Annotated in this window: 34 protein-coding genes, 1 other RNA gene, 1 pseudogene and 1 other annotated feature; of the genes and pseudogenes, 17 read left to right on the top strand and 19 right to left on the bottom strand. The window is 56.0% G+C overall.

The genetic code is table 11. The annotated features are described in order from the left end of the window. The 7 genes from AB1287_RS17835 to smpB all read right to left on the bottom strand — a co-directional run. The coding region (locus AB1287_RS17835; RefSeq protein ID WP_435618638.1) for an integrase arm-type DNA-binding domain-containing protein at positions 1–775 on the bottom strand (775 nt) is incomplete at its 3' end. A gap of 166 nt (positions 776–941) precedes the next feature. Further along, positions 942–1305: a transfer-messenger RNA gene (ssrA, locus tag AB1287_RS17830) on the bottom strand. A gap of 70 nt (positions 1306–1375) precedes the next feature. Next, positions 1376–2539: an HlyD family type I secretion periplasmic adaptor subunit gene (locus AB1287_RS17825; protein WP_312627915.1), complete on the bottom strand. Its 1164-nt coding sequence runs from the start codon at positions 2537–2539 to the stop codon at positions 1376–1378. 7 nt (positions 2540–2546) lie between these two features. Next, complete coding sequence (locus tag AB1287_RS17820; RefSeq protein WP_435618637.1) at positions 2547–4739, bottom strand: type I secretion system permease/ATPase; 2193 nt, start codon at positions 4737–4739, stop codon at positions 2547–2549. Beyond that, positions 4736–6145, bottom strand: coding sequence for a TolC family outer membrane protein (locus AB1287_RS17815; protein WP_312627819.1), 1410 nt, complete (start codon positions 6143–6145; stop codon positions 4736–4738). The genes AB1287_RS17820 and AB1287_RS17815 overlap by 4 nt, the downstream gene beginning before the upstream one ends. Positions 6146–6219: 74 nt before the next feature. Continuing rightward, a complete protein-coding gene (locus AB1287_RS17810) occupies positions 6220–17691 on the bottom strand; it encodes a BapA/Bap/LapF family large adhesin (RefSeq protein WP_435618636.1) in 11472 nt (3823 codons plus the stop codon). A gap of 758 nt (positions 17692–18449) precedes the next feature. Next, positions 18450–18932, bottom strand: a complete 483-nt coding sequence (gene smpB / locus AB1287_RS17805; protein ID WP_312627817.1) for an SsrA-binding protein SmpB — start codon at positions 18930–18932, stop codon at positions 18450–18452. A 146-nt stretch (positions 18933–19078) separates the two neighbouring features. Here smpB and AB1287_RS17800 point away from each other — a divergent pair, with 146 nt between their 5' ends. Both AB1287_RS17800 and AB1287_RS17795 read left to right on the top strand, forming a co-directional pair. After that, on the top strand, positions 19079–19516 hold the full coding sequence (locus AB1287_RS17800; protein ID WP_312627816.1) for a type II toxin-antitoxin system RatA family toxin: 438 nt from the start codon (positions 19079–19081) through the stop codon (positions 19514–19516). Then, positions 19506–19793 carry an RnfH family protein gene (locus AB1287_RS17795; protein WP_312627814.1) on the top strand — a complete coding sequence of 96 codons (288 nt, stop codon included), beginning with the start codon at positions 19506–19508 and terminating at the stop codon, positions 19791–19793. Before AB1287_RS17800 ends, AB1287_RS17795 begins: the two co-directional genes overlap by 11 nt. Positions 19794–19905: 112 nt before the next feature. Here AB1287_RS17795 and bamE read toward each other — a convergent pair whose 3' ends face one another. From bamE to nadK, 3 genes are all read right to left on the bottom strand, one after another. Continuing rightward, entirely contained in the window at positions 19906–20244 is a 339-nt protein-coding gene (bamE, locus tag AB1287_RS17790) for an outer membrane protein assembly factor BamE (RefSeq protein ID WP_435618635.1), read from the bottom strand. Positions 20245–20391: 147 nt separating this feature from the next. Then, positions 20392–22053, bottom strand: coding sequence for a DNA repair protein RecN (recN, locus tag AB1287_RS17785; protein ID WP_435618634.1), 1662 nt, complete (start codon positions 22051–22053; stop codon positions 20392–20394). An 85-nt stretch (positions 22054–22138) separates the two neighbouring features. Next, positions 22139–23017, bottom strand: coding sequence for an NAD(+) kinase (gene nadK, locus AB1287_RS17780; protein ID WP_435618633.1), 879 nt, complete (start codon positions 23015–23017; stop codon positions 22139–22141). Between the two features lie 122 nt (positions 23018–23139). Here nadK and grpE point away from each other — a divergent pair, with 122 nt between their 5' ends. Continuing rightward, positions 23140–23733 (top strand): nucleotide exchange factor GrpE, encoded by a 594-nt coding sequence (gene grpE, locus AB1287_RS17775; protein WP_312627810.1) that lies wholly within the window; start codon positions 23140–23142, stop codon positions 23731–23733. Between the two features lie 64 nt (positions 23734–23797). Here the strand turns inward: grpE and AB1287_RS17770 are convergent, their stop codons facing one another. After that, a complete protein-coding gene (locus tag AB1287_RS17770) occupies positions 23798–25084 on the bottom strand; it encodes an HlyC/CorC family transporter (protein WP_312627809.1) in 1287 nt (428 codons plus the stop codon). 18 nt (positions 25085–25102) lie between these two features. Next, positions 25103–25894, bottom strand: a complete 792-nt coding sequence (locus AB1287_RS17765; RefSeq protein ID WP_435618641.1) for an inner membrane protein YpjD — start codon at positions 25892–25894, stop codon at positions 25103–25105. A 166-nt stretch (positions 25895–26060) separates the two neighbouring features. Here AB1287_RS17765 and ffh point away from each other — a divergent pair, with 166 nt between their 5' ends. From ffh to AB1287_RS17725, 8 genes and pseudogenes are all read left to right on the top strand, one after another. Next, on the top strand, positions 26061–27422 hold the full coding sequence (gene ffh, locus AB1287_RS17760) for a signal recognition particle protein (RefSeq protein ID WP_312627806.1): 1362 nt from the start codon (positions 26061–26063) through the stop codon (positions 27420–27422). 115 nt (positions 27423–27537) lie between these two features. After that, positions 27538–27786, top strand: a complete 249-nt coding sequence (gene rpsP / locus AB1287_RS17755) for a 30S ribosomal protein S16 (RefSeq protein ID WP_312627804.1) — start codon at positions 27538–27540, stop codon at positions 27784–27786. An 18-nt stretch (positions 27787–27804) separates the two neighbouring features. Then, the gene (gene rimM, locus AB1287_RS17750; protein WP_312627913.1) at positions 27805–28353 is read left to right on the top strand and encodes a ribosome maturation factor RimM; all 549 of its coding nucleotides are present in this window, start codon (positions 27805–27807) and stop codon (positions 28351–28353) included. A 44-nt stretch (positions 28354–28397) separates the two neighbouring features. Further along, the gene (gene trmD, locus AB1287_RS17745; protein ID WP_435618632.1) at positions 28398–29165 is read left to right on the top strand and encodes a tRNA (guanosine(37)-N1)-methyltransferase TrmD; all 768 of its coding nucleotides are present in this window, start codon (positions 28398–28400) and stop codon (positions 29163–29165) included. 40 nt (positions 29166–29205) lie between these two features. Continuing rightward, complete coding sequence (gene rplS / locus AB1287_RS17740) at positions 29206–29553, top strand: 50S ribosomal protein L19 (RefSeq protein ID WP_006178051.1); 348 nt, start codon at positions 29206–29208, stop codon at positions 29551–29553. Positions 29554–29758: 205 nt separating this feature from the next. Further along, complete coding sequence (locus tag AB1287_RS17735) at positions 29759–30415, top strand: class I SAM-dependent methyltransferase (protein WP_435618631.1); 657 nt, start codon at positions 29759–29761, stop codon at positions 30413–30415. Positions 30416–30504: 89 nt separating this feature from the next. Continuing rightward, the gene (locus AB1287_RS17730) at positions 30505–30906 is read left to right on the top strand and encodes a DUF2946 domain-containing protein (RefSeq protein ID WP_435618630.1); all 402 of its coding nucleotides are present in this window, start codon (positions 30505–30507) and stop codon (positions 30904–30906) included. Positions 30907–30966: 60 nt separating this feature from the next. After that, positions 30967–32329: pseudogene (locus AB1287_RS17725) on the top strand (PepSY-associated TM helix domain-containing protein). 6 nt (positions 32330–32335) lie between these two features. Here AB1287_RS17725 and AB1287_RS17720 read toward each other — a convergent pair. The 4 genes from AB1287_RS17720 to AB1287_RS17705 all read right to left on the bottom strand — a co-directional run bounded on the left by AB1287_RS17720 (position 32336) and on the right by AB1287_RS17705 (position 35104). Continuing rightward, complete coding sequence (locus AB1287_RS17720; RefSeq protein ID WP_435618640.1) at positions 32336–32818, bottom strand: OmpA family protein; 483 nt, start codon at positions 32816–32818, stop codon at positions 32336–32338. A 14-nt stretch (positions 32819–32832) separates the two neighbouring features. Next, positions 32833–34056, bottom strand: a complete 1224-nt coding sequence (dgcN, locus tag AB1287_RS17715; protein ID WP_435618629.1) for a diguanylate cyclase DgcN — start codon at positions 34054–34056, stop codon at positions 32833–32835. After that, on the bottom strand, positions 34049–34543 hold the full coding sequence (locus AB1287_RS17710) for a YfiR family protein (RefSeq protein ID WP_435618639.1): 495 nt from the start codon (positions 34541–34543) through the stop codon (positions 34049–34051). The genes dgcN and AB1287_RS17710 overlap by 8 nt, the downstream gene beginning before the upstream one ends. A gap of 189 nt (positions 34544–34732) precedes the next feature. Continuing rightward, a complete protein-coding gene (locus tag AB1287_RS17705) occupies positions 34733–35104 on the bottom strand; it encodes a DUF2799 domain-containing protein (RefSeq protein WP_435618628.1) in 372 nt (123 codons plus the stop codon). A 219-nt stretch (positions 35105–35323) separates the two neighbouring features. Between AB1287_RS17705 and aroF the strand changes: the two genes are divergently transcribed. From aroF to AB1287_RS17690, 3 genes are all read left to right on the top strand, one after another. After that, positions 35324–36394, top strand: coding sequence for a 3-deoxy-7-phosphoheptulonate synthase AroF (aroF, locus tag AB1287_RS17700; RefSeq protein WP_312627797.1), 1071 nt, complete (start codon positions 35324–35326; stop codon positions 36392–36394). Between the two features lie 9 nt (positions 36395–36403). Then, a complete protein-coding gene (gene tyrA, locus AB1287_RS17695; RefSeq protein WP_435618627.1) occupies positions 36404–37525 on the top strand; it encodes a bifunctional chorismate mutase/prephenate dehydrogenase in 1122 nt (373 codons plus the stop codon). Between the two features lie 66 nt (positions 37526–37591). After that, complete coding sequence (locus AB1287_RS17690) at positions 37592–38464, top strand: SMP-30/gluconolactonase/LRE family protein (protein WP_312627795.1); 873 nt, start codon at positions 37592–37594, stop codon at positions 38462–38464. Here the strand turns inward: AB1287_RS17690 and pheA are convergent. From pheA to bamD, 3 genes are all read right to left on the bottom strand, one after another. Next, positions 38461–39621 (bottom strand): bifunctional chorismate mutase/prephenate dehydratase, encoded by a 1161-nt coding sequence (gene pheA, locus AB1287_RS17685; protein ID WP_435618626.1) that lies wholly within the window; start codon positions 39619–39621, stop codon positions 38461–38463. The two genes, AB1287_RS17690 and pheA, sit on opposite strands and share 4 nt — an antisense overlap. A gap of 22 nt (positions 39622–39643) precedes the next feature. Beyond that, positions 39644–39778, bottom strand: a sequence feature (Phe leader region). Positions 39779–39932: 154 nt separating this feature from the next. Further along, complete coding sequence (gene raiA / locus AB1287_RS17680; RefSeq protein ID WP_312630141.1) at positions 39933–40265, bottom strand: ribosome-associated translation inhibitor RaiA; 333 nt, start codon at positions 40263–40265, stop codon at positions 39933–39935. Between the two features lie 272 nt (positions 40266–40537). Beyond that, entirely contained in the window at positions 40538–41281 is a 744-nt protein-coding gene (gene bamD, locus AB1287_RS17675) for an outer membrane protein assembly factor BamD (protein ID WP_312630139.1), read from the bottom strand. 131 nt (positions 41282–41412) lie between these two features. On the opposite strand from bamD, the gene rluD reads away from it, so the two are divergent. From rluD to clpB, 3 genes are all read left to right on the top strand, one after another. Next, positions 41413–42393: a 23S rRNA pseudouridine(1911/1915/1917) synthase RluD gene (gene rluD / locus AB1287_RS17670; protein WP_312630137.1), complete on the top strand. Its 981-nt coding sequence runs from the start codon at positions 41413–41415 to the stop codon at positions 42391–42393. Then, positions 42390–43121, top strand: a complete 732-nt coding sequence (gene yfiH, locus AB1287_RS17665; RefSeq protein ID WP_312630135.1) for a purine nucleoside phosphorylase YfiH — start codon at positions 42390–42392, stop codon at positions 43119–43121. The genes rluD and yfiH overlap by 4 nt, the downstream gene beginning before the upstream one ends. A gap of 128 nt (positions 43122–43249) precedes the next feature. Next, on the top strand, positions 43250–45823 hold the full coding sequence (gene clpB, locus AB1287_RS17660; protein WP_435618625.1) for an ATP-dependent chaperone ClpB: 2574 nt from the start codon (positions 43250–43252) through the stop codon (positions 45821–45823). The last annotated feature ends 113 nt before the right edge of the window (positions 45824–45936 follow it).

Genomic DNA, 45936 nt, shown 5'->3' with positions numbered 1-45936 from the left:
TTTTGCAGGGATGCTTACAAACCCACGTAAGGAGTTGCCACTCAATTAGAAGACGTGTTTCGAGTCGTATAGAAGCGTTAGATAGAGCAATTAAGAATCGGGGTAAATCATCTGGTGGTAAAGCAGGCATGTTTTGCTTCTTGGGCTTACTGAATCGCTGACCGAGGTTATCAGCAGGATTAAACTCAATAAGTTCTTCTGTCGCAGCCCAACGGAAAATTTCATTTAGATGTGAAATGATACGGCGTAGGGTTTCCAATACGCCTCGTTGTTCTATGGGATCAAGGTGTTGTTTTAAGAGCTTGGGACGGATCTCTTTGATAGGAACGTTGCCTAAACCGGGGAAAATATTTCGTTCAAGGCTTCGCCAGATGTCTTCTGCGTGGTCTGGAGAGATACCAGAGGTCTTAACCTTTTCATCTAACCATTTCCTAGCAACCGCTTGTAGCGTGTGCTCAGTGGCATCCTTAAGGGCATTGGCTTTATCGTTGTTGTGAATCTGCGGATCGATACCATTTGCAAGCAACGATAAGTATTCATCACGTAAAGCCCGAGCTTTGGCAAGTGTGAGATGAGGGTAGGTTCCTAAGCTCATCTTTGTTCGCTTCTTACTTACTGGCACTGCATACCTGAAATACCAATTTTTCTTACCACCCTTTGATAGGGGAGCGATTCGTAGCATCAGGCCGTCACCATCAAAAAGGTTGATCTCCTTTTCTGCTGGCTTGGTATTTTTGATTTCAGTGTCAGTGAGTTTCTTAGCGATTTTTGCCATTTTTAGGACCCTCGATTTTGGGACCCTTTGCGTTGGGTCCCAAAAAGGGTGCCATAAGGAGTAGCTTCTAGCAAATTTCAGTAGACTTCTGTAGACGTAAAAAAGCCCGCAAGGCTGGTTCCATGCGGGCTTAGTAGACTTCAGTATACTTCAAACAACTAAAAAGTGGTGGAGCTGGCGGGAGTTGAACCCGCGTCCGAAATTCCTACATCCTCGGTACTACATGCTTAGTCAGTCTTTACATTCGCCTGGCACCTGCGGATTGACACGCCACTACCAGACTAGCCTGATTAGTTTTAACGCTTCAACCCCAGGCAGGGCTTCCACGCGATCTCTTTTGGGTTTGACCTCTCTTTGATCCCCGTCTTAAGAGCGGAAGCTAGGGAGAGAGGGCTCAGAGCAGGTTATTAAGCTGCTAAAGCGTAGTTTTCGTCGTTTGCGACTATTTTTTTGCGGCTTTTAACGAGGCAAACCGCCCCTCGGCATGCACCTTGGGTTTCGCGAATCCCGTCGAATCCAGAATCAGCCCCAATGTGTTCCAGCCAGTATAACAGACCTGGCCGGGGAAATACCACCGCTATAAGGCGCAGAAACGCTCACTTAACGCTCACGCAGCGCTTCTTTCGCGCGGTTGAACGGCTTAATCAGGTAATCCATGATCGTTTTTTCACCGGTTTTGATATCGACGCTGGCGACCATCCCCGGCGAGATGTTGAATTTGCGTCCGCGCTTGTTCAGCAGATAGTCCTGGTGTGTGCGGATAAACACCCGGTAATAGACGATTTCTGGCTTCACTTTGTCCTGAATGGTGTCTGGCGAGATGGTTTCCACTTCCCCTTCCAGGCCGCCGTAAATCGCGTAATCGTAGGCGGTGATTTTCACCAGCGCCCGCTGGCCCGGGTGAATAAAGGCGATATCACGTGGCGAAAGGCGCGCTTCAATCAGCAGATGATCGTCCACGGGCACGATCTCCATCATTTCCCCGTTTGGTGGAATCACGCCGCCGATGGTCGTCACCTGGATGTTTTTGACGATGCCGCGCATCGGTGAGCGCACGGTCATGCGGGTTACGGAGTCCTCGCGGCCTTTAATTATTGCCGAAAGCATATCCACTTCTGCGTTCGCCTTGGAGAGTTCCTCGCGGGCCTGCACGTAATACTGCGAGCGCAGGTCGGTGATTTTCAGGCCAAGGTCGCTCTTTTCCCGCTGTAGGCGCAGCACTTCCACGTGGCTCGCCGCGCCGCTTTTTTGCAGCCGTTCGGTGATGGCGAGCTCTTTATTAACGGAGTCCAGGGCGTCCTGAAGGTCGGCCTGCGAATCGGTGAGCTGTGCGCGGCGGGATTTATACAGCCGCGTTTCTGATGCGATCAGATCTGGCCAGGCCTTCAGTGAATCGGGAAATTTAAGCGGCAGATCGTTCACTTCGGCATTCAGCCGCACGCTGGAGGCGAGCGAAGCGCGGTACTTGGCCGCGCTCTCCCCGACGTTCGATTCGGAGCGGGTGGGGTCGAGTTTCGCCACCACTTCGCCAGCCTCCACTTTATCGCCTTCGTGCACGTTGAGTTCGGTAAGGATCCCGCCGTCAAGGGACTGCAACACCTGCTCGCGGGAGCTTGGGATGACTTTCCCGGTGCCGGTAGAAACTTCATCTAATGTGCCAAACCAGGCCCAGACGCCAAGCAGTAAAAAGAGGGCGGTTGAAAGCAGGACGATTTTACTGGCGCCGGAAAATTCGTTCTCCCGGCGGATGTCTAGGTCGTCCATGGCGATATCATGCTGACTGGTTTTCATTATTCCACCCCCGTCCGTTCGCCGCGTTTTGCCCTGGTGCGCGGCTGCCGTTCATCGCCTGCGCTTTCGGGGCGTCCATCACCAGCTGTCCCTCTTTCAGGACCACCACGCGGTCAACCAGCTCCAGCACCGGCACGCGGTGAGTCGCGACAATCAGCGTGCGGTTGCCGAGCCAGTTGCCGAGGCGCTGAATAAATTCCCGCTCGCTGTGCTCGTCAAGCGAAGCGCTCGGCTCGTCGAGCAGCACGATGTTCGGCGAGCGCAGCAGCATGCGCGCCAGCAAAATTGCCTGACGCTGTCCGCCGGAGAGACCGTTGCCACCTTCCATAATCGGATGATCCAGCCCTTTCGGCAGGCGCTTCACAAAGCTGTCGGCTCCGCAGATCTCCAGCACTTCAAAGATGGCTTCATCGTTGGCGTGCGGTGCGCCGAGGGTTAAGTTTTCGCGCAGGGTGCCGAAAAAGAGCCTCGCGTTCTGGCTGAGAAAACCGATGTTGCGGCGCAGATCGGCCATGTCGATTTGCCCGATGCTGAGGTTATCGAGGCGTAAATCTCCGTTCACCAGATCCACGCCGCCCGCCAGTGCCTGCAGCATGGTGGATTTCCCCGCGCCGTTGCGGCCGAGTAGCGCGACACGCTCGCCGGGTAAAATTTCCAGGCGCGATATGCGCAGCGGCACGCGCTGGTCTTCCGCGTGGTAACGGAAGTGCGCATTCTCAAAGACGTAATGACCGTGGAAAATCTCCTGATGCACCAGCGTCTCGTCGCGCTGGGTTTCTGTCGGCAGCTGCATGATGCTGTCGAGGCCCGTTTTAGCGGCTTTCACCTGCTGCCAGCGGGCAAGCACGCCGCACAGCCCGGCCATCGGAGCAATCATTCTTGATGCCAGCATGGAGGCGGCGACAACGGAACCGGTCGTCAAATCGCCTTCAATGACCAGCGGCGCGCCAAACAGAATCACGGCGGCGTACACCAGGCTCTGCACCGACATTCCCCAGCCGATCAGCCCCTGGGTGACTTTGCGCGTGCGCAGGCCGGATTCGCCGGTGATGCGGATGTAGCTGTTCCACTGTTGCAGGAAACGGTTCTCCGCCTGCATCAGCTTGATATCTTCCAGCCCCTGTACGCTCTCGACCAGTACGGCATTGCGCAGGGTGGATTCGTGCGCGGACTGATTGGCCAGCACCGCGAGCTTTTTTTGCAGCAGCAGGCCCGGCAGCACCATCATAATCGCCGCCACCGGGGCAATCCACGACAGCTGCGGGGCGATGATCCCAAGGACGATCACGAACAGGAAAAAGAAGGGCAGATCGACCAGCGTCGAAAGCGTGGATGAGGTGATCATTTCCCGGATCTGCTCCAGTTCGCGCAACTGAGAAATAAAGCTCCCGGTGGAGCGGGGCACGGCGCTGTTGCGCAGGCGCAGCGCGTGGCTGAACACGCGGTCTGAGATACGCATGTCGGCGCGCTTCCCGAGCACGTCCATAATGTGCGTTCGCGCCTCGCGCAGCAGAAAGCCAAAGATCACCGAGAGCAGCACGCCCGTTGCCAGCACGTAGAGCGTCGGATAGGACTGTGCCGGGATCACCCGATCGTAAACCTGCATGGAAAAAACGATCCCGGCGAGCGACAGCACGTTGACCAGAAACGCGGCAAACATCACCGGGATGTAGGGCCTGAGATCCTGGATAACCAGATCCTTCAGCCAGTCCGGGCGGAAGCGGGAAACATAAGTGTCGACGCGGCTGTCCTTCAGCGCCGAAAGCGGGCGCAGGGCGGCGACGCATTTCACCGACGACAGCAGATCGCTTGCCATTACGCGGTTGCTCTCGCTGTCGCCGTCAATCATAAACACGTCGACCGCATCATCGCCGTTGAAGTGCTCAATCACCGCCAGCTGTCCGTCGTCCAGCTCGGCAACCACCGGCAGCCGCCACTGGCTGAAGGCGTGTTCAGTCAGGGTGAGCAGGTGGAAAGACAGCCTGGCCTGGCGCGCAAGCTGCGTCAGCGCGGGCGTGTGGGTTTTGCCCTTGAACCACGGGGCGTTCGCCTGAATGGCGCCCGGCGAACAGGCCACGCGATAGTGGGCGGCAACGTGGCCAATGGCCAGCGCCCAGTTGCTGAGGGCGTGGTCGCTTATCAATTCTTCAACGGGAGGAGCGGCGCGGGTCATGGCTGGATCTCCACGGACTGAATGCTGCGGTTATTTAAGCCAAAAGCCTGGCGCAATGTGCCGGTATTATAGAGGCAGTCAAGCTGAAGCTGATGGAGCTGGCTCTGGGTCGAGAGTTCTGAAAAGCGCGCCTGGTAAACTTCCTGTTCGGCGTTTAACACATCGAGAAGCGGGCGTGAGCCGAGGTCGAGATACTGCTGCTGATAGAGTTCGCGGGTGCGTTCGCTAAGCTGCTGCTGGCGACGCAGAATTTGCAGAGAGGTTGCCAGATTCATCGACTGGCTACGCGCTTGCAGCAGCTTCTGGCGCACGTCCAGCCGAGTGCGCTGAATGGTCGACTGCGCTGATTCCACCGCATGGCTTGCGGCATCGCGCCGGGCGGTGAGCCCGCCGCCCTGATAAATCGGCATTTCGACCTTCAGAAACGTTGAATACTGGGTTTTATCCAGCACCTCGTGGCTCGGGTATTTATCGTTGAGGTAGTGCTGAACCGACGGCTCAAGTGATATCGTCGGCGTCATCTGCGCATTGGCGTACTCAAGATTGGCCTGCGCGGCGTTGGCCTGCGCCCAGGCCGCCAGCACGGCGGGCACCAGCCTGTCATCCGGTTTTGCAACCATGCAGCTTTGTTCGAGCTTTGGCGGAAATTCAGGGCTGATGCCGTTGAGAGAGTTCCAGCCGAGCATCGTCATTAACGTTGCCTGGGCGCTGTCGAGGCTCGCCTGATACTGCACCAGCTGTGAACGTGCCGATTCGATGCGGGCGTTGGTCTGCACTACGTCCGACAGCGAACTGGCGCCTTCGTCGTTGCGCTGCTGCGTCAGTTTACCGATGCCGTCCAGCGCGTTGAGCTGCGCGGTGGCGGCCTCCACCATCTCCTGCCAGGTTTGTACCTGTACCATGGCGACGGCGGTATCCCGGGCCACGGTATCAATGCTCACCAGCACGTTGGCCTGCTCCTGCGCCGCACCCGCTGTTTCGGCTTTCACCTGGCTTGAAACCTTGCCGAAGTCATACAGCATTTGTGACAGTGAAAGCACCAGCGACGGGCTGTAACCGTGGTCGGTGTAGGTGTTGCTGTAGCCGTTGTTCATGCCCGCGGTAACCTGCGGGTAGTATTTCGATTTCGCGACGTCAATCTGACTGTTTTGCGATTGCAGCTTACCAATCGCTTCACGGATAGCCGGGTGCCAGTTTACGGCGCGGCTGACGGCGTTGTTCAGCGTCAGCACGCCGGGCGCGGCGCTGCTTAAGGGAAGTTCGGCGGCGGAGCCATCTAGCGACGGTAAACCGTGCTCGCTGGCGAGTCCTTCAGAACTGATGGATTGTGGCTCATCTTCGGCATACACCTGAATGGAACAGAGGTGGAATGCCAGCAATACTGCGACAGGCGCTCTTCTTCCCATATTGTATCCCTTTCAAAAATCACAGCGTTTTTCTGTTTTGCCCCGGGCTCCGTAGCGCCCGGGGCTGTTATCGACTAGCCAGTAATAATGTGGTTTTGCTGCACCAGCTCCTCGTAAGTGGTATGGACGTTATTGAGCGTCACCAGGGTGGTTGGCGTAAAGGCACCGCCGGTCCCATCGCGGTCAATGGCAATCACCGTATCGTTGCCGCTGGTGCTGACCTTCACGAAGTTGGTCAGCGTCGAGGCCTGGTGATCCCAGCCGGTCAGCAGCTCGCGCAGGTCGATTTTGTCGCCCTGAGCCAGGTTGAAGTTGGTCCAGTTATCGTTGTTGTTACCCCCCGTCGCATCGTTACCCAGCAGGTGATAAATCAGCGTGTCGCCATAGGCCGACCCGGTGATGACGTCGTGCTGGTTAGAGCTTGCGATCTGCGGATTCATGTTGATGGTCAGGGTGGCGGTGTCCGTGTGCCCGTTCTGATCGTTGAGCGTGTAGCTGAAGGTCTCCTTGCTGGTCATAGAGGCGACGGTGACCCCGGCTTTCAGCGCATAGGTGTAAGAGCCGTCGAGATTCATGGTCAGCGTGCCGTAGTGCCCCTGAATGGTGGCGGTGCTGGTGCTACTGGTCGGGTTAAGCGTCGCCGTGCTGCCACCGTAGCCGTTCACCGTCAGGGTTGTGTGTACCGTCGAGAGCTGATCCAGCGCCCCGGCGGCATCCGTACCGTCAAATATGTTGCCGTGAACGTTGCTGCTGTTGGTGTCGAAGGTGTCCAGGTGATACGTCGTGCCGGTGAGGGTCGGCGTGATGGTGATGGTGCCAGCGGACAGCGCCCCGATGCTGCCGTTGACCGTCAGCGTGTAGGTCCCTGCCAGTAGCTCTTTACCGGTTAAGGCAAAGTCGATCCCCGTGCCTAACAGCAGCGAACCGGTGAAGTTGCCGCTGGCGATGGAGGTACCGTTCAGCGTCAGTGCCCAGGTGACGTTCAGCCCGCCGAGCGCCAGCAGCGAGGCGACATCAAAGTGCAGCACTGCGCCTTTCAGCACGCTGTTTGGATCCACCACAAAGGTGCCGCTGCCGCTCTTCGAGGTGCTGCTGAGCAGGGCTGCGTTCCAGCTCACGCCACCGACGGTGGTGGACGGCAGAGCGACGCTGTCCTGAACGGTGGTGACGCTCATCACCGTGCTGACGTCATCAATCGCATTCAGCGCCTGCGGCGTTGGCGTGATGTTCAGCGAGGCGCTGTCCGTGTCGCCGTTCGGGGCCTTCACGGTATAGACGAAGCTGTCCGGCGTACTGATGCTGTCGGCACCGACGCCGCTTTTCAGGGTGTAGGTGTAGTTGCCTTTTGCATCAATGGTCAGCGTGCCGTACAGCCCGTTGACGGTGGTGGTACCGGTGGCTGAAATCGCCACGCCGTTCACCTCGGTGATGACAGCTGAGGCTGGCGCTATGTCGTTGGTCAGCACGTTGCCGGTGGTGCTGGCGCTGATGCTGTCCACGGCGTAGGTGTGATCCTGTAAAATATTGAGCGTGTAACCGGTCAGCGCGGTAACACCGCTGGCCGTGTTGAGCAGGAAGATGTAATCACCGCCCGGCAGGGTCAGCGTCAGCTGGCTCGAAGAGCCCCCCAGCAGCGGCGCGTTCAGCCAGCCTTTCTGCACCTTGTACTGCTCATACTGCTGCGTCACGTTGTTGAAGCGGTAGATATAGAGGTCAAAGGTTGAAGCCAGCGCCACGCCGCCGACGGAGGATTGCAGGGTCACCGTGCGGGTGCTGCCGTCCTGGACGTCAAACTTGATCGGGTTGCTCATGTTCGCGAGCACGTCGAGGCTCAGTACGTTGCCGAGCCCTACGCCGACGACGGTGAAGCCCGACTGCGAAGACGCGCCGTTGTTGATGGCGGTGACGTCGGTGTCAAACACCAGCGTCGCGCTGTTGTCCGTCGCCACCACGCTGCTGGCGGCAGGCTGTGGGCCCAGGTTGACCACCAGTTGGGCGGAGTCGCTGACGCCGTTGTGGGTAATGGTGTAAGTGAAGCTCTCCTTGTGGCCGAGCACCGCCGCCGAGGTGTTATTCAGCGTATAGGTGTAGCTGCCGTCCTGATTGATATGCAGCGTGCCGTACAGTCCGGTAATGTCCGCGCCGCCTGCACCCACGGTGACGACCTGGCCGCTGGCGTTGGTCACCTGAGTGATGACGGTACCGGCTGGGGCGTTATCCTGTCCGCCGCTGGTATCGATATCGGTAATGACGTTACCGGTGTGGGAGGTTGGCCCACTGACGGTCCCCGCGCTGGTTTTCTGCACGTCCACTTCAAGGCTGGTGTACGACCCGGTCGCCAGCAGGCTGCTGTTCCAGGTCACTACCCGATACTGCCCGCCGGTCAGCCCGGTGAGGCTCAGCGATACGCCGCTGCCATTGAGGGTCAGGAGGTCGGCAAACGCCGGATTTGACGAGTCGACAAAGGTTTGCCATGAGCCGCTGGCGGTGTCGTATTTCTGCACCAGGATCTCCTGGGTGGAGAGCAGCGACAGCACGATCCCGGTGGCGGCGGCGTCGATGGTGACATCGCCGGATCCGCCGTCGGCAATGCTGAAGGTCACCTGGGCCGTATCATCGCCCAACACCGATGCGACATTGCCCAGCGCGCCCACCAGCAGCACGCCGTAATCCGTCAGATGCTCGGTGCTGGTGGTGGCGGTGGAGGTCAGCGCCAGGCTGGTGACGTTGTCGTTCGCCGACAGCGGCAGAACGGGCGCGGTGACCTGGCCTTGCCCTGAGGTATTCCCCGCGACGTCCGTCGCGGTGGCCGTCAACAGCTGCCCCTCAATCTGGCGCACCGGCAGGGTCAGGGACCAGTGGCCGTCGCTGCCCGCGGTGGTCGTCAGCGTTCCTCCCCCGCCCGGCAGGGTGATGGTGACGGTGCTGTTGGCTTCGGCCTGGCCGCTTAGCGTACTGCCATCCGTGCTGATGCTGATCGACGGCGCGCCTGGCGCCAGCGTATCGACAATCACGCTGAACGATGCGGAAGGGCTCCCCGTACCGTTGGCGTTAGTGGCCGTGGCGGTGAAAGCGTGCAGGCCTTCGGTCACGTTGCCGCCCGGTGTGAAGGTCCAGACGCCGCTGGCATTGGCGGTGGTGGTGCCCAGTAGGGTGCCATTGTTGTAAATCGAGATCGTGGCGTTTGCCTGTGCGGTTCCGCTCAGGGTTGGGGTGGCATCATTGGTGAGCTGGCCGTTGGTCAGGTTGCCGGTATACAGGCCCTGATTATCCAGCACGCTGGTGATGGCTGGCGCATCCGGTACGCGGGTGTCCGGCGCGGTAAAGCCCACGGAAGCGCCCACGTTGCCCGCTCTGTCCTGAGCGAAGGCCAGCAGCCCCTGACCGGTGGTCTGGGCAGGGGAAATGTTGACGGTGAAGGCTCCGGTTCCGTCGGCGGTGGCGGTACCCAGTACGGTGCCGGTGCTGCTGGTGATAGTGACCGTACTGTTGGCTTCTGCGCTACCGGTGACGCGGGTCCCGGTGCCGTTTACCGCCAGGCCCGTTACGATACCCGGTGCAACCGTATCCACAATGATGGCCGCAGCCGTCGAGGTGGCGCTCAGGTTGCCCGCCGCATCCGTTGCGGTCACGGTGAAGCTGTGGTTCCCCTGCGTCAGGGCGACGGTTGGCGTCCAGCTCCAGCTTCCCGAGCCGTTCGCGGTGACGGTGGCGACCAGCGTGCTGCCGTCGTAGATCTTCACGGTGCTGTTGGCTTCGGCCGTGCCGTTCAGGGTTGGCAGGCTGTCGTTGGTAAACTGTCCGTTGCCGACGGCCCCCACGATATTCGGAATATCATCCATGATGGTGGTAATCGCCGGTGTAACCGGTGCGGTGGCATCCACCACCACGGTGAAGCCCGCCGTTGGGGCGCTAACGTTGCCTGCGGCGTCGGTAGCGGTGACGGTCAGGGTGTGCGACCCGTCCGCCAGCGCGGTGCCTGGGGTGAAGTTCCAGACGCCACCCGTTGCCACCGTGGTGCCGAGCAGCGTTGACCCGTCATAGATGCTGACGGTACTGCCGCTTTCCGCCGTGCCGTTCAGTACCGGCGTGCCGTCGTTGGTCAACTGGCCGTTGGCCAGCGGACCGACCACGCCACCTGCTGCATCATCGGTGACCGCAAGTAGCACGGGCGCATTTGGCGTTGCCGTATCGACGGTGATGGCGAACGGCAGGGACGAGCCGCTGACGTTGCCCGCCGCATCGGTGGATTTAGCGGTCAATGAATGTGCGCCATCGACAAGAGGCGATGTGGTGACAATCCACGTCCCGAGGGCATCCGCGACCGCCGTACCGACGAGGGTTGAGCCATCATAAATGTTGACCGTTGCGCCTACTTCCGCCGTCCCGGTCAGGGTCGGGGTATTATCGTTAGTGCTGCCGCCGACCACAATTGGCCCGACGCCCGGAGCAACATCATCGGCAAGCGATGTGATCACCGGAGCCAGCGGCGCGAGGGAGTCAACCACGAAGCTGACGCTGCCTGAGGTGCCGCTCAGGTTGCCCGCCGCGTCCGTGGCCGTTGCGGTCAGAACGTGGCTCCCCTGAGGCAGGTCAACGGTTGGGGTGTAGCTCCATGCGCCGCTGCCGTTGGCGGTGACCGTCGCCAGCAGAGTGCCGTTGTCATAAATTTTTACGGTGGCGTTGGCTTCGCTGGTGCCGCTGATGGTCGGGCGCAGATCGTCCGTGGTCGCACCGTTGCCCAGATTCCCTGTAACCGTTCCCTGATAGTCAAAGACGGTAGCGATAACCGGCGCATTCGGCGCGGTGATATCGACAGTAAAGGAGCGAACGTCCGAGGCCGGGCCGGTATTTCCCGCTGCATCGGTCGCCGTGGCGGTAATGTTCCAGGTGCCCGCCGTTAACGCTGTACCCGGCGTGAAGGTCCAGACCCCGAGCGCGTTTGCCGTTGTTGTACCAAGCAGCGTTGAACCGTTGTAAAGCGTGATGGTCGCACCCCCTTCGGCCGTACCGCTGAGGGTCGGATGCGTTTCGTTGGTCACGCCGCCGTTAGCGACCACGCCAATGACCGGCGCGGTGTTGTCGGCGACAGAACTGATGACCGGCGCAGCCGGTGGTACAGCATCCACGTTAACGGTGAAGCCGCCGGTAAGGCCGCTGATGTTGCCTGCCGGATCTTTCTGGCTAATTGTCAGTACATGAGAACCGTTGCCCAGCGCCGAGGTGGTGACGCTCCAGTTGCCTGTACCATCAACGAGGGCGCTGCCTACCGCCACGCCGTCAGAGTAAACGGTGACCGTTGCGCCCGCTTCACCGCGGCCGTTGAGCGTTGGCGTGGTGTCATTGGTCAACTGCCCGTTAACCAGCGGTCCGACGTTGCCCGGATTATCGTCCACAACCGAGCTCAGCGTTGGCACCAGCGGCGCAACGGTGTCGATCACGATCGGGTAGCCGACCGAAGGCAGGCTGGTATTCCCGGCCGGATCGGTGGCGGTCACGGTCAGGGTGTGGCTGCCGTTGGCGAGCGTTGTTCCCACCGGGAAGGTAAAGGTCCAACTGCCGGAGCCATTTACCGTCGTGGTGCCGAGCAGGGTGGAGCCGTCATAGACGTTGATGGTGCTGCCAATTTCCCCCGAGCCGCTCAGCAGCGGCTGGGTGTCATTGGTCGACAGCCCTGGGTTTATCACGACGTTCGGGGTCACGTTGTCGTTGGTGACCGCAGTGATGGTCGGCATCTCTGGCGCGACGGTGTCAATGTTCAGGGTAAAGCCACCAGACACGAGCCCGGTGTTACCCGCCACGTCGGTAGCCTGGGCGGTAAAGGTATGCGTGATATTGCTGAGGTCAGCGGAGGGTGTGTAGCTCCAGTTGCCGTTGATATCCGCTTTTACCGTGCCGGACAGAGTACCGTTGTCGAAAATGGTGACGGTGGCATTTGGCTCACTGGTCCCGTTAAGCGTTGGTCGGGCGTCATTGGTCAGGCTGCCTGAAATCAGTGCGCCCAGGTTACCGGGTACGTCGTCCGTTGCTGAGACGATAATCGGTAGGTCCGGTGCCGTTAAATCTACCGTAATGGTTGCCGCTGCTGATGGGCCGCTTGATCCGTTCCCGTTCTCAGCTACGGCGGTAAAACTATAGCTTCCTTCAATCAGCGGTGGTGCAATGGTGAACTGCCACTGACCGCTGCCGTTGGCGGTTGTGGTGCCGACTTCAGTGCCGTTAACCAGAATGTGAATGGTGGTGTTGGCACCGGCGGTACCGTTCAGGGTCGGTGTGGTATCGTCTGTTCTGCCACCGTTGATGACGGCACCCATCACGGTGCCCGCATTATCATCCACCAGGGTGATTACCGGCGCATCTGGCAGGTTGCTTAGATTGATTGCGATGGTATGCAGAGGATCGCTTTGGTTACCAGCCTGATCCTGTGCAATCACCGTCAGGCTTTGTCCGGCTGTTTGCGGTGGTATCAACGACACGGTGAAGGTTCCGCCCGCAGAGGCGGTTGTCTGGCCGATCACCGTTCCGTTGATGTCCTTGATGAAAATTTCTGCGTTGGCTTCAGCGGTCCCGGTGAGCGTAGCGCCATCCAGCGATTTTACGGTGACAACCGGAATCGGCGGTGGTGTGACGTCGACGGTGAAGGTGATGGGGGCACCCGGCAGCGTTTCATTGCCAGCGGCGTCCTTCGCGGTGAACGTCAGGCTGTGCGTCGTTTCCGTCAGGCCGCTGGTGGTGAATGTCCAGGTACCTCCCGTTACGAGCGCCGTGCCGATTTTCGTCCCTCCGTCATAAATAATGACCGTCGAGCCGTCTTCTCCGGTACCGTTGATGGTCAGGGTTTGATCGTCGGTGACCATTCCGTCAACGATATTGCCGGTAATCAGACCCTTATCATCGAGAATCTCCGTCACGGAAGGTGGCGTCAGGGAGGTTTCAACCGTGAAGGTAAAGTCAGTCGAGCTGCCGCTGACGTTACCTGCGCTGTCCGTTGCTTTCGCTGTAAAGGTATAGGTGCCGTCCGTCAGGCTGGTGGTCAGCGGTAACGACCAGTTGCCCAGACCGTCGGCGACGACGGTGCCGACCACGTTGCTACCGTTATAAATGGTGACGGTGTTGTTCGGATCTGCGGTGCCATGAAGGACCGGTTTGTTGTCGTCGGTGATCCCGCCAGTGAGTACGGGATCCAAAATCGCACCCACATCATCTTCCGCGTAGCCGATAACCGGTGCGTCGGGCAGTGTCGTATCGATGGTAATGGTGACCGTCGGCGAGTGCAGGCTGGTATTCCCGGCGATATCAGTTTCCGTCGTTGAGATCGCGTAGGTGGTGCCGTCAGTCAGCGGCGTGGACGGCGTAAAGCTCCAGGTTCCACCTTCGCCGACCGTTGCCGTGCCGATGTTGGTTATACCGTTATAAATCGTGATGGTGCTGCCCACCTCGCCGGTGCCGCTGAAGGTTGGGGTGGTGTCGTTGGTTGAGCCGCCGTTCAGCACGTTGCCGACGACCGGCAGCTGGTTGTCAGTGACCAGCGGCGCCTCTGGCGCAAGCGGGGCGGTGATGTCAATAATCACCGAGAATCCTCCGGAGACCGGCCCGGTGTTACCCGCAGCATCGGTCGCGGTGGCGGTGATCACATGCAGGCCTGGAAGCAGCGGTACGGGAGGGAGGTAGCTCCACTGACCTGAGCCGTTAGCGGTCACTGTGGCTAAAAACGCACCGTTGTTATACAGCGTTACGCTGGCATTCGCCTCTGCGGTTCCGCTAAGCAACGGCTCCGTTTCATTGGTGGTGCTACCGTTGGGTAACACGACGGTACCGTCATCCACGGTCGCTGAGAGAATCGACGGGGCATCTGGCGCGGTGGCATCAACCTTCAGCGTGAAGTCGATGTTGGCGCTGACGTTCCCGGCATCATCGGTGGCGTTGGCGCTCAGCAGGTGCGAGCCGTCGCCCAGCGGGACGGGCGGCGTGAATTCCCAGTGTCCGCTGCCGTCAACGGTCGTCTGGCCGATCTCTTTGCCGTTGTCATAGAAGGTAATGACTGAGCCGATATCACCGCTGCCGCTCAGGTGCGGCAAGGTTTCACTGGTGAGCTGACCCGGCGTCAGCGGAACGTTGCCTGCGGTAGTGACATCATCAATGCCCGGCACGGCGGGCGGCGTGGTGTCGAGAGTGAATGTCCATGCGCCGGAGGTCGTCGAGGTGTTGCCGAAATCATCGCTGGCGTTGACGGTCAGCGAATGATTCGGCCCGGTGAGCGCGGTGGTGAAGGTATAGCTCCAGGTGCCGGAAGCATCGACAACGATGCTGGTGACCAGCACGTTGTTGTCAAACAGATGCACGGTTGAGCCCGGCTGCGCGGTACCGCTGACCGTCGGCGTGCTGTCGTTGGTCAATCCCCCGTTGCTGATAGCACCAAGGATCCCCGGCGCATCGTCATTGACCAGGGTGATGGCCGGAAGCTGAGGAGCAACGGTGTCCACGAGGATATTCCACGGCGCAGAGGTGCTGACGTTGCCTGCGGCATCCGTGGAGGTCACCGTAAACTGATGGGTGCCTTCTGAAAGCGCTGAACCAGGCGTAAAGCTCCAGTTTCCGCTGGCGTCTATCGTGGCGGTTCCCAGCAGATTACCGTTTTCGTAGACCTTAACGGTCGATCCAATTTCCGCCGTGCCTGAGAGCGTTGGCCGGTTATCGTTGGTGGTATTCCCGTTGAGGATAGTGCCGATTATGCCCGTTACGTCATCCTGTACGTCGAGGATCAGCGGCAGATCCGGGGCGGTAATGTCCGGCGCCGTGGCGAAGCCCGGCAGGCTGGTGTTGCCCGCCAGATCGGTCGCGGTGGCGGAGAGGATCTCACCGTTATCCTGGGCTGGCGTCAGCGTGATGGTGAACAGCCCGTCGGTTGCTCCGGCCTTTCCGGTGCCGATTATGGCGCCGAGCGGATCTTTCACCGTGATTGTGCTGCCGGGTTCTGCATGTCCGGTCAGCACGGTACCGGTGCCATTGACGTGCAGGTTGTCCGGGATATTCGGTGGCGTGATGTCCGGGGCGACCACGCTGGCGGCAGGCCCGGTGTTATGTGCGGCATCCGTGGCGGTAGCGAGCAGCCCCTGACCGTTGAGCTGCGGGGTGTTCAGCGGGGCGATAAAGTTGCCAGCTCCGTTGGTCAGGCCGGTGCCCAGCACGTTGCCGCTACCATCGGTGATGGTGACTGTGCTGCCCGGTTCGGCCTGACCGCTGACGCTCAGGCCATCTGCCGCCACGGTGAGCCCGGTCGGCGCGCCCGGCGGGGTGGTATCCGGGGCAACTACGTTTTCAGCAATGCCCACGTTGGCGGCTTTATCCGTCACGCTTACGCTGAGCGTTTCACCGTTTTTCTGCGGCGTGCTCAGGGTAATGGAGAAATTCCCGCTCGCATCGGCAGTACCCGTACCGATTTGCGCGCCGTGGCTGTCTTTCACCACCACGGTACTGCCTGCTTCAGTGGTGCCGGTCAGGGTCTGGCCCTGATTGATGACCATCAGGTCATCAAGTACTGGCGGGAGGGTATCAACGTCAATGGTGAACGAGGCAGACGGTGCGCTCTCACCAACGCCGTTGTTGGCGGTGGCGGTAAACACATGATCGCCGTCGGGGAGCGGCAGCAGTGGCGTAAAGCTCCAGTTGCCGTTGCTATCGGCCATGACGGGTGGCAGCAGCGGCGTACCGTTATCGCTAATGGTGATAGTCGCGTTGGGCTCCGCGGTCCCGGTAAGGGTTGGCGTGTTGTCGTTAGTGTCGCCACCTGCGGAGACGTTGCCCTGCACAGGGTCAACGTTGTCATTGATGGTGACAATCACCGGCTGGCTCGGGAAGCCGGAGTCGGAGGCATCGAAATCTGTAGGCTGCCCCACGTTGCCCGCGGCATCCTGAATGCGGGCTTCCAGCTGCTCGCCGTGGGTTTTGGCCGGGTTGAGGGTGACGCTGAACTCGCCGTTGCTGCCGACAACCGTCGTGCCCAGCAGGACATTGTTGCCGTCATAAATGGACACCGTGCTTCCGGCCTCTGCCGTCCCGGTCACGGTGGCACCGTCCAGCGAAACAGTGGAGATGTGTGCCGGAGCCGGTGGCGTTACGTCGACGGTAAATGTCGGCGCTGTAGTACTGGCGCTGACGTTGCCCGCTTTGTCCGTCTGGGTGATGGTTATCGTGTGCGAGGTTTCAGACAGGGCCTGCGATGGTGTAAAGCTCCAGTTGCCGTTGCTGTCGATCGTGGTGGTGCCAAGCAGCGTCTGACCGTCATATATCTTCACGGTATCGCCCGCTTCACCTCTGCCGGTGAAGGTCGGTTTGGCATCGTCGGTGACAGCACCGTTGTTCAGCGCCCCGGTGATAGAGCCGATGTCGTCAGTGACGGCGATGAGCTGCGGCGCGTCCGGCGCAACGGTATCGACAGTAATATTAAAGTGCGAAGACTCGATAGTGCTGCCTTTGATGTTAATGGCGATTGCGGTAAACGAGTGCGCCCCGTCGATAAGCGGGGTGGTAACGGTGTAGCTCCAGGTACCGCTGTTGCCGACCACAACGCTGCCCAACAGGTGTCCATCTCCAAATATGCGTACCGTGCTGCCTGCGGTGCCTGTGCCTTTCAGCGTAGGGGTATTGTCGTTGGTAAACTGATTGTTGCCGAAGCTGGTGGGGGTCGAACCGTGATCGTTCACGGCGCTGAGGATCGCGGGGACTTCTGGCAGATCGACATTAGGTGCAGTCACTTCCGCAGAAGGGCCGGTGTTGCCCGCTTTATCCGTGGCGTTGACGGTCAGGTGCTCGCCGCTGAGCTGAGGCGTGTTAAGCGTGATGCTAAAGTTGCCGCTGCTGTCGGCGGTCCCGGTTCCGATGACCGTACCGTCAGGGCCTTTGACTTCTATCGTGCTTCCGGGCTCGGCCTTACCGGTCAGCGTTTTGCCGTCCTGGGAAACTGTGAGGTTCGTTGGCGCCGTAGGCGGCGTGGTGTCCGGATCGCCGTTTCCGTTGCCGTTATTTCCGTTTCCATTGTTTCCGTTGCCGTTCCCATTTCCGTTGTTGCCGTTGCCATTGTTGCCGTTATCCCCATCCCCGGAGTTATGGCTGGAACCGCCACCACCGCCTCCACCTCCGCCAGCGGCGATACCGATACCGGCGGCTACAGCGACTCCGCCGAGCACCCATGGCCAAATCGCCCCGCCTTCGGAGTGGCCTTCCGCCACCATGAAGGCATCGAGATTATCGATTTGCTGGAAGTGGAAATTGCTTGCGGTGTCCTGAACCCACCATAACGCGCCGTGGTCGTCCTCAAGAACCAGCTGGTTGGCACCCTGCGGGTATTCAGCGTAAAAATTGTGGATGGTGAAGGTTTCGCCCGAATGGAGCCTGATAACCATATCCTGGCCGGAACGGGTGATGGAGGCGATATCCGAGCGCTCAAGCTGAAGCTTCACAACGGACGGTGCAGTGAGGGTGACTTCAGGGGCAGTCACATTGCTGGTGACGCCAGTCAGTTCGGAAATGACGGAAACAGGACGCATGGTTATCACTCCATTCAGAGAAGAGGGTGTTACCGTGTTTGCAGACAGGTGAAATGCCTCACGATAAAACATATTCCTGCCGTTAATGCCTTAAATTAGCTGACCCTTATCTTAAATTTGGTGCGAGCAAATCCGTTGCCTGAATAAGCATTAAATTAAAATGGTCGTAGCAGGTTTATGTATAAATTGTCCTGAGGCGAAAACCCCTGTTTTTTATCGGCTTAATTTTGCTGAGTGCTGATCATGATATAGACAGAAACGAAAGAATTCGCAAATTAAGCAGAAGTTAACTGCTATGAAGTAAAAGTGAATGTTGGCGACTTTTGTGCGGTGGTCATCTGATCTGTTATAAAAAAACAGAGGGGAGAGAAAGGGAGTAATTCATGTTATAGATATGATATTAAAGGAGTAAATATTTATTATGAAAAGTGCATCTGGCGAGTGCAGTGATTAAATTATTACGCTGGCTAATGATTTTCGTGGACATCTGGGGTGACAAATATCTCATTTTCCATCCAATTATTCCTTCCTTATGCGATCGCTGTCCGTTTGTGGCATATCCCTGGAAGATATTTTTAAATAAGCCTGTATGTTATTACATGATATATTCTGGATAATAAAAAAGATAACATGCCTGAAATGTTAATATCGGCGAGTGGTTGCTATAGCAGTAATTTAAAAAAAGGCGAGCTATGGGGAAAGAAAAATATTGCCCCGCCAGGATTACTCAACGTGCGGGGCAGGGGGGACTGGCTGGATTAACGCCCGGCGTTCTTCATTATGCGGGCTTTATCGCGCGCCCACTCCTGATTTTTCAGGTCGGAGCGTTTGTCGTGCTGTTTCTTACCTTTCGCCACGCCAATCTTCACCTTACACCAGGCATTCTTCCAGTAAAGAGAAAGGGCCAGTACGGTGTAACCGTCGCGGTTGATTTGCCCATACAGGGTATCCAGCTCGCGCTGGTTCAACAGCAACTTACGGGTGCGCGTAGGGTCGCAGACATAGTGGCTTGAGGCGACGGCCAAAGGCGTGAAGTTTGCGCCGAACAGAAACGCTTCGCCGTCCCGCAGGATAACGTAGCTATCGCCAATGTTGGCTTTACCGGCGCGCAGGGATTTTACCTCCCAGCCTTGCAGGGCGAGACCCGCTTCGTACTCATCTTCGATAAAATATTCGTGGCGGGCGCGTTTATTCAGCGCGATAGTGGCTGATCCAGGTTTGTTCGCTTTTTTCTTAGTCATGGTGTCCTGAAGTCATCTTTTCTGTACATGGCCTCAATCTTCCCGCGAGGCGTAATGGGCTATCTTAGCACGAGTTGCGGCGCAGCGTTTTTTTTAGCGCGGGATAAATGATATTATTTGCGCCATCACAGTGAGTGGAAATTGCCATGCCTCAGATTAGTCGTACTGCGCTTGTGCCCTACAGCGCGGAACAGATGTACCAGCTCGTGAATGATGTGGATGCTTACCCGGATTTCTTGCCCGGCTGCACGGGCAGTCGCGTGCTGGAAGCCGGACCGTCGCAAATGACCGCAGCGGTGGATGTGTCAAAAGCGGGGATCAGCAAAACCTTCACGACCCGTAACACCCTGACCAGCAACCAGAGCATCCTGATGCATCTGGTGGACGGCCCGTTCAAAAAACTGATCGGCGGCTGGAAGTTTATCCCGCTGAGCCAGGATGCCTGTAAAATTGAATTTCATCTCGACTTTGAGTTTACCAATAAGTTGATTGAGATGGCGTTTGGTCGCATTTTCAAGGAGCTGGCATCGAACATGGTGCAGGCATTTACGCTTCGCGCCAAAGAGGTCTACAGTGTCGGCTAACATCTCGGTCGAAGTGGTTTATGCCCTGCCTGAAAAACAGTACCTGCAAAGAGTATCCCTGACTGAAGGTGCTACCGTCGAGCAGGCGATTGCGGCCAGCGGTATCACGAAGTTGCGCCCGGAAATCGATCTGACCAGCAATAAGGTCGGCATCTGGAGCCGGGCGGTGAAACTGCAGGATGAGGTGCACGAAGGCGATCGGGTTGAAATTTATCGTCCGCTGATTGCCGATCCGAAAGCGCTGCGCCGCCAGCGGGCGGAGAAAGCCGGAAAGTAATTCATATTGCCCGGTGACGCTTTGTTGGCACGGGTCAGGGTGGGGAGGTAAGCCTCGAACTCTCTGACAAAATAAAAAAGCGCTCAATGAGCGCTTTTTTTGTCTGCCGGGCTTAGTTGGTCAGCGTCGGTTTGTTGTCGATGTTGGTCAGCACACCGCTGCTGTTGAAGGTCAGGGTCAGCGTCTGCTGAGTCACTTTCTCATGACCCGGCTCCTGACGGAAAACGTAGAACCAGGTGTTGGTCCCGAACGGATCGGACATCATCGGCGTGCCCAGAGCATAGGCAACCTGCTGTTGTGTCATGCCGACACGAATTTTTGCGACGTCGTTTGGTGCCAGATAGTTACCCTGGTTGATGTCAGGACGGTAAACCACTCGCTCCAGAGTGGAACAGCCTGCGGTCAACATCAGAAGAACCGCTGCGGCAGCAGTCAGCATTTTACAGCGCATAGTGATTTCATTCCTTTTCGGGCCCGAGCAGTTCACGGCTCAATTGTAATTTGTCGATGATAATAGACCTTTGCCCGGTTGGGAACCTTCTACTTCAGGTCTATCGGCATTTTGCTGTTCACTATGACCCTGTGAAAATCAAAAAGTTTATGCTGCCAGCAACTCTTTGGCGTTTGCCAGCGTGTTGCGGGTGACTTCGCTGCCGCCCAGCAGTCGGGCGAGCTCCTGTAAACGAGCGCGTTTATCGAGCGGCTGCATGTGTGTTTCTGTCATTTCACCGTCGGTTTCTTTACTGACGTAGAAGTGATGATGCCCACAGCCCGCGACCTGCGGCAGATGGGTAACGCACATAACCTGGGTGGATTCGCCTAACTGGCGCAGCAGCTTACCAACAACGGCGGCGGTCGGACCGCTGATGCCGACGTCCACTTCATCGAAAATCAGCGCCGGCGTTTCCATTTTCCGGGCGGTGATCACCTGAATGGAAAGCGCAATACGGGAGAGCTCCCCGCCAGAGGCCACTTTTGCAATCGGCTGCAGAGGCTGACCCGGGTTGGTGGTGACACAAAACTCAATACGATCGGCACCTTCGGCGGTCAGATGGTTCTCTTCAAAGGCAACGTCGATGGTGAATTGACCGTGCGGCATGGAGAGTGAATGCATACTTTCAGTAATTAACGCTGCCAGCTCGGTTGCCGTTGCCTGGCGTAAGGCGTGCAGCTGCTGAGCGGTTTCCAACGCCTGCTGGTGGTGTTTCTGCACCGCCAGCGCCAACGTTTCCTGCGAATCGGCCTGATCGTCCAGCAGCTGCTGTTCATCAAGCAGGGACTGATAAAAGGCAGGCAGTTCTTCTGGCGTGACGCTGTGCTTACGGGCAAGCGACATCTGGCGTGAAATACGTTGCTCCAGCTCGAACAGCCGATTGGGGTCAAGATCCAGGCGGTCGCAGTAGTGACGCAGCTCGTCGCTGGCTTCACCGATCTGGATAGCGGCTTCTTCCAGCATCTCCAGCACGCTGGAGAGCCTGCCGTCCATGCTTACCAGTTCGGTAACCAGCTGACGCGTGCTGTAGAGCTGACTTTGCAGGTTGGCGTCTTCACCGTCGGCCAGCAACGCCAGCGCATGCTGGCTGGTGCTGATCAGCTGACCGCTGTTGGCGAGGCGTTTGTATTCTTCATCAATTTGCTCAAACTCACCGGCAACGGGCTGAAATTCATTGAGTTCTTTCAGTTGATACTGCAGAAGCTCCGCCCGCGCGGCACGCTCCTGGCTTTGTTGCTGATGCTGGGCCAAATCGCGACAGCTCTGGTGCCACTGGCGGTAGCGATCGGCCATTTGCTGCGTCAGTAAGGACTCACTGGCATAGCCATCAAGCAGGGATTTTTGATGTTCAGGTTTCACCAACAGCTGGTGCGCGTGCTGGCCGTGGATCTGAATCAGCAACTGGCCCAACTCTCGCAGCTGAGAGAGCGGCACGGCGGTACCGTTAATAAAGCCCCGGGAGCGCCCGTCGCTGCTGATAACGCGACGAAGTAAACACTCACGGCCATCTTCCAGCTGGTTGGCTTCAAGCCAGCGCTGCGCGGCGGGGGTATCTTTCAGGGCAAAGCGGGCGCAGAGATCGGCACGGGTGGCGCCCCGGCGTACCATATCGCCTTCGGCACGCCCGCCCAGGCACAACCCGAGCGCATCAATTGCAATGGATTTACCGGCCCCGGTTTCCCCGGTGATGGCCGTCATTCCGCTCTGAAAATCGATTTCAAGTTCGCGAACGATGGCGAAATTGCTGATGGTCAGTTGTGCCAGCATAGTTGTCTTCCTGTATGAAAAACCATAACTGTGTTTACATACAGTATAAACTGGTTTTTTATACAGTAAAGAGGCTGGCGCGAAATCAGAACAATTTTTTTGACCAGCCGAGCTTGGAGCTCAACGTATTGAAATAGTTGTAGTCTTTCGGGTGTATGAGGTTGAGATGATAGTCACAGCGGCGAATCAGCACGTCTTCGCCTTCCTGAATCGGCAGGGCAATCTGGCTGTCACAGCTGATTTCGAGATCGGTACGCGGGTGGGCGAAGCGCAGGCGAATGGTGCTGCTGCTGTTAATCACCAGCGGGCGCGCAGAAAGGGTGTGTGGGAACATTGGCACTAAGGTTATGGCATCCAGAGAAGGCGTCAGAATAGGGCCGCCGGCAGAGAGAGAGTAGGCGGTTGAACCCGTTGGCGTGGAGATAATCAGCCCGTCGGAACGCTGGGAAAAGGCGAAGACTTCGTCGATATAAACTTCAAATTCAATCATGTGCGCCACTTTCCCCGGGTGGAGCACGACTTCATTTATCGCGGTACTGATGCGTTTCTGGCAGGATTTCTGGCACACCTGCGCCTCCAGCAGGAAACGCTTCTCGGTGATGTAGTGCCCTTCAAGCACGTCAGCCAGCTGCTGGTGAGCGTTGTCCGGGTCGAGGTCGGTCAGAAAGCCCAGGTTGCCACGGTTAATGCCTATCACTTTGATGTCGTAGCGGGCAAGGGTGCGTGCGGCACCAAGCATATTGCCATCGCCGCCGACGACCACGGCCAGATCGGCCTGTTGACCAATTTCGGCCAGCGTCCCGGTGGCAACGTCTTTTAGTTTCAGCTCGTGGGCAATCTGTTGTTCAACAATGACTTCGTAGCCTTTCGTGGACAGCCAGCGGTACAGCATTTCATGTGTGGTGAGTGCGGTAGGGTGGCGGGGATGACCGACAATACCGATACACTTGAAATGATTGTTCATTTTCTGGAGGTCCTTGTGGCAAATGAATGATGACAATGTGCCTGCTTCCCTTGAATCCCGCAGCACGATCCCCATAATAAGCGAAGTCAGCGAGATGAATACGAAAAAACGCGGAGAAATTCATGAGTAGTAAAGAACAGAAAACGCCTGAGGGGCAAGCCCCGGAAGAAATTATCAAGGACCAGCACGATGAAGTAGAGGCCGTTGAGCCTGAAACTTCGGCTGAGCAGGTGGATCCGCGCGATGAAGCCATTGCGAATCTGGAAGCTCAGCTGGTCGAAGCGCAGAACCGTGAGCGCGATGGCGTGCTGCGTGTGAAGGCCGAGATGGAAAACCTGCGTCGCCGTACCGAGCAGGACGTTGAAAAGGCACACAAGTTTGCCCTTGAGAAGTTCGTGAACGACCTGCTGCCGGTGATCGATAGTCTCGATCGTGCGCTGGAAGTGGCTGATAAAGCTAACCCGGATATGGCGCCGATGGTGGAAGGGATTGAACTGACGCTGAAGTCCATGCTCGACGTAGTGCGTAAGTACGGCGTGGAAGTGGTTGGCGATACCAACGTGCCAATGGATCCAAACGTCCATCAGGCCATTGCGATGGTTGAGTCTGACGATGTTGCTGCAGGCAACGTACTGATGGTGATGCAGAAAGGCTATACCCTGAACGGGCGTACCATTCGTGCGGCGATGGTTTCCGTCGCAAAAGCGAAAGCCTAATCAGGCATCGGTAGTGCCGGGAGGAGGCTGAACGCCTTGCCCGGCCTACATTCTTTATGGCGCGTTATTCCGCCACGCTCTCCCGAATCGGCTTCACCGGCACCACTTTCACCTGCTTAATCATATTGTCCTGTACGTCGAGAATATCGATGTCGTACTGGTTGATTCGCACGCGCGTGCCAATCGCCGGGATCTCTTCCAGCGCTTCCAGAATCACACCGTTCATCGTGCGGGCTTCATCTTCCGGGAAGCGCCAGTTAAAGGCTTTATTCAGTTCGCGCACGTTGGCGGTGCCGTCGATAATCACCGAGCCGTCGTTCTGTGGGGTGACTTCTTCTGCAAGCGATGGCGACATCGACGTGGTGAAATCGCCGACGATCTCTTCCAGAATATCTTCGACCGTCACCAGCCCCTGAATATCGCCGTACTCGTCCACCACCAGACCCACTTTCTTTTTATTACGCTGGAATTTCACCAGTTGAGTGCTGAGCGGCGTGCCTTCCGGGACGTAGTAAATTTCATCGGCGGCGCGCAGCATCACTTCTTTAGTGAACTCTTTTTTCTCCGTCATCAGACGATAGGCTTCGCGCACGCGCAGCATGCTGATGGTGTCATCCAGCGAGTCGCGGTACAGCACGATGCGGCCGTGCGGGGAGTGAGTCAACTGACGGACGATAGATTTCCAGTCGTCGTTGATGTCGATGCCGACGATTTCGTTGCGCGGCACCATGATGTCGTTGACGCTGACTTTTTCCAGATCCAGCACCGACAGCAGCATGTCCTGATTACGGCGGGAAATCTGCGAGCGCGATTCGTTGACGATGGTACGCAGTTCGTCTTTGCTGAGCGCGCCGCTGATGGAGATGTCCGTTTTGATGCCCATCATGCGCATCAGAATGCGGGTGATGGTGTTGAGCAACCACACCAGAGGCATCATCAGAATCTGCAGCGGAGCCAGTAAAAAGCTGCTTGGATAGGCGACCTTTTCCGGATAGAGCGCGGCGATAGTTTTCGGCAGGACTTCCGCGAATATCAGTACCACGAAGGTCAGGATCCCGGTGGCAATCGCCACGCCCGCATCGCCGTATAAGCGCATCCCGACAACGGTGCCGAGCGCCGAAGCGAGAATATTAACGAGGTTGTTGCCAATCAGCACCAGGCTAATCAGACGGTCAGGCTGACGCAGCAGTTTTTCGACACGTCTGGCGGCGCTGTTGCCCTGTTTCGCTTTATGACGTAAGCGGTAGCGGTTGAGGGTCATCATCCCGGTTTCTGAACCGGAGAAGTAGGCAGAGATAATAACCATGACGACAATCGTAATGATAAGCGCCGTGGTTGAGATATGTTCCAACGGAGATTCCTTTAAGTCTTAGCTCGCGAACTGCTGCAGGACGCGGCTGCCAAAATAGGCAAGCGTCAGAAGTCCTGCGCCCGCCACGTTAAACCAGACCACGCGACGTCCGCGCCAGCCTTCATGATAGTGACCCCATAGCAACACGATATAGACAAACCACGCGATAATGGAAAGGACCGCTTTGTCTATATTTTCGACGCTGAACAGGTTGTGCAGATAAAACAGGCCGGTACACAGGGTCAGGGTCAGGAGGACGACGCCCACCTGAGTGATGTGAAACATTTTACGCTCAATGCTCATCAGCGGTGGCATTTCGCTGCTGAAGGCGAGCTTTTTATTCTTAAGCTGATAGTCAATCCACGCCAGCTGCAGGGCGTAAAGTGCGGCGATGATAAGCGTTGCGTAGGCAAACAGCGACAGCCCAATATGCACCATCATGCTCGGCGTAGTTTCCAGGTGGGTGATGAATTCGTTCGGCATAAAGGTGGCGAAGGCCAGGTTAATTAGCGCAAAGGCATACACGATTGGCAGCAGCAGCCAGCCGCGGTTGCGCGAGGCGACGATCGTCATCACCGTACAAATCATCAGGCTGACAAGCGAACCGACGTTCAGCAGGCTCAGGTTTTGCCCGCTGTCGCCGCCCGGCAGGATGCGAGCTTCCAGCGCAAAGGCGTGGCAAATCAGGGCGATAACTGCTGACAACATCGCCATGCGCCGCCATCCGCTGTTTTTTTGCAGCAGGCCAGGAATGATCAGCGCGAGGCTGATGGAGTAGGCAACAAGCGCGAGCAGGGCAAAAACAGGCATAGATGATGTCGACATTGGCGTGTGATGAAAGAGAAGCAGTATAGCGTTACGTGACGCAGGCTCCAACCGTTGCATCACAACTCGTGCGGTGTCGTGTTATACTGCCGCAAAATTCTGTGTATGTGTCGCTGTGGCGACCAAACGTTTCCACCCCAGGCGAGAGACAATGTTTGATAATTTAACCGATCGTTTGTCGCAGACGCTGCGAAACATCAGCGGACGCGGACGCCTTACTGAAGACAACATCAAAGATACCCTGCGCGAAGTGCGCATGGCGCTGCTCGAAGCCGACGTGGCGCTGCCCGTCGTACGTGAGTTTATCAATCGCGTTAAAGAGAGCGCGGTTGGTCAGGATGTGAATAAAAGCCTGACCCCGGGTCAGGAGTTCGTCAAAATCGTGCGTAACGAACTCGTTTCGGCGATGGGCGAAGAGAACCAGGTGCTGAACTTGGCCGCGCAGCCGCCTGCTGTCGTGCTGATGGCGGGCCTGCAGGGTGCCGGTAAAACCACGAGCGTGGGTAAACTCGGTAAGTTCCTGCGCGAGAAACATAAGAAGAAAGTGCTGGTGGTGTCTGCCGACGTTTATCGCCCGGCGGCGATCAAACAGCTGGAAACCCTGGCGCAGCAGGTTGGCGTCGATTTCTTCCCGTCAGACGTGGCGCAGAAGCCGGTTGATATCGTCAACGCGGCGCTGAAAGAAGCGAAGCTAAAATTCTACGACGTGCTGCTGGTGGATACCGCCGGTCGTCTGCACGTTGACGAAGCGATGATGGACGAAATCAAGCAGGTCCATGCCGCGATCAATCCGGTAGAAACCCTGTTTGTCGTCGATGCAATGACCGGTCAGGATGCCGCGAATACGGCGAAGGCCTTCAATGAAGCCCTTCCGCTGACCGGCGTGGTGCTGACCAAAGTGGACGGCGACGCCCGCGGCGGTGCAGCGCTGTCAATTCGTCACATTACCGGCAAGCCGATCAAATTCCTCGGCGTCGGTGAAAAAACCGAAGCGCTGGAGCCGTTCCACCCGGATCGTATCGCCTCCCGTATTCTCGGCATGGGTGACGTGCTGTCGCTCATCGAAGATATTGAAAGCAAGGTTGACCGCGCGCAGGCCGAGAAGCTGGCAAACAAGCTCAAGAAGGGCGATGGCTTTGATCTGACCGACTTCCTTGAGCAGCTGCGCCAGATGAAAAACATGGGCGGCATGGCAAGCCTGATGGGCAAGCTGCCGGGCATGGGTCAGATCCCGGACAACGTCAAAGCGCAGATGGATGACAAAGTGCTGGTGCGTATGGAAGCGATCATCAACTCAATGACCTTCAAAGAGCGCAGCAACCCGGAAATCATCAAAGGCTCTCGCAAGCGCCGCATCGCTGCCGGCTGCGGCATGCAGGTGCAGGACGTTAACCGTCTTCTTAAACAGTTCGACGACATGCAGCGCATGATGAAGAAAATGAAGAAGGGCGGAATGGCCAAGATGATGCGCGGCATGAAAGGCATGATGCCACCCGGTTTTCCTGGGCGCTAAATCGCTTTAGAGATTGCTTTTTGCGCCGAAATGAGTAAAATTTTCGGGCTTTTAATATAACACCGGGCTCCGTCCCTCGATGGGGCCCGGTGTTTTATTCACACAAGAGGATGTTATGGTAACTATTCGTTTAGCACGTCACGGCGCGAAAAAGCGTCCGTTCTACCAGGTTGTCGTTGCTGACAGCCGTAATGCACGCAACGGTCGCTTCATCGAGCGCGTTGGTTTCTTCAACCCAATCGCTAGCGAAAAAGAAGAAGGCACTCGCCTGGATCTGGATCGTATCGCTCACTGGGTTGGCCAGGGCGCTACCGTTTCCGATCGCGTTGCAGCGCTGATCAAAGCCGCTAACAAAGCAGCTTAATCTGTCACGGTGGTCATGATGAGCAAGCAACTCGCCGCAAAAGCGCCTGCTGAACCGATTGTGGTCGGCAAAATGGGCTCTTGCTACGGTATTCGTGGTTGGCTCAGAGTGTTTTCCTCCACCGAAGACGCCGAAAGCATTTTTGACTATCAGCCCTGGTTTATCCAGAAGGCGGGTCAGTGGCAAGAAGTCGAGCTGGAAAGCTGGCGTCACCACAATCAGGATCTGATCATCAAGCTGAAAGGCGTTGACGATCGGGATGCGGCGAATCTGCTGACCAATTGCGAAATTGTCGTGGATTCCTCACAGCTGCCTGCGCTTGACGACGGTACCTACTACTGGAAAGACCTGATGGGCTGCCAGGTAGTGACCACCGAAGGCTACAGTCTCGGTAAAGTCATTGACATGATGGAAACCGGGTCCAATGACGTTCTCGTCATTAAGGCAAACCTGAAAGATGCGTTTGGCATCAAGGAGCGGTTGGTTCCGTTCCTCGATGGGCAGGTTATCAAGAAAGTCGATCTCACTACTCAAACCATTGAAGTAGATTGGGATCCTGGTTTTTAAAACCTCCGGATTACCGGTAAAAGACGACGTGATGGAGATGGGCTGTGTTTATTGGTGTTGTTAGCCTTTTTCCAGAGATGTTTCGCGCGATTACCGACTACGGGGTAACTGGCCGGGCAGTAAAAAATGGCCTGCTGAGCATTCAGAGCTGGAGTCCTCGAGATTTCGCTCATGACCGGCACCGTACCGTGGACGATCGTCCTTACGGCGGCGGACCGGGAATGTTAATGATGGTGCAACCCTTGCGGGATGCCATTCATGCAGCAAAAGCCGCGGCAGGTGAAGGCGCGAAGGTGATTTATCTTTCACCTCAGGGACGCAAGCTTGATCAAGTGGGCGTCAGCGAACTGGCTACCAGTGAGAAGTTGATTCTGGTGTGCGGTCGCTACGAAGGGATAGATGAGCGCGTAATTCAGACCGAGATTGACGAAGAATGGTCTATCGGCGATTACGTTCTCAGCGGTGGTGAGTTACCGGCAATGACGCTGATTGACTCCGTCTCCCGGTTTATTCCGGGCGTTCTGGGCCATGAAGCATCAGCAACGGAAGATTCCTTTGCTGATGGGTTGCTGGACTGCCCACACTATACCCGCCCTGAAGTGTTGGAAGGGATGGATGTCCCGGCAGTATTACTGTCAGGCAACCATGCCGAGATACGTCGCTGGCGTCTGAAGCAGTCGCTGGGCCGGACCTGGCTGAGAAGACCTGAACTTCTGGAAAACCTGGCTCTGACTGAAGAGCAAGCAAGGTTGCTGGCCGCGTTCCAACAGGAACACGCGCAACAGCAACATAAACATGATGGTGAGGCGTAAGCCCCCAAATATCAGTTTACCCAGGATAAGAGATTAAATTATGAGCAACATTATTAAGCAAATTGAACAAGAGCAGATGAAGCAGGACGTACCTTCCTTCCGTCCGGGTGATACCGTGGAAGTGAAAGTATGGGTTGTTGAAGGTTCCAAAAAACGTCTGCAGGCATTTGAGGGCGTGGTTATCGCTATTCGTAACCGCGGTCTGCACTCTGCATTCACTGTTCGCAAAATTTCCAACGGCGAAGGCGTTGAGCGTGTCTTCCAGACTCACTCTCCAGTTGTTGACAGCATTGCTGTTAAACGCCGTGGTGCCGTTCGTAAAGCTAAACTGTACTACCTGCGTGAGCGTACTGGTAAGTCTGCTCGTATCAAAGAGCGTCTTAACTAAGATTCGCTTAAGCGACATCCAAGTTAAAAAGGGCTGGCCGAAAGGCTGGCCCTTTTTTATGCCGCAAAGCATGGCGTGTGCTTCTACTGTAGCGTTGACCGCAACAACCAGCGTAGAAATCAGAATAAGTTAAGTTCACAACTCCTTGTCAATCATAGGGATTATTGGTTTAATTCACTTTTAAAATTATTACGTGGTGAAATCAATGAATGGAAGCACAGACAAAGGTGCCCGTGTTTATACCCCAGTAACCCTCAAGCTCTATGACTGGTGGGTGTTGAGCGTTTCGAACCAGTTTGCCTGGAAATGCCCCACGGAGGAGCATTTAGTCCCTCATTTCTTGCGTAATCTCAGCAAGAAGCACATGGACATCGGCGTCGGCACAGGGTTTTACCTGACCCATGCTCCGGAGGACTGTACTATCTCCCTGATGGATCTGAACAAAACCAGCCTGGATACGGCATCCGCAAGAGCTGGCGATGCAAGGATCGATCGCAGGATCAATCATGACGTTTTTGCCCCGTATGATGCATCCTGCCACAATCAGTTCGACTCTGTGTCTATGTTTTACTTACTTCACTGTCTGCCTGGGACAATGTCGGATAAAGGCATTGTTATCCAGAATGCTGCCCACGCGTTGACTGATAACGGTGTACTTTATGGCGCCAGCATTCTTGGGGATGGCGTTGAACACAACGCTTTTGGCCGCAAACTGATGGGGATTTATAATCGCAAAGGGATTTTCTCCAACAGTAATGACTCGGAAGCGGGGTTAAGAGAAATACTCTCGGCACATTTTGCGGATGTCAGTATCAGCGTTGAAGGCACCGTCGCGCTCTTTTCTGCCGCACGGAAAAAATAGCTGCCGTAGCCGCAGATACGTCATTTCTGTCACAATGGTTTAACCGTGATGGCGTAAATCAATTACAATGTCTCCGCTCAGGGGGACAGATGGCACAGCACGTAATTCAACGTAATCGCAGCAAACGCATCGCGGCCTGGTTCGCGCTGTTTGCTATGGCGTTGATTCTTGTTGCTCCGCTTATCTCGGTTTCCCTGCAAAAAGACCCGATGAGCGCGATGCCGGGCATGATGCATCATGATATGTCGACGATGAGCGGGCATCATGAAGAGCCGGGTGCGATGCCCGTTGACCATGCCGAGGCTTGCGGTTACTGCGTGCTGCTGGCGCACGTACCGGGGCTGATGCTCGCGCTTCTGGCGCTGGTATGTGCTCTGCTACTGCGCATTCGCCAGCGACCGCCGCGGCCCGGCGTTAATATCTGGCACTTCTTCCCATGGCTGACTCCCCACCCGCGAGCGCCACCGCGCTGTTCTGCTTTTACCTGCTAATCACATAAAAGAATGGGCGCACTGCGCCACGCTCTCGATTTGCTTTTTAAAAGGAAAAGTATGACTACCTGCACCCCTCGCGCGGCATGGATCACTCTGCTGCGCCGTCTTCATTTTGCCGTTGGCCTGTTTGTCGGGCCGTTTATCTTCGTGGCGGCACTGACCGGCACGCTCTATGTCGCGACGCCGCAGCTGGAAAGTCTCCTCTGGCATGATGCTCTGACCGCGGAAAAAAGCGGGCAGGCGCATTCCCTGGCGGAACAAATCCGCGTTGCGCAAGCGACCCTCGATCGGCCCTTAGCACTTTATGCCGTACGACCTTCACTCACGCCTGGTGAGACAACACGCGTGATGTTCAGCGATCCCACTCTTGGGGAATCGGAAAGCCGGGCGCTGTTTATCGATCCCGTAACGCTTGCCGTGAAGGGCGATATGACGGTCTACGGAACCAGTGGGATTTTGCCGCTGCGCCAGTGGATTGATTATGCTCATCGTTCTCTTTTATTGGGCAACGTGGGGCGTCTCTACAGCGAGCTTGCGGCATCCTGGATGTGGTTCGCCGCGTGTGGGGGGATTGCGCTGTGGTTTTTCACTCGTCCGAAAAGGCGGCTTAATAATCGCGTGCAGAATAACCGTCGCCTGCACGTGACGCTTGGCTGGCTCCTGCTGGGGGGGAATGCTGCTCTTCTCCGCGACGGGGCTGACCTGGTCGCAATGGGCCGGTGGGAACGTGGATAAGTTTCGTGCTGCCTTAAACTGGATGACGCCGCAGGTGAATACGCAGCTCAACGGGCAGACCATGACCAGGGATCCGCATGCTGAACATCATGCAGGGATGAATATGCCAATGATGGTGCCGCTGGATTTGACGAAGTTTGATGCCGTTCTCCGCGTGGCTCAGCGTAACGGAATTGTGGCAAGCAAACTCGAAATCAGGCCCGCCAAAAGTGAGGATAAGGCCTGGACCGTGACGGAAATCGATCGCGGATGGCCGACTCAGGTGGATGCTGTCGCGATCGATGCGGCAAAGATGCAGATTGTCGATCGCACCCGTTTTGCCGACTTCCCGCTAATGGCGAAGCTGACGCGCTGGGGCGTGGATTTCCACATGGGCTTACTGTTTGGCGTGGTGAACCAGATCCTGCTGATCGCGTTTGGTACGACGCTATGCGTGATGATTATCGTGGGCTATCGTCTTTGGTGGATCCGCCGCCCTCAGCCAGCGACTTATAATCCGCTAATGACGCTGACGCAAAGCTGGTGCGATCTGGCCGGTCGCGGGCGAGTCGCGGTCATCGTGCTGGCGATTATACTCGGCGTTGCGATGCCCGTTCTGGGAGTGAGTCTGTTGCTGTTTGTCGCTGTGGACGTGCTGCGCTGGCGGATGGCAAGCGCAGCAGCTGTAGCAGAGTCCGTAGAGTAAGCCGGATCAGGGCTCGCTGATGACCACCGTCACGCGGCGATTTTCGGCGCGGCCCTGTGAGGTTTTGTTGCTTGCGACAGGATATTTCTTCCCAAGCCCGCGAGTAGTGAGGTTGGCGCGTGGAACATGCGCGCCTTCTGCCCAGGCGTCCGCCACGCGATCGGCGCGCTTAAGCGACAGCGCTTCGTTATAGCCATCTTCGCCATAATTATCCGTGTGCCCGTCCATGCGGGTATGCGTCAGTCCGGTTGCGGCAAGGCGCGAAGCCATGGTCTGGATCTGCTGGCGGCTCTCAGGTTTGAGTTGATAATCGTTGGTGTCGAACAGAATTTTGTCCGAAAGCCCTAAAGACCAGTCGCCGTCACTTTCACTGAACCCCCAGTGCTTCATTTCCGTAATCTGTTGCTGAGAGAATTTTCCCTGTGGCGCCTGGCAGCCGCTTAAAAGAAAGGCGGCAAGCAGGGCGGGAGCGGAAAGGCGCTTAAGCATAGTGAATTCCTTGTTCATGACGACAGTGTCCTCGTACGCTGATTCTTCATCAGGTACATTTTTTTATCAGCCTGCTCCAGCAGCGTTTCCACGCTGCCATGTTCAGCAGTCAGGGCATAACCAATACTCAGTGAAAAAGGGGTCATATGACCGTTGTGCATGCTCATCGGTGGGGTAAAGCGTTGCGCCAGCTCGCCGCACAGCCGCTGAACCTGGAGCTCATCGCTGATATTGCTGAGCAGAATGGCGAATTCATCGCCCCCGAGACGGAAGGCGTGATAGGCCTTGCCGCTGAATTCAACCAGACGCAGGGCCGTTTCAATCAGGACGTAATCGCCGGCGGCATGACCCCAGGTATCGTTGATGTACTTGAAGTCGTCCCCGTCCATAAACAGCAGGGCAGAGCCCGATTTGGCGGCAGGATCTGCCATCAGGGCATTAATATGCGTGCGGAACGACGCGCGATTAGGCAGGCCGGTCAGCGGATCGTGCATTGCCGTTTGCAGGAGCTGATCGTTTTTTGCCTGCAGCGAGTGCTGCCACTGCGCCATTTCATCCAGCAGGCTGTTGAAGTCCTGAGCAAAATGATGAAATTCTTCAATGCGCTCTTCCGGCACGCGACGGGAAAAATTGCGGTTGGTGCGCACGTCATGCGCCACATCAGCAATATTTTGTAGCGCGTTTACCACATCGGCATGAAGATGACGCGAAATCACCATCGCGGCGGCCGTTGCCAGCAAAATACAGGCAGTCAGCACGCCAAGCGACGTCCAGATGAAATGGCTTATCAGGCTGTCGCGAGCGGTAAGTCTGATTTGCCCAATGACATCGCCATTATGTATTACCGGCTGGGTAGTCGGGCTTGGGAACAGCCAGCGGCTGATCATCAGGTTAAAGCGTTCGCTGCTGGCTTCGCTTTCATAGGTCCAGTGGGCAAAAAGCTGCTCGCGCTTATCGAACACGTCGGCCCGGGCAAACTGGCCCTGTTTGCCCAGCGATGCCAGCGTATCCGTGGCGGCTGTTTCATCACGAAACACCAATGCAGCTTCAATCGTGTGACTCAGCGTGGCGCCGGTCAGCTCGAGATTCTTCTGGGCATATTGCTTCAGCGAAACCACGGAAACAACGCACAGTATCAGCCAGGCCAGCGTCATCGTAATCACAATGCTGGTCATATTGATTCGCCGTAAAGTTCTTTTAAACGTCGGGCGCTGCGCGGCGGAGAAATCCTTATTCATGTTCTTTATTCCGGGCAAGCATTAATACGTCAGGATTGACCCTGACGCCACTTCTTGAAAGCGCATCAAGATTGACGGAAAACGTAACTCTCTGGGGACGGATTTGCAGGCAAAAGGCGCTGCCAATCGCACAGTCTGGATTTTGCTCTGAAAGGGTGAGCAGGGGGCGTGGTGCAAACTGACGAACGATCGCCTGCTGGCTTTCGGGGGATTCGAGTCCAAAATAGAGGGCATCGCAGCGGGAGGCTAATGCTTCCTGTTCATTCTGTACCGTGACCGGGTTATAAGGTCTGGTGTCCGCATCGCCTTTTTGCAGGGCGGAAACATAAGCAGAACTTGAGAAAATACAGAGTGTTGGCTTGTCGTTGAGCGCCGGCCAGCGCGTGTAGCTAACAATCCCCGAGACGATTTCGCGGACAGCGCTACCCTTCCCGGCAGGTGCTGCGAATGCCGGCGTCACGGGGGGCAGAAATAACAGTGCCAGCATTGGCTGGCATAAAACACATCGCCACCGGCTGCTCACGAAAGGTTGCCACGCATCCAGAGTTAAAACATTCATGTAAGTTATATGAAGACTAACATTATTCATACAACCAGTCATTAGCGCCCTTAATACATTCCGGAATGAACGGAAGATACGCTGGTTTTATTATTTTCAGGCTAATTAAGATAACGATTAATTCAGCCTGTTGGATTGTGCGCCTTCATTCATCCCTTTTTGCCAGGCTTCCCGCAGCGCGGTGGCATCCGGTCGGGAATCGCAGCCTTCGGGAAATATTTTTCCGGAAACGCCCCAGCCAAAAAGCAGGTGCGTCTGGCAGATATCTTCCAGGCCAATGGCATAACCTTTCAGATAGCTGTGGCGATCGACTTTGGGATCGTTAAGGTCGTTAGCCAGCTGTGCTTCGCTGCGGGCGGTGATGCCGCTTCGCCCGTCGTCGATACCTTCGCCATACCAGTCCGTGGCGCTTTTGGGCAGATCGGCGTAAGGATCAAGCTGACATCCGTTTAGTAAAAGCAGTAGCAACGCACACAGAATGGGTTTCATGATGACCTCCTGAACGGGTGTTTTCAGCATAGCCTGTTCAATGCTTATCGCGAGTGGAATGTTTTGTTTACGATAAAAAGCAAAATAAATGCGAAAATGGCCTGATGTAAATTTATATTTACGGATTATGGATTGAAATCTTTACCGCGTGTGGTAATGTAGACACCTCCTCAGTGAGGAAACCAAACTATCGCAAACGAGCTATACAGGATCGCCATCATGCAAAAAGACGCGCTGAACAACGTACATATCGCCGACGAACACGTTCTGATCACCCCTGAAGTGCTGAAAGCGGAATTCCCGCTGAATGCCGCTCAGGAGGCCCAGATTGCTGAATCCCGTCAAACCATTTCCAATATCATCGCCGGTCGCGATCCGCGCCTGCTGGTGGTATGCGGGCCGTGCTCCATTCACGATCCGGAAGCTGCGATTGAATACGCTCGTCGTTTTAAAGCCCTTGCCGCAGAGGTCAGCGATAGCCTCTACCTGGTGATGCGCGTCTATTTTGAAAAACCACGTACTACCGTGGGGTGGAAAGGCCTGATTAACGATCCGCATATGGATGGCTCGTTTGATGTTGAAGGCGGTCTGAAAATTGCGCGTCGCCTGCTGGTGGAGCTGGTGAACATGGGGCTGCCGTTGGCAACCGAAGCGCTGGATCCTAACAGCCCGCAGTACCTGGGCGATCTGTTCAGCTGGTCTGCAATCGGTGCTCGTACCACCGAATCCCAGACGCACCGCGAAATGGCTTCTGGCCTTTCTATGCCGGTTGGCTTCAAAAACGGAACCGATGGCAGCCTGGCTACCGCAATCAACGCCATGCGCGCCGCAGCGATGCCGCACCGTTTTGTCGGCATCAACCAGGCCGGACAGGTTTGCCTGCTGCAGACTCAGGGGAACCCGGACGGCCATGTGATCCTGCGCGGCGGCAAAGCGCCAAACTACAGCCCGGCAGATGTCGCACAGTGCGAAAAAGAGATGGAACAGGCGGGACTGAAACCGGCGCTGATGGTAGATTGCAGCCATGGTAACTCCAACAAAGACTACCGCCGTCAGCCCGCGGTGGCAGAATCCGTGGTTGCGCAGATTAAAGACGGCAACCGCTCCATTATTGGCCTGATGATTGAAAGTAACATTCATGAAGGCAATCAGTCTTCCGAACAGCCTCGCTGCGATATGAAGTACGGCGTTTCGGTAACGGACGCCTGCATCAGCTGGGAGACGACGGATGCGCTGCTGCGTGAGCTCGATAAAGATCTGCGTGGCCAGCTGGCGGCTCGTCTGGCGTAAGAGGATTTTATGGTTGCTGAACTGACCGCGCTACGCGATCAAATAGATGAAGTCGATAAGGCGCTGCTGGATCTGCTGGCGCGCCGTCTGGAGCTGGTGGCCGAAGTCGGCGAGGTGAAAAGTCAATATGGCTTGCCGATTTATGTCCCTGAGCGTGAGGCATCCATGCTGGCGTCTCGCCGCGAAGAGGCGGCCGCGCTGGGTGTGCCACCGGATCTTATCGAAGATGTCCTGCGTCGGGTGATGCGCGAGTCCTACTCAAGCGAAAACGACAAAGGCTTCAAAACCCTTTGCCCGCAGCTGCGTCCGGTCGTTATTGTCGGCGGCGGGGGGCAAATGGGGCGTCTGTTCGAGAAAATGCTCACGCTGTCAGGCTATCAGGTGCGAATCCTCGAGAAAGAGGACTGGGCGCGTGCAGAAGAGCTGGTGGCCGATGCGGGTATGGTTATCGTCAGCGTGCCAATCCACGCGACGGCACAGATCATTGAGAAGCTGCCAGCGCTTCCGGACGACTGCATTCTGGTTGACCTGGCCTCGGTGAAAGCCGTGCCGTTACAGGCGATGCTGGCGGCACACAATGGCCCGGTGCTCGGGCTGCACCCGATGTTCGGTCCGGACAGCGGAAGCTTGGCGAAGCAGGTTGTGGTGTACTGCGACGGTCGTCAGCCGGAAGCCTACCAGTGGTTCCTGGAGCAGATTCAGGTTTGGGGCGCGCGGCTGCATCGCATCAGCGCGGTGGAGCATGACCAGAATATGGCGTTTATCCAGGCGCTGCGCCATTTCGCAACGTTTGCCTATGGTTTGCATCTGGCTGAAGAGAACGTCCAGCTGGAACAGCTTCTGGCGCTCTCATCGCCGATTTACCGGCTGGAGCTGGCGATGATCGGGCGTCTGTTTGCCCAGGATCCGCAGCTGTATGCTGACATTATCATGTCTTCGCCAAGCAATATTCAGCTTATCAAGCGGTACTACACACGCTTTGGTGAGGCGATTGGTCTGCTGGAGCAGGGCGATAAACAGGCCTTTATCGACAGCTTCCGTAAAGTGGAGCACTGGTTTGGTGATTACGCACAGCGCTTCCAGAGCGAAAGCCGGACGCTGTTACGCCAGGCAAACGACAGTCGACAGTAAAAAAGTGTTTTATACTCGAAAGCCAGAGGGGAAACCCGCTGGCTTTTTTTTCACAGGGAAATCACCATGCCGCAGCCTGAAGTGTTGTTCGATTACGCCGGCCATTTGCCGGAATGTCCGACCTGGAGCGAAGCTGAACAGGCGCTTTACTGGGCCGATATCCTCGAGTGTGAAATCCACCGCTACGACCTGGCAAGCGGTGAGCATCAGGTATTGCAGTTTCCGGAAGAGGTCGGCTGTTTTTCACTGCGCGAAAGAGGCGGATTTATCGTCGCGCTGCGTAGCGCCATTTGGCTCAGTGATAAACATGGCCTGCTGGTGCGTAAAATTTGCGATAACCCCAGTAATGCTGAGCTGGCAAGGTTTAATGACGGTGGCACCGATCGCGATGGGCGGTTTTACGCAGGGACGTTCTGGGGGCCGGGCGACTACAACGGTGCATTGCTGGTTCGCGTAGACAACCATCTCAGACCGAAAGTGATTCAATGCGATATTCACGGTGCTAATGGTCTGGCGTTCAGCGTGGACAAAAAGTGGATGTATACGTCTGACACGCCCAACGCTGTCATTTACCGCACGCCGTTGGATGAGCAAGGCGAACCTGGCGTACGCGATATTTTCCGTCAGTTTCAATCGGCTGAGGGTATTCCTGATGGTGCAGCTATCGATGAAGAAGGTTGCTACTGGAGCGCGATGTTTGATGGCTGGCGGGTGGCAAGGTTTTCGCCGGAGGGTGAACAGCTGGCCGAATATCGTTTACCGGTGCGCTGCCCGACGATGGTCTGCTTCGGCGGGCCTGAGATGAAAACGTTGTTTATCACCACGACCCGGGAAAACATGAGCGCTGAGGAGATAAGACAATATCCCCTTTCCGGTGCAATCTTCACCCTGCCGGTTGAGGTGGCAGGAATGAAGAAATTACCGTTTATCGAGGCCTAATCCGGGTCGACCGGCACCACGTTCTCACTCGGATAGCAGCCCAACACTTTCATGGAGCGGGTGATCTCGCCCAGCTCCTTCAGCGCCTTCTGCATTGCTTCTGACTCCAGGTTTGCCTGAACGTCCAGATAAAACATCTCTTCCCACGGGTTGCCGTAGATCGGACGTGACTCAAGCTTAGTCATGATCAGATTATGATTACGTAATACCAACAGCGCCTCTACCAGGGCACCGGCCTGTTGCCCGGTTGCCATTAGCAGCGTGGTTTTTGCCGGTACCTGATCGGAGACGTTGATGGCTTTACGGGCCAGAACGACAAAGCGGGTGATGTTCTGCGTCTGGTTTGCCAGGTTGCGTTCCAGCACCTGTAAACCATACAAACCGCCGCCTGCTTCACTGCCCAGTGCCGCCACGTGCGGTGAATTGGCCTCTGCCACTTTTTCCATCGCCGCAGACGTGCTTTCGGTGTACTCGATTTTCCAGTGCGGATAACGGTTCAGGAACTGGCTGCACTGCTGGAACGGCTGCGGGTGGCTGTAGACAGTTTCAATCTTATCAAGGTCAGTCGAGCCGGACACCAGTACGCAATGATCGATAGGGATCGTCATTTCACCGACGATAGAAAGGCTGGTGTGCTGCAACAAATCGTAGACGTCATTGATGGCGCCAGAGCTGGTGTTTTCGATAGGCACCACGGCGTAATCGGCCTGTCCGGTTTCCACCTGGTTGAAGATGTCGGCGAATTTAGCGCAGCCACTTTCAATAAATTGCTCAAAATGGCGGGCGGCATACTGGCGCGCCGCGAGGTGTGAATAAGAGCCTTTTGGCCCCAGGAACGCGACGCGGGCAGAGTGTGGGCTAATTTTGTTAAGATGCTGCTGGAGCAGCGCCTGCTGCGTCAGGACTGAATCTTCAATAATCAGCTGGAACAGGCGGGTGATGTAGTGCGCATCCAGGTGGTGCGTTTTACCGAGCGTAATCAGGCGTTCGAGCAGGTCGCGCTCGCGGTCAATATCGCGTACCGGGCGATGAGACAGCAGTTTTGCTTTGCCTACTTCTACCGCCAGCCCCCGGCGCTCGGCCAGCAGAGAAAGCAGCTTTTCATCCAGCGCGCTAATCTTATCGCGCAGAGCCAGTAACGGGTTTTCCGCAGTCATAATGTCGCCTTTCTTGTTATCAATAAAAAAGGCCCCCCGGTGTGGGAGGCCTCATTGTTCGTCTTCGCATTCTTTATCACACGACGAAACGCCTCCCGTTCAGGGGAAGGTAAAGAAGCTAAAAAAGAATGCGAAGAAGAACGGAACGGTTTTCATCAAGTTTTCCTTAGAGACAGGCAGTTAAAGTAACCGTACTGTTTTCATGCTGTCAACCGTAAAAAACACCCTCTGCGCAAACCAGGCTTATTCGCGCGTTAGCAGTAACAAAAAACGCGCCCGGAGGCGCGTTGGATTAACACAGTTGTTAAGGATTACTCTTGTTCAACGAAGTTGACGTCTTTCACCGATGCGTTGGCGCGACGTGCTTCCCCTTTGTGTTGCACTTTATTGAGCTGCCTTTCCAGCTTGTTGATCAATTCGTTAATGGCGGTATACATATCCTCATGACGCGCACTGGCAACCAGATGGCCGTTTGGTGTGTTCATGGTTGCGTCGGCAACAAAACCCTGTGGCTCCTTAGACAGAATGATGTGCGGGTTAATCAGATGAGTTTGCCATTTTTCAAGTTTGGTGAGACGGTCTGCGACGTGCTGGCGGATGGCCGGAGTAATGTCCATTTGTTTACTGGTAATGTTCATTGTCATAAATTTTACCTCTTGTCTTTCCCGTCTTGGTGAATCCAGCATACCGTTCTTAATGTCAAAATGTGTGATTTAAATCACGTTATTTTGTCACTTTTTGTCAGTCAGCGTATTTTGTGAGGCAGGGCAGGAACAGGGGATTTAATACTTGAGGAATGGGCAAAAGCGGGCCATAGTTGATGGGATGATCTGGTGCTAAACCGGTTCAGTGCCACGCAGAATTGCATACAAAAACGGCAGCCTCATGGGCTGCCGTTTTTCGTGGCGAAGCGCTATCAGCTGCTGGTCTTGCTGCTGTTGGCGGCGATGATTTTTGCTACCTTGTCGGCCTGCGCGGTCATCTGCATTTCGCGGTAGGCCTTTTCCATCTTCGGCAATGCGTCGCGGGTGGCTTGCGTGTCCGGGAAGTCGCGGAGCATGCCTTCCACGCGATTCACTACGGCAACCCACGCACCGCGATCGGTGTAGTAATCCACGACCGACAGCTCGTATTTCGCCAGGCGATCTTTCAGGAACACCATGCGCTTATAGGCGTCGGAAGAGTACTGGCTTTGTGGATAGCCACGCACCAGTTTGGAGAAGTCGTTGAATGCGTCACGAGCGTGCTGCGGATCGCGGTCTGAACGGTCAACCCCGAAGAAGCCCTGCAGAGCACTGTCATCCAGAGCCATGTTGGTCAGGCCACGCATATAGATGACGTAGTCAATGTTCGGATGAGTCGGATTAAGGCGCATGAAACGATCGATAGCAGCCTGAGCCAGCGGCAGATCGGCGTTTTTGTAGTAGGCATAAATCAGGTCGAGCTGAACCTGCTGAGAATACGGGCCAAACGGATAGCGGTTATCGAGCGCTTCCAGTTGCGTTATCGCCTGTTTCCAGTTACCGTCCTGCAACTTTTGTTGAGCAGTCGCGTAGATTTCATTTGGCGGGTTATCAGGCACCTCTTCCTTTGAACCGGAGCAACCCGCCAAAGCCAGGCTCAGTGTGGCAAGGGCCACCAGGTATTTCATGCGCGTCATGACGTTTTGACTTTCCTCAGAATGTTTATGCGGGAGATTATCATTCCTGCTCCCGATTAAGACCAGCTACAATAGCACACTATATTATACGGCGAAGCCGTAAAACCCAACGTTAAACGAAGAAGCTGTCTATGGCACAACTAGTACAACTCACCGCAACGGTATCCGAAAATCAACTCGGTCAACGCTTAGATCAAGCTTTGGCCGAAATGTTCCCGGATTATTCACGTTCGCGTATAAAAGAATGGATCCTGGATAAGCGAGTGCAGGTGAACGGCGTCATTTGCGACAAGCCGAAAGAGAAAGTATTGGGTGGAGAACAGGTCTCCATCGATGCCGAAATCGAAGAAGAAGCACGCTTCGAGCCGCAGGACATCCCGCTGAATATTGTTTATGAAGATGACGACATTATTGTCATCAACAAGCCACGCGATCTGGTGGTGCATCCGGGGGCAGGTAACCCCGATGGAACGATTCTGAATGCATTGCTGCACTACTATCCGCCCATCGTGGATGTGCCGCGTGCGGGTATTGTTCACCGCCTGGATAAAGACACAACCGGTCTGATGGTAGTGGCGAAGACCGTTCCGGCTCAAACGCGTCTGGTGGAAGCGCTGCAGTTGCGTGAGATCACTCGTGAGTATGAAGCGGTAGCGATTGGCCACATGACAGCAGGCGGCACGGTAGAAGAACCAATCAGCCGCCATCCCACTAAGCGTACGCATATGTCCGTTCACCCGATGGGGAAACCGGCTGTTACGCACTATCGTATTATGGAACACTTCCGTATTCACACGCGTTTGCGTTTACGTCTGGAAACCGGGCGCACACATCAAATCCGCGTGCATATGGCGCATATCACTCACCCGCTGGTGGGCGATCAGCTGTACGGCGGGCGTCCTCGTCCACCGAAAGGGGCATCAGAAGCTTTCATTAACGAGCTGCGTAAATTCGATCGTCAGGCTCTGCACGCGACGATGCTTCGTCTTTATCACCCGATCACGGGTATCCAGATGGAATGGCACGCGCCAATCCCACAGGATATGGTCGATTTGATCGACGCCATGCGCGCCGATTTCGAAGAACACAAGGATGATGTTGCCTGGCTATGACGAAAATTATCGTGCCTCAGTGGCCAATGCCTGAAGGCGTTGGCGCGTGCAGCTCCACGCGAATGGGCGGCGTTAGCTTACCGCCATACGACGCGCTGAACCTTGGTGCCCACTGTGGTGATAATCCGGAACATGTTGAAGAGAATCGCCGTCGTTTCTATGAAGCGGCTGCATTCCCTTCACGTCCGGTATGGCTTGAACAGGTCCACGGCAACGCAGTTTTAACGCTAACCGGGGGCGAATACGCTTCCAAAAAAGCTGATGCTTCATACAGCAACAAACCCGGCCTGGTTTGCGCAGTGATGACGGCCGACTGTCTGCCGGTGCTCTTTTGCAATAAGGCGGGTACGGAAGTGGCCGCTGCTCATGCGGGGTGGCGCGGGCTATGTGATGGCGTACTGGAAGAAACCGTCGCACACTTTAAGGACCAGCCTGAAAACATTCTGGCCTGGCTCGGCCCGGCTATTGGCCCGCAGGCCTTTGAAGTGGGCCCGGAAGTCCGTGAGGCTTTCATGGCTAAGGATGCGAAAGCGGACAGCGCTTTCCGTCCTGCTGGCGAGAAGTATTTCGCCGATATTTATCAGTTAGCGCGTCAGCGTCTGGCAAACGTCGGTGTGACTGAGGTGTTCGGCGGTGAACGCTGTACGCTAAGTGAAAAGGATGATTTTTTCTCTTATCGACGCGATCGGACAACCGGTCGTATGGCAAGTTTCATTTGGCTGATATAACCTAACGAATCAAGACGATCCAGAAGGCTGACTTATTTTTCACATAGTCCAGGTCTTTAACCTTGAATAATTGAGGGATGACCTCATTTAATCTCCAGTAGCAAAATTGACCTGTTATGGGAGGAGTTATGCGTCTGGATCGTCTTACCAATAAATTCCAGCTTGCTCTCGCCGATGCCCAGTCTCTCGCACTGGGGCACGACAACCAATTCATCGAACCTCTTCATTTAATGAGCGCACTTCTGAATCAGGAAGGCGGTTCGGTTCGTCCATTATTGACCTCTGCTGGCGTTAATGCCGGGCAGTTGCGCACGGCCATCGATCAGGCCCTCAGCCGTTTACCGCAGGTGGAAGGCACCGGTGGTGATGTACAGCCGTCTCAGGATCTGGTTCGCGTGCTGAACCTTTGCGACAAGCTGGCGCAAAAACGAAACGACAACTTTATCTCGTCAGAACTGTTCGTTCTGGCAGCCCTTGAATCACGTGGCACGCTGAGCGACCTGTTGAAAACCGCCGGAGCAACAACCGCCAATGTGACTCAGGCGATTGAACAAATGCGCGGAGGTGAAAGCGTGAACGATCAGGGAGCCGAAGACCAGCGGCAGGCGTTAAAGAAATACACGCTCGATCTGACCGAGCGGGCCGAACAGGGCAAGCTCGATCCGGTTATCGGTCGTGATGAGGAGATCCGCCGTACTATTCAGGTGCTGCAGCGTCGTACCAAAAATAACCCAGTGCTGATTGGTGAACCCGGCGTCGGTAAAACGGCCATTGTTGAAGGGCTGGCGCAGCGTATTGTGAACGGCGAAGTGCCTGAAGGGCTGAAAGGTCGTCGCGTGCTGGCGCTGGACATGGGCGCACTGGTGGCGGGCGCAAAATATCGCGGTGAGTTTGAGGAACGTCTGAAAGGCGTCCTGAACGATCTGGCCAAACAGGAAGGCAATGTCATCCTGTTTATCGACGAACTGCACACGATGGTGGGCGCCGGTAAAGCTGATGGCGCAATGGATGCCGGCAATATGCTCAAACCCGCGCTGGCCCGCGGCGAGCTGCACTGCGTCGGTGCAACGACGCTTGATGAATATCGTCAGTACATAGAGAAAGACGCGGCGCTTGAGCGTCGATTCCAGAAAGTGTTCGTGGCGGAGCCTTCCGTGGAAGATACCATTGCGATTCTGCGCGGCCTGAAAGAACGCTATGAATTGCACCATCATGTGCAAATCACGGATCCGGCTATCGTGGCAGCAGCGACTTTGTCGCATCGCTATATTGCCGACCGACAGCTGCCGGACAAGGCCATTGACCTTATTGATGAAGCTGCTTCAAGCATCCGCATGCAGATTGACTCGAAGCCAGAGGAACTTGACCGCCTGGAGCGCCGTATTATTCAGCTCAAGCTGGAACAGCAGGCGCTGAAGAAAGAGTCCGATGAAGCGAGCCAGAAGCGTCTTGATATGCTCAACGAAGAGCTGGAAGACAAAGAGCGTCAGTATTCCGGGCTGGAGGAAGAGTGGAAAGCCGAAAAAGCATCACTCTCCGGTACGCAAACCATCAAAGCAGAGCTTGAACAGGCAAAAATCGCCATTGAGCGGGCTCGCCGCGTGGGCGACCTGGCGCGGATGTCTGAGTTGCAGTACGGTAAAATTCCGGAGCTGGAAAAACAGCTGGCGATGGCCACTCAGTCCGAAGGTAAGACAATGCGTTTGCTGCGCAATCGCGTGACGGATGTTGAGATTGCCGATGTTCTGGCGCGCTGGACGGGTATTCCGGTAGCCAGAATGCTGGAAGGCGAGCGTGAAAAACTGCTGCGCATGGAACAAGAGCTGCACAGCCGTGTGATTGGGCAAAACGAGGCGGTTGAAGCAGTATCTAATGCTATTCGTCGTAGTCGTGCTGGTTTGTCGGATCCTAACCGTCCTATCGGTTCGTTCCTGTTCCTTGGGCCAACAGGTGTCGGGAAAACTGAACTCTGCAAAGCGCTGGCTAACTTTATGTTCGACAGCGACGATGCGATGGTGCGTATCGACATGTCTGAGTTCATGGAAAAACATTCCGTCTCTCGCCTGGTCGGTGCGCCTCCGGGATACGTCGGCTATGAAGAGGGCGGATATCTGACAGAAGCGGTTCGTCGTCGCCCTTATTCCGTTATCCTGCTGGACGAAGTTGAGAAAGCGCATCCGGATGTGTTCAACATTCTGTTGCAGGTGCTGGATGACGGACGTCTGACGGACGGGCAGGGCAGAACCGTCGATTTCCGTAATACGGTCGTGATTATGACTTCGAACCTCGGTTCCGATTTGATTCAGGAACGCTTCGGTGAGCTGGATTATGGTCATATGAAGGATCTGGTGCTGGGTGTTGTCAGCCACAGCTTCCGCCCGGAATTCATCAACCGTATCGATGAGGTGGTGGTCTTCCATCCATTGGGCGAGAAACACATCGCTTCGATCGCGAAGATTCAGCTGCAGCGTCTGTATCAGCGCCTCGAAGAACGTGGTTACGACGTGCATATAGAAGAGGATGCGCTGAAGCTGCTTAGCGCGAATGGCTACGATCCCGTTTATGGGGCGCGTCCACTTAAACGTGCTATCCAGCAGCAGATTGAAAACCCGTTGGCTCAGCAAATCCTTTCCGGAGAGCTGATCCCGGGGAAAACGGTACGGCTGATGGTTAAAGACGACCATATTGTCGCGGTGCAGTAAGCGACCAAAAGCAAAAACGGGCCTTTTTAGGCTCGTTTTTGTTTAAAAAACCGACGAAATTGGTGGTATTAAAGCGGTATTGTACGAATAGCGAGCGGTCAGAAAGTTTTTTT

The organism is Scandinavium sp. UTDF21-P1B, from assembly GCF_040750395.1.
GTDB lineage: Bacteria > Pseudomonadota > Gammaproteobacteria > Enterobacterales > Enterobacteriaceae > Scandinavium.
This window is presented reverse-complemented; position numbering and strand designations above follow the sequence as displayed.

Excerpts from the sequence above, each read along its gene's own strand:
- smpB (WP_312627817.1), bottom strand. The coding sequence starts at position 18,932 with ATGACTAAGAAAAAAGCGAACAAACCTGGATCAGCCACTATCGCGCTG.
- pheA (WP_435618626.1), bottom strand. The coding sequence starts at position 39,621 with ATGACTGCGGAAAACCCGTTACTGGCTCTGCGCGATAAGATTAGCGCG.
- AB1287_RS17735 (WP_435618631.1), top strand. The coding sequence starts at position 29,759 with ATGAATGGAAGCACAGACAAAGGTGCCCGTGTTTATACCCCAGTAACC.
- AB1287_RS17800 (WP_312627816.1), top strand. The coding sequence starts at position 19,079 with ATGCCTCAGATTAGTCGTACTGCGCTTGTGCCCTACAGCGCGGAACAG.
- tyrA (WP_435618627.1), top strand. The coding sequence starts at position 36,404 with ATGGTTGCTGAACTGACCGCGCTACGCGATCAAATAGATGAAGTCGAT.
- grpE (WP_312627810.1), top strand. The coding sequence starts at position 23,140 with ATGAGTAGTAAAGAACAGAAAACGCCTGAGGGGCAAGCCCCGGAAGAA.
- AB1287_RS17820 (WP_435618637.1), bottom strand. The coding sequence starts at position 4,739 with ATGACCCGCGCCGCTCCTCCCGTTGAAGAATTGATAAGCGACCACGCC.
- AB1287_RS17705 (WP_435618628.1), bottom strand. The coding sequence starts at position 35,104 with ATGAAACCCATTCTGTGTGCGTTGCTACTGCTTTTACTAAACGGATGT.
- AB1287_RS17710 (WP_435618639.1), bottom strand. The coding sequence starts at position 34,543 with ATGCTGGCACTGTTATTTCTGCCCCCCGTGACGCCGGCATTCGCAGCA.
- recN (WP_435618634.1), bottom strand. The coding sequence starts at position 22,053 with ATGCTGGCACAACTGACCATCAGCAATTTCGCCATCGTTCGCGAACTT.
- bamE (WP_435618635.1), bottom strand. The coding sequence starts at position 20,244 with ATGCGCTGTAAAATGCTGACTGCTGCCGCAGCGGTTCTTCTGATGTTG.
- AB1287_RS17730 (WP_435618630.1), top strand. The coding sequence starts at position 30,505 with ATGGCACAGCACGTAATTCAACGTAATCGCAGCAAACGCATCGCGGCC.
- rpsP (WP_312627804.1), top strand. The coding sequence starts at position 27,538 with ATGGTAACTATTCGTTTAGCACGTCACGGCGCGAAAAAGCGTCCGTTC.
- AB1287_RS17810 (WP_435618636.1), bottom strand. The coding sequence starts at position 17,691 with ATGCGTCCTGTTTCCGTCATTTCCGAACTGACTGGCGTCACCAGCAAT.
- ffh (WP_312627806.1), top strand. The coding sequence starts at position 26,061 with ATGTTTGATAATTTAACCGATCGTTTGTCGCAGACGCTGCGAAACATC.
- yfiH (WP_312630135.1), top strand. The coding sequence starts at position 42,390 with ATGACGAAAATTATCGTGCCTCAGTGGCCAATGCCTGAAGGCGTTGGC.
- AB1287_RS17690 (WP_312627795.1), top strand. The coding sequence starts at position 37,592 with ATGCCGCAGCCTGAAGTGTTGTTCGATTACGCCGGCCATTTGCCGGAA.
- bamD (WP_312630139.1), bottom strand. The coding sequence starts at position 41,281 with ATGACGCGCATGAAATACCTGGTGGCCCTTGCCACACTGAGCCTGGCT.
- AB1287_RS17815 (WP_312627819.1), bottom strand. The coding sequence starts at position 6,145 with ATGGGAAGAAGAGCGCCTGTCGCAGTATTGCTGGCATTCCACCTCTGT.
- rimM (WP_312627913.1), top strand. The coding sequence starts at position 27,805 with ATGAGCAAGCAACTCGCCGCAAAAGCGCCTGCTGAACCGATTGTGGTC.
- rluD (WP_312630137.1), top strand. The coding sequence starts at position 41,413 with ATGGCACAACTAGTACAACTCACCGCAACGGTATCCGAAAATCAACTC.
- nadK (WP_435618633.1), bottom strand. The coding sequence starts at position 23,017 with ATGAACAATCATTTCAAGTGTATCGGTATTGTCGGTCATCCCCGCCAC.
- clpB (WP_435618625.1), top strand. The coding sequence starts at position 43,250 with ATGCGTCTGGATCGTCTTACCAATAAATTCCAGCTTGCTCTCGCCGAT.
- rplS (WP_006178051.1), top strand. The coding sequence starts at position 29,206 with ATGAGCAACATTATTAAGCAAATTGAACAAGAGCAGATGAAGCAGGAC.
- AB1287_RS17765 (WP_435618641.1), bottom strand. The coding sequence starts at position 25,894 with ATGCCTGTTTTTGCCCTGCTCGCGCTTGTTGCCTACTCCATCAGCCTC.
- AB1287_RS17720 (WP_435618640.1), bottom strand. The coding sequence starts at position 32,818 with ATGCTTAAGCGCCTTTCCGCTCCCGCCCTGCTTGCCGCCTTTCTTTTA.
- dgcN (WP_435618629.1), bottom strand. The coding sequence starts at position 34,056 with ATGAATAAGGATTTCTCCGCCGCGCAGCGCCCGACGTTTAAAAGAACT.
- aroF (WP_312627797.1), top strand. The coding sequence starts at position 35,324 with ATGCAAAAAGACGCGCTGAACAACGTACATATCGCCGACGAACACGTT.
- raiA (WP_312630141.1), bottom strand. The coding sequence starts at position 40,265 with ATGACAATGAACATTACCAGTAAACAAATGGACATTACTCCGGCCATC.
- AB1287_RS17825 (WP_312627915.1), bottom strand. The coding sequence starts at position 2,539 with ATGGACGACCTAGACATCCGCCGGGAGAACGAATTTTCCGGCGCCAGT.